This is a genomic window from Halomonas sp. (genome assembly GCF_052095695.1).
GTDB lineage: Bacteria > Pseudomonadota > Gammaproteobacteria > Pseudomonadales > Halomonadaceae > Vreelandella.
The window spans coordinates 1-46,324 of sequence record NZ_JBQDLQ010000021.1 but is presented as its reverse complement, the minus strand read 5'-3'; the positions used below and the strand labels follow the sequence as shown (position 1 = coordinate 46,324).

Annotated in this window: 39 protein-coding genes and 1 pseudogene; 16 read left to right on the top strand and 24 right to left on the bottom strand. The window is 55.0% G+C overall.

Annotated features, from left to right (window positions below; translation table 11 throughout):
* The 10 genes from ACTH5D_RS06335 to ACTH5D_RS06290 form a co-directional block, all read right to left on the bottom strand.
* Positions 1-1,122, bottom strand: a 1,122-nt coding sequence (locus tag ACTH5D_RS06335; RefSeq protein ID WP_441669368.1) for an ATP phosphoribosyltransferase regulatory subunit, incomplete at its 3' end; no start/stop codon positions are given.
* A gap of 200 nt (positions 1,123-1,322) precedes the next feature.
* Positions 1,323-2,219 (bottom strand): protease modulator HflC, encoded by an 897-nt coding sequence (gene hflC, locus ACTH5D_RS06330; RefSeq protein WP_441669366.1) that lies wholly within the window; start codon positions 2,217-2,219, stop codon positions 1,323-1,325.
* Complete coding sequence (hflK, locus tag ACTH5D_RS06325) at positions 2,220-3,497, bottom strand: FtsH protease activity modulator HflK (protein ID WP_441669364.1); 1,278 nt, start codon at positions 3,495-3,497, stop codon at positions 2,220-2,222.
* A gap of 148 nt (positions 3,498-3,645) precedes the next feature.
* Positions 3,646-4,956: a ribosome rescue GTPase HflX gene (gene hflX / locus ACTH5D_RS06320; RefSeq protein WP_441669362.1), complete on the bottom strand. Its 1,311-nt coding sequence runs from the start codon at positions 4,954-4,956 to the stop codon at positions 3,646-3,648.
* Positions 4,957-4,993: 37 nt separating this feature from the next.
* Positions 4,994-5,242, bottom strand: coding sequence for an RNA chaperone Hfq (gene hfq, locus ACTH5D_RS06315; RefSeq protein ID WP_007114649.1), 249 nt, complete (start codon positions 5,240-5,242; stop codon positions 4,994-4,996).
* A gap of 137 nt (positions 5,243-5,379) precedes the next feature.
* Complete coding sequence (gene miaA, locus ACTH5D_RS06310; RefSeq protein WP_441669359.1) at positions 5,380-6,318, bottom strand: tRNA (adenosine(37)-N6)-dimethylallyltransferase MiaA; 939 nt, start codon at positions 6,316-6,318, stop codon at positions 5,380-5,382.
* Positions 6,319-6,396: 78 nt separating this feature from the next.
* Positions 6,397-8,331, bottom strand: a complete 1,935-nt coding sequence (gene mutL, locus ACTH5D_RS06305; protein WP_441669372.1) for a DNA mismatch repair endonuclease MutL — start codon at positions 8,329-8,331, stop codon at positions 6,397-6,399.
* 18 nt (positions 8,332-8,349) lie between these two features.
* On the bottom strand, positions 8,350-9,816 hold the full coding sequence (locus tag ACTH5D_RS06300; RefSeq protein WP_441669357.1) for an N-acetylmuramoyl-L-alanine amidase: 1,467 nt from the start codon (positions 9,814-9,816) through the stop codon (positions 8,350-8,352).
* Positions 9,807-10,322, bottom strand: coding sequence for a tRNA (adenosine(37)-N6)-threonylcarbamoyltransferase complex ATPase subunit type 1 TsaE (gene tsaE, locus ACTH5D_RS06295; RefSeq protein WP_441669355.1), 516 nt, complete (start codon positions 10,320-10,322; stop codon positions 9,807-9,809). The genes ACTH5D_RS06300 and tsaE overlap by 10 nt, the downstream gene beginning before the upstream one ends.
* Positions 10,323-10,333: 11 nt before the next feature.
* Positions 10,334-11,806 (bottom strand): NAD(P)H-hydrate dehydratase, encoded by a 1,473-nt coding sequence (locus ACTH5D_RS06290; protein ID WP_441669370.1) that lies wholly within the window; start codon positions 11,804-11,806, stop codon positions 10,334-10,336.
* Between the two features lie 188 nt (positions 11,807-11,994).
* Between ACTH5D_RS06290 and queG the strand changes: the two genes are divergently transcribed.
* On the top strand, positions 11,995-13,116 hold the full coding sequence (gene queG / locus ACTH5D_RS06285; RefSeq protein ID WP_441669353.1) for a tRNA epoxyqueuosine(34) reductase QueG: 1,122 nt from the start codon (positions 11,995-11,997) through the stop codon (positions 13,114-13,116).
* 3 nt (positions 13,117-13,119) lie between these two features.
* Here queG and orn read toward each other — a convergent pair whose 3' ends face one another.
* Complete coding sequence (orn, locus tag ACTH5D_RS06280; protein ID WP_441669351.1) at positions 13,120-13,713, bottom strand: oligoribonuclease; 594 nt, start codon at positions 13,711-13,713, stop codon at positions 13,120-13,122.
* Between the two features lie 167 nt (positions 13,714-13,880).
* Between orn and rsgA the strand changes: the two genes are divergently transcribed.
* Genes rsgA through asd form a run of 3 tightly spaced genes read left to right on the top strand, consistent with a single transcriptional unit; the run spans position 13,881 to position 16,620 of the window.
* Entirely contained in the window at positions 13,881-14,900 is a 1,020-nt protein-coding gene (rsgA, locus tag ACTH5D_RS06275; RefSeq protein ID WP_441669349.1) for a small ribosomal subunit biogenesis GTPase RsgA, read from the top strand.
* 18 nt (positions 14,901-14,918) lie between these two features.
* Positions 14,919-15,761, top strand: coding sequence for a sulfurtransferase (locus ACTH5D_RS06270; RefSeq protein ID WP_441669347.1), 843 nt, complete (start codon positions 14,919-14,921; stop codon positions 15,759-15,761).
* 10 nt (positions 15,762-15,771) lie between these two features.
* Positions 15,772-16,620: an archaetidylserine decarboxylase gene (gene asd / locus ACTH5D_RS06265; RefSeq protein WP_441669345.1), complete on the top strand. Its 849-nt coding sequence runs from the start codon at positions 15,772-15,774 to the stop codon at positions 16,618-16,620.
* 9 nt (positions 16,621-16,629) lie between these two features.
* On the opposite strand, the gene ACTH5D_RS06260 is transcribed toward asd, so the two are convergent.
* Complete coding sequence (locus ACTH5D_RS06260) at positions 16,630-17,298, bottom strand: TetR/AcrR family transcriptional regulator C-terminal domain-containing protein (protein ID WP_441669343.1); 669 nt, start codon at positions 17,296-17,298, stop codon at positions 16,630-16,632.
* A gap of 212 nt (positions 17,299-17,510) precedes the next feature.
* On the opposite strand from ACTH5D_RS06260, the gene ACTH5D_RS06255 reads away from it, so the two are divergent.
* Positions 17,511-18,650, top strand: a complete 1,140-nt coding sequence (locus ACTH5D_RS06255) for an efflux RND transporter periplasmic adaptor subunit (protein WP_441669341.1) — start codon at positions 17,511-17,513, stop codon at positions 18,648-18,650.
* A 38-nt stretch (positions 18,651-18,688) separates the two neighbouring features.
* Complete coding sequence (locus ACTH5D_RS06250; RefSeq protein ID WP_441669339.1) at positions 18,689-20,197, top strand: DHA2 family efflux MFS transporter permease subunit; 1,509 nt, start codon at positions 18,689-18,691, stop codon at positions 20,195-20,197.
* A 13-nt stretch (positions 20,198-20,210) separates the two neighbouring features.
* Here ACTH5D_RS06250 and epmA read toward each other — a convergent pair whose 3' ends face one another.
* Both epmA and efp read right to left on the bottom strand, forming a co-directional pair.
* Positions 20,211-21,191 (bottom strand): EF-P lysine aminoacylase EpmA, encoded by a 981-nt coding sequence (gene epmA / locus ACTH5D_RS06245; RefSeq protein WP_441669337.1) that lies wholly within the window; start codon positions 21,189-21,191, stop codon positions 20,211-20,213.
* 80 nt (positions 21,192-21,271) lie between these two features.
* Positions 21,272-21,838, bottom strand: a complete 567-nt coding sequence (efp, locus tag ACTH5D_RS06240) for an elongation factor P (protein ID WP_096280910.1) — start codon at positions 21,836-21,838, stop codon at positions 21,272-21,274.
* A 99-nt stretch (positions 21,839-21,937) separates the two neighbouring features.
* Here efp and epmB point away from each other — a divergent pair, with 99 nt between their 5' ends.
* Positions 21,938-22,948: an EF-P beta-lysylation protein EpmB gene (gene epmB / locus ACTH5D_RS06235; protein ID WP_441669334.1), complete on the top strand. Its 1,011-nt coding sequence runs from the start codon at positions 21,938-21,940 to the stop codon at positions 22,946-22,948.
* Positions 22,949-23,102: 154 nt separating this feature from the next.
* Positions 23,103-23,359: pseudogene (locus tag ACTH5D_RS06230) on the top strand (ISKra4 family transposase); the annotation flags it as partial.
* Positions 23,360-23,400: 41 nt separating this feature from the next.
* On the opposite strand, the gene ACTH5D_RS06225 reads toward ACTH5D_RS06230, so the two are convergent.
* Positions 23,401-24,366, bottom strand: coding sequence for an ion transporter (locus ACTH5D_RS06225; RefSeq protein ID WP_441669332.1), 966 nt, complete (start codon positions 24,364-24,366; stop codon positions 23,401-23,403).
* Positions 24,367-24,539: 173 nt separating this feature from the next.
* Between ACTH5D_RS06225 and ACTH5D_RS06220 the strand changes: the two genes are divergently transcribed.
* Genes ACTH5D_RS06220 through ACTH5D_RS06195 form a run of 6 tightly spaced genes read left to right on the top strand, consistent with a single transcriptional unit; the run spans position 24,540 to position 30,413 of the window.
* Entirely contained in the window at positions 24,540-27,380 is a 2,841-nt protein-coding gene (locus ACTH5D_RS06220; RefSeq protein ID WP_441669330.1) for a monovalent cation/H+ antiporter subunit A, read from the top strand.
* Positions 27,380-27,712, top strand: a complete 333-nt coding sequence (locus ACTH5D_RS06215) for a Na+/H+ antiporter subunit C (RefSeq protein ID WP_441669328.1) — start codon at positions 27,380-27,382, stop codon at positions 27,710-27,712. The genes ACTH5D_RS06220 and ACTH5D_RS06215 overlap by 1 nt, the downstream gene beginning before the upstream one ends.
* A complete protein-coding gene (locus ACTH5D_RS06210; RefSeq protein ID WP_441669326.1) occupies positions 27,709-29,232 on the top strand; it encodes a monovalent cation/H+ antiporter subunit D in 1,524 nt (507 codons plus the stop codon). The genes ACTH5D_RS06215 and ACTH5D_RS06210 overlap by 4 nt, the downstream gene beginning before the upstream one ends.
* A complete protein-coding gene (locus tag ACTH5D_RS06205) occupies positions 29,229-29,726 on the top strand; it encodes a Na+/H+ antiporter subunit E (RefSeq protein WP_441669324.1) in 498 nt (165 codons plus the stop codon). Before ACTH5D_RS06210 ends, ACTH5D_RS06205 begins: the two co-directional genes overlap by 4 nt.
* Entirely contained in the window at positions 29,720-29,989 is a 270-nt protein-coding gene (locus ACTH5D_RS06200; RefSeq protein ID WP_096280932.1) for a K+/H+ antiporter subunit F, read from the top strand. The genes ACTH5D_RS06205 and ACTH5D_RS06200 overlap by 7 nt, the downstream gene beginning before the upstream one ends.
* A gap of 37 nt (positions 29,990-30,026) precedes the next feature.
* Positions 30,027-30,413 (top strand): Na+/H+ antiporter subunit G, encoded by a 387-nt coding sequence (locus ACTH5D_RS06195; protein ID WP_441669322.1) that lies wholly within the window; start codon positions 30,027-30,029, stop codon positions 30,411-30,413.
* 77 nt (positions 30,414-30,490) lie between these two features.
* Here the strand turns inward: ACTH5D_RS06195 and serB are convergent, their stop codons facing one another.
* The 4 genes from serB to pgi all read right to left on the bottom strand — a co-directional run bounded on the left by serB (position 30,491) and on the right by pgi (position 37,399).
* Positions 30,491-31,420: a phosphoserine phosphatase SerB gene (serB, locus tag ACTH5D_RS06190; RefSeq protein ID WP_441669320.1), complete on the bottom strand. Its 930-nt coding sequence runs from the start codon at positions 31,418-31,420 to the stop codon at positions 30,491-30,493.
* A gap of 3 nt (positions 31,421-31,423) precedes the next feature.
* On the bottom strand, positions 31,424-33,676 hold the full coding sequence (gene parC, locus ACTH5D_RS06185) for a DNA topoisomerase IV subunit A (protein ID WP_441669318.1): 2,253 nt from the start codon (positions 33,674-33,676) through the stop codon (positions 31,424-31,426).
* A gap of 6 nt (positions 33,677-33,682) precedes the next feature.
* A complete protein-coding gene (parE, locus tag ACTH5D_RS06180) occupies positions 33,683-35,578 on the bottom strand; it encodes a DNA topoisomerase IV subunit B (protein ID WP_441669316.1) in 1,896 nt (631 codons plus the stop codon).
* A gap of 138 nt (positions 35,579-35,716) precedes the next feature.
* Positions 35,717-37,399, bottom strand: a complete 1,683-nt coding sequence (pgi, locus tag ACTH5D_RS06175) for a glucose-6-phosphate isomerase (protein WP_441669314.1) — start codon at positions 37,397-37,399, stop codon at positions 35,717-35,719.
* Between the two features lie 98 nt (positions 37,400-37,497).
* On the opposite strand from pgi, the gene cmoA reads away from it, so the two are divergent.
* Both cmoA and cmoB read left to right on the top strand, forming a co-directional pair.
* Positions 37,498-38,241 (top strand): carboxy-S-adenosyl-L-methionine synthase CmoA, encoded by a 744-nt coding sequence (gene cmoA, locus ACTH5D_RS06170; RefSeq protein WP_441669312.1) that lies wholly within the window; start codon positions 37,498-37,500, stop codon positions 38,239-38,241.
* 1 nt (position 38,242) lies between these two features.
* On the top strand, positions 38,243-39,262 hold the full coding sequence (cmoB, locus tag ACTH5D_RS06165; RefSeq protein ID WP_441669310.1) for a tRNA 5-methoxyuridine(34)/uridine 5-oxyacetic acid(34) synthase CmoB: 1,020 nt from the start codon (positions 38,243-38,245) through the stop codon (positions 39,260-39,262).
* Positions 39,263-39,289: 27 nt separating this feature from the next.
* Here cmoB and ACTH5D_RS06160 read toward each other — a convergent pair whose 3' ends face one another.
* From ACTH5D_RS06160 to ACTH5D_RS06140, 5 genes are all read right to left on the bottom strand, one after another.
* Complete coding sequence (locus tag ACTH5D_RS06160; protein WP_441669308.1) at positions 39,290-40,540, bottom strand: WD40 repeat domain-containing protein; 1,251 nt, start codon at positions 40,538-40,540, stop codon at positions 39,290-39,292.
* Positions 40,537-41,664, bottom strand: coding sequence for a WD40 repeat domain-containing protein (locus tag ACTH5D_RS06155; RefSeq protein WP_441669306.1), 1,128 nt, complete (start codon positions 41,662-41,664; stop codon positions 40,537-40,539). Before ACTH5D_RS06155 ends, ACTH5D_RS06160 begins: the two co-directional genes overlap by 4 nt.
* A 91-nt stretch (positions 41,665-41,755) precedes the next feature.
* Complete coding sequence (locus tag ACTH5D_RS06150; protein WP_441669304.1) at positions 41,756-43,603, bottom strand: hypothetical protein; 1,848 nt, start codon at positions 43,601-43,603, stop codon at positions 41,756-41,758.
* Positions 43,600-44,400, bottom strand: coding sequence for a DUF4123 domain-containing protein (locus ACTH5D_RS06145; RefSeq protein ID WP_441669302.1), 801 nt, complete (start codon positions 44,398-44,400; stop codon positions 43,600-43,602). Before ACTH5D_RS06145 ends, ACTH5D_RS06150 begins: the two co-directional genes overlap by 4 nt.
* Positions 44,391-46,324: type VI secretion system Vgr family protein (locus tag ACTH5D_RS06140; protein WP_441669300.1), on the bottom strand; the 1,934-nt coding region annotated here is incomplete at its 5' end. The genes ACTH5D_RS06145 and ACTH5D_RS06140, both read right to left, overlap by 10 nt.

Sequence of the window (46,324 nt, the reverse complement as noted above, 5' to 3'; positions counted from 1 at the left end):
GTCGTGCTCCGCCGGCCCAGTACGCTGCCCAGGCAGCGCTTGAATCACGCGTTCGCCCTGCTCACGCAGCGCGACAATGGCAGCGCTGAGCGACTCATCCTGACTAGCAGGCGCCCAAATGCTACCGCGACTAGGCGATGCTAACGCTAGCGAGGCTAGCTGCTTCAGATCCATAGAGAAACCCGTGGCCGGGCGCGCACGGCCAAAGGCTCGACCAGTATCGTCATAGCGTCCGCCTTTGGCGAGCGCATGCCCATAGCCAGGCACGTAGGCGGCAAACATCATACCCGTATGGTATTGATAGCCGCGCAGCTCAGCCAGATCAAAGTACAGCGACACGTCAAAGCGTGCGAGCACCCCTTGATAAAGAGCATCCAGCTGATCCAATGCCGCCGTTACCGTGGCAGGCGCGCCCGCAAAGCGATCGCGCGCCTGGCTTAATACATCTGCCCCGCCGTGTAGCTCGCCAAGTGCCAGCAGCATCTCTGCCAGTGCCGGCTCTGAGACGCTCGCCTGCACAACCTCGGCCAGTTGACTGGGAGATTTTAGCGCCAGGGCTTCAAATAATGCTCTCTCTTGCTCATTACTCAGTGCCGCCGCCTCAACAAGGCTACGATAAATACCGATATGCCCCAGCGCTAGATGAATTTCTTCTGCGCCAGCAGCCTTTAGACTGGCCAAGGCGAGATAAATAATTTCACTGTCGGCATCGAGCCCCGCATGACCAAAAAGCTCTGCGCCTACCTGCACGGGGCTTCGTCCGCCCTGATGCTGATCGGCCTTGGCACGCAGCACATTAGTGCAGTAGCACAGCCGCACCGGGCCCTGGCGCCTTAATGAATGGGCATCCATACGCGCGACTTGCGGCGTAACGTCCGCCGACACTCCCATCATACGGCCCGTTAGCTGATCGGTCAGCTTAAAGGTCTGTAGATCTAGGTCCGTACCGGTACCGGTGAGCAAAGAGTCTAAAAACTCTACCGGTGGCGGCATTACTTGGTCATAGCCCCAGCAATGGTAAAGATCCAGCAGCGCACGGCGCAGTTCTTCCATACGGCTTGCCTGAGGCGGAAGCACCTCATCCATGCCGTCGGGCAGTAGCCAGCGGTCAGCGATGGTCATGTAAACAATCCTACAGACGATGAAGGCCCAACAAATTCAAGCAGTAACGGCTCAAAACCGTTAATGCCGCTCGCATTAAATGAGGGCCACAAAAAAACCGGGCGACGCCCGGTTAACAAATTCTATCACGTTTATTGGCTAGGTGAACCCCGCCTGGACATCAACCATCCAAGACGAGGAGCACCACGACCAGCGGCAAATTATTGGCCGCTGTCTTCACCACTTTCTGGTTCAGCGCTGCGTAAATAGCGGAAGAAATCGCTATTAGGTTCTAAGACCATCAAGTTGCCATCGCCGGTGAAGCTTTCACGATAAGCATTCAGACTGCGCCAGAAAGAAAAGAACTCCTGATCTTGGCCATAGGCTTCGGAGAAGATCGCAGCGGCCTGCGCATCACCCTCACCACGTAACGTTTCAGAACGTTCGTTAGCCTGGGCAAGCAAGACCTGACGACGACGGTCCGCGTTAGCGCGAATACGCTCGGCCTCTTCTTGACCCTGGGCACGCCATTCGCGAGCTTCACGCTCACGCTCAGAACGCATACGCTCAAAAACAGCAGCGGAAACGTCTTCAGGCAAGTCAATTCGCTTAATACGAATATCCCGAATGGCCACGCCCAGCTCTTCACGCATCAGCTCATCAAGCTCAGCGGTTGGCCCAACCATCAGGTCATCACGGCGTTCAGCGATAATCTCTTGAAGATTAAGACGGCCAAACTCGTTACGCAGGCTTTCATCAACGCGCGGCTGAATCAAGCGAACGGCCATCAATTCATCGCCAGCCGTTGCTTCGTAGTAGCGGGTGGGATTAATGACCTGCCATTTCACATAGGAATCTACGATGACCGCTTTCTGCTCAAGCGTCAGATAGCGACTGGTATCGGTGTCCAATGTCAGTAAGCGAGTATCAAACTTACGGATCGTCTGGGCAATGGGCACTTTTGCGTGCAAACCAGGCTGAATATTTTCTTCAATGACCTCACCAAAACGCAATTTAACAGCGCGTTCGGTTTCGTCAACGACGTATAAGGTGTTGCTCGCAAGCCATGCGACTGCGGCTAAAACACCAACCACTAGTAAGGATCGATTATTAATCATTTACCGGCCCTCCCTGCGGATGGAGCTACTATTGCTATTGCCCGAAGAGCTGCTCTGAGTGCTGCGTAAACGCTCAATCACGTCAGGATCTAACTGCTCTTGGCTGCTACTATTGCTATTAGACGATGAGCCGGTTCGATTACCACCGCCACGCATTTGATCTAGTGGGAGATACATTAAAGGCGCGTTCTCGCTAACGTCCAAGAGCACTTTCGGCGTGCTGCTGAACACGCCTTCGATCGTGTCTAAGTACATACGCTCACGCATGGTCTCAGGTGCATTACGGTACTCGGTCAACAGCGAGTTAAATCGGTTGGCCTGACCTTGCGCCTCGGCAACAACCGATTCGCGATAACCTTGGCCCTGCTCTACCACCCGCTGCGCCTGACCTTGAGCCGCAGGAATGATAGCGTTCGCATAAGCCATCCCTTCGTTGATCGTACGCTGACGATCTTCACGAGCGCGGATAACGTCATCAAAGGCATCGATAACGGGCTCAGGCGCAGAGGTAGACTCAATGTTAATGGTTTGCAGACGAATACCGGCACCATAGTTGTCGAGGTAAGACTGCAGACGACTAGTGACAGAGCTGCCCAAAATCTCACGCCCAGAAGTAAGAATATCGATCATATCGGTACCGCCGACCACGTGACGCAGCGCAGAGTCCAGCGCGTTCTCAATCGAAATGGCGGGATCACGAACGTTAAGTACAAAATCGCGAGGATTAGCGACTTGGTACTGCGCCGAAATTTCCACTTCTACAATGTTTTCATCGCGCGTCAGCATCGACTGCATTTGCGTCAGTGAGCGCACCCGCGTCACGTTAACCATACGCACTTCGTCTATCAGCGGTGGGTTCCATTGAAGGCCTGGGTCGACAACCCCTTGAAATTCACCGAAGCGCAGCACAACGCCGCGCTCAGATTGGTCAACGAGGTAGAACCCCATGGCAGCCCAAATAGCCAGCGCAACGACAATCAGTAGGCCGGGTAAAGCAAGAGGATTACGGTTTTTACCGCCACCGCCCCCATCACTTTTTTTACCGCCGCTCTTCTTGCCACCGCCAAAGATGCCGCTCAGTTTTTCCTGGAATTTCTTCAAGGCCTCATCAAGGTCAGGCGGGCCTTGGTTATTGCCCCCTTTATTACCATTGTTGTTGCCACCACCGTTATTGCCGCCGTTGTTGCCATCTTGGCCTCTGTCGCCGTCGCTTCCACCTCGTCGGCCGCCGCTCCACGGGTCGTGCTTGTCCCCACCACCAGGCTCATTCCAGGCCATACATCGTCTCCACTAAGAAATTCACTAACGGACGTGACTCCATCGGTAAGAGAAGCCGTCGCGTTTTGATATTATTGCTATATAAATCTTGTCTCACTCTTATGCGAAACAGAAAATCGGCAGTGCACTGAACATCTTAATAGCAAGACTACCACTCATCAGTTTCACGTAGTGCTTTAGGTAGATACGTATTAACGCGCTCCCCCAATTGCGCCATCAGCTGATTAAAATCACGCCGAGGTAGACGCACACCCAATACAGAGTGACCCTGTTCGTCAAAGGACTCTATGCGAACGGCATTAAGCTCATGCAACCCTGCACGCAGCTTACCTTGCTCAGGACTGAGTGTCAGCGAAAAGCCAATGACATCGTTTGCCAATCGCTCGCTGAGCGCCTCATGCAGCAAATCAAGGCCTTGCCCTTCCTGCGCCGAGAGCCAGACGACTTCCGGCACGCCCTGGCCATCACGCTCTATACGCGGCGCGCTGTCCAGCCTATCAATTTTGTTCATAACCTTGAGCACCGGCACATCATCAGCACCGATCTCTTTTAGCACTAACTCTACCTGCTCCACGTTGAGCTCGCGGTCAGGGTCGGCAGCGTCAATGACATGCACCAGCAGTGACGCTTCAGACGCCTCCTGCAGCGTTGCCTGAAACGCCTCAACCAGCTTATGTGGCAAATGGCGAATAAAACCAACGGTATCCGCCATAACCACAGGGCCAACGTCTGCAATCTCAAGACGCCGTAGCGTCGGATCCAGCGTTGCAAACAGCTGATCCGCGGCATATACATCGGCATTGGTTAACGCGTTAAACAGCGTTGACTTACCAGCGTTGGTATAACCCACTAACGAGACGCTGTGGATTTCAGCGCGAGCACGGGCGCGGCGATTCTGATCGCGCTGACTACGCACCTTATCAAGCCGCTTATGAATCGATTTAATCCGACCACGCAAAAGGCGCCGGTCAGTTTCAAGCTGTGTTTCGCCCGGGCCACGCAGGCCAATACCACCTTTTTGGCGCTCTAGGTGCGTCCAGCCTCGCACTAAACGAGTGGACATATATTCAAGCTGGGCAAGCTCTACCTGCAGCTTACCTTCATGAGTTCGTGCCCGCTGCGCAAAGATATCCAGAATAAGACCGGTACGGTCTAACACCCGGCATTTGAGCTCTTGCTCAACATTGCGCTCTTGAGAGGGGCTTAAGCTATGGTTGAAGATAACCAGTTCTGCTTCATGAGCCGCAAGCAATGCCCGCAACTCTTCCAACTTACCGGATCCAATAAACGTACGTGAATCTGGACGATGTCGGCTAGCAGTGAGTAGAGTCGCAGGCTCTGCACCAGCAGAGCGCACGAGCTCTAAAAACTCACCCGGGTCTTCACGTTTTTGTTCATCATGGAAATCAACATGAACAAGAACTGCCGTTTCACCGGCGTCTGGGCGTTCGAAAAACAATCAATACCTCGTGGACTCTCTTGCTTATCCAGCGGTGTTAAATCTCTGCATCCTGCTCTGCCGGATCTTGCGCAGGCAAACGTACATTGCGAGAAGGCACAACCGTGGAAATAGCGTGTTTATAAACCATCTGGCTGACGGTATTACGCAATAAGATAACAAACTGGTCAAACGATTCAATCTGGCCCTGCAGCTTAATGCCGTTGACCAAAAAGATTGAGACCGGAATGCGCTCCTTGCGCAAAATGTTCAAGTAAGGATCTTGAAGGGACTGCCCTTTGGACATGTTGCTCTCCCTAAAACTATCGTTGGGGTTAATTATCAATGGCGCGCCCTACTGGTGCTACGCCGCAATCTTGTTGCCCGAAAGGCCAAGCCAACTGGCCGCTCGAAAACACACATTCACTAGATCACCATCTTACGCTAAGCACTGCTTTCACGCACGATTTTCAGCACCTTATCCATCACATCATCACGCTGTGAATCTATCCACGTTAACTCTGGCCAGCTTCTTAACCACGTCAATTGACGCTTGGCAAGCTGGCGCGTTGCTATGACGCCTCGCTCAACGAGAGTGGCATAATCGTACTCGCCGTCCAGATATTCCCAGACTTGGCGATAGCCAACGCTTTTCATTGCAGGCAGGCCTGAATGTAAGTCATTACGCTTTTTGAGGGCGGCGACTTCATTTATCAAGCCTTCACCCAACATTTGTTCGAAGCGCTGCTCGATTCGCCTGTGCAAGAAGCTGCGATCGTTAGGCGCTAGTGCTATCGACAGCACCCGCCACGGAAAGGTTTCCGGCTGCTGCTCTGCCCAAAGCTCACTCATCGGCCGACCGCTGGCGTAATAAACCTCCAGCGCACGCATGATCCGCTGAGGATCATTAGGGTGAATGCGCTCAGCGGACAACGCATCAACCTGTGACAAGCGTTTATGGAGCGCCAAAAGCCCCTCACCCTGGCATTGATCCTCAAGCTGCTGACGGATCAACAAATCCGCTGAGGGAAGATTGGCAACGCCCTCCATCAATCGTTTGAAATACAGCATGGTGCCGCCCACCAGCAGAGGCACCTTGCCAGCCGCGCTAATTTGTCGCATGTGTGACAGCGCATCTTCCCGAAAATCACCGGCCGAATAAGGCTCCGTGGGGTCACGAATATCAATCAAGCGATGGGGCGCACGGGCAAGTTCTGCAGCACTCGGCTTTGCGCTACCAACATCCATGCCCCGGTAAACCATGGCTGAATCAACGCTAATCAGCTCGTGCCCTAAGCGCTCATGTAACGCCATCGCGGTATCGGTTTTACCCGCAGCCGTAGGGCCCATCAAAAAAATCGCCCAGGGGCGCGTATCAGCCATGCGCAGTTGAAACTCCCGATTAAAAAAAGGCGTCTTAGCGCCTATTGAACAAGCCTTTACTGACCCAGCGATTAGTGACTACTGCCCGCGTAAGAACAAGCGATCGAGCGCCTTTAAACCCATTTGCGTCCAGGTAGGGCGACCGTGGTTACACTGGTCGCTGCGCTCGGTGCGCTCCATATCGCGCAGCAATCCATTCATTTCATCAAGAGTAAGCCGCCGATTGGCGCGCACACTACCGTGGCAGGCCATGGTGGAAAGCAACTCATGCAGCCGTGCCTCAACCTGGTGAGTACGGCCATAGCGGGCGAGCTCCTCAAGCATCTGGCGCACCAGCGCTTCTGGATCAGCCTGCGCCAGTAGCGCTGGCATCTGACGAACCAGCAGCGTCTCTGGCCCGGCAATATCAAGTTCAATACCCAGCTTGGCAATCGCTATCTGCTCGCTCTCGGCCGTCGCCACCTCCGCCCCGCTGGCAGCAATAGAAACAGGTACCAACAGCGGCTGAGCATCTAAACCTTTCGCGGCTGCCAGCTGTGTTTTCATGCGCTCGTAAACAATGCGTTCATGGGCAGCGTGCATATCCACCAGCACGAGCCCCTGCGCATTCTGCGCCAAAATATAAATACCGTGCAGCTGACCTAGCGCAAACCCAAGTGGTGGCGGCGCTGTCGGGTCATCCGCCGGCATTGCCAGCGGCGCTTCGCGCGCTTCGCTAGCGCCATGACTGCCGCCCATTGCGCTAGCGCTTAAATCAGTCGAGCCGCCTGGCTGCGGGGTCAACAGCGTTTCTTCATGATTGGGGTGAAGTGCCTGATAGCCCTGCATGAAGCGGCGCACACGCTCAGCGCCCGGATGACGATCCGGCGAATCAGTAAGCGCAATCCCCTGCTGCTGCCAGCGTGGCTGCTCGGCGCTTTCTGCTGCGCCCTCTTGCTGATGACCGCCATCGCTCTCATTCGCCTCATCGCCGCCGGCATCATGATCAACTGCAGGCTTAGAAGACGCCAGGCAATGGTGCAGGCTCGAATACAGAAAATCATGCACCATGCGGCCATCGCGAAAACGCACTTCATGCTTGGTCGGATGAACGTTGACATCGACAACGTCAGGATCCAGCTCAAGATAGAGCACAAACACCGGATGACGGCCATTAAACAGCACGTCACGGTAAGCTTGGCGCACCGCGTGGGCGACTAGCCGATCACGGACCACGCGCCCATTCACAAAAAAATACTGCTGATCGGCCTGCGAGCGCGAGTGAGTAGGCAGCCCCACCCAGCCACTTAACCGCAGGCCGCCCGCCTCGCGTTCAATATAGCGAGCATGCTCAATAAAATTCTTACCAAGCAGCGAAGCAATTCGACGCTCCCGGGCTGCGACTGAGTGCCCGGAAGGCAGCTGATGGATGACTTTCTGGTTATGCCGTAGCACCCACGTGATGTCATAACGCGACAGCGCCTGTCGGCGAAACGCTTCTTCTACGTGAGCAAATTCGGTCTTTTCGGTACGCAAGAATTTACGCCTGGCCGGCGTGTTAAAAAACAAATCACGCACGCCAACACTCGTGCCACGGGGATGCGGCGCTGGAGTAACTCTAGCCTCCATCCCACGTCCCTCTGCCACCACTCGCCAGCCATGGCGAGGGTCATCCTTAGCGTTAGAGATCAGCTCTAAGCGTGAAACCGAGCTGATAGACGCCAACGCCTCACCCCGAAAACCTAACGAGCTAACGCCTTCCAAGTCTTCCAGGCTACCGATTTTACTGGTCGCGTGGCGCGCCAAGGCCAGCGGCAAATCCTGCTCACCGATGCCGACACCATCGTCACGCACCTTGATGAGCCGCGTACCGCCTTGCTCAATATCGACATCGATACGCTGGCTGCCGGCATCAATGGCATTTTCTATCAGCTCTTTGGTTACCGATGCAGGGCGCTCAACGACTTCGCCAGCCGCAATCTGGTTGGCCAAGCGCGGGTCGAGCACATGAATGCGCGATGCGCTAGCGGTCATATCAGTCAACACGGCACCTCATGAGCTGGGAATTTGCAATACTTGGCCAACGCGGATGACGTCACCGTTTAAGTCATTGGCCTGGCGAAGCTGGCTCACTGGCACGCCGTGGCGTATGGCAATCGCCGACAGCGTATCGCCAGACTGAATGCGGTACTCATCACCTGAAGGTCGGCGCTGGTTATCACGCTGCCAAGAAAGCAAACTGGCAGGCGGCGGGTAGCGCTCAAAATGCTCGCGCAAGCCGCCAAAAATAGCTCGTGACAGCCCCGCTTGATGCACCGGGTCGCGTAAGCGACGCTCTTCATCAGGGTTGGATATAAAGCCAACTTCTATCAATAGCGACGGAATATCCGGCGATTTAAGCACCATAAACCCAGCCTGCTCGACGCGCGTTTTATGCAGTTGATTGACTCGGCCAAGCTGCTCTAGCACCTGCCCTCCGATAGACAACGAATCGTTCAACGTGGCCGTCATGGTCAAATCCAACAGCACGCCGCGCAGCACTTGGTCTTTATCACGCAACGAGAGACTGCCATCGACGCCACCGATAAGATCAGAGCGATTTTCGCTATCAGCCAGCCACTGCGCGGTTTCTGAGGTTGCCCCGCGCTGAGAAAGCGCATACACCGAGCTGCCCTGAGGGCGCGGGCTGGTGAAGGCATCGGCATGCACCGAAACAAAGAAGTCGGCTTTTTGCTCGCGGGCCAGTGCCGTACGCTGACGCAGGCCTATGTAGTAATCACCGTCGCGTGTCAGCACCGCCTTAAATCCTTCAGTGCCGTTCACCTCAGCGGCTAAACGCCTAGCAATTTCAAGCACGACGTCTTTTTCACGGGTACCCGAAGGGCCAAGGGCGCCTGGGTCTTCACCGCCATGCCCCGGATCGACGGCAATAATAATATCTCGACGCGGATGCGGACTGGCTTCCTGCACCTCCGTCGGCGAGCTTGGCACAGGCGGCGATATGACACCCGGCACCTGCTGCTGAGCGATCGCACGCTGAGAAGATTGAATTTCCTGATCCCGAATCATTGCTTCAATCGGATCAATGGGATTTTCAACGGCACTCTCACCGGGATACTCAAGGTCAACAACAAGACGATGCCCGTATTGATCGTTTGGCGTTAAAGTGAAGTGGCGCGGCTCTATCTCGCGATTAAGCTCAAGCACTACCCGTAAGCCACCACCGTCACGCAGGCCTGAACGCACCGACGTGATCGCACTGTCATGAAGCGGCAGCGTGCTGGGGTCAGTATCCATCTGCGTATCATCTAAATCGATCACTAACCGCGCGGGATTTTCCAACGAGAAGATATTGGCATTGGTGGCAGCCGACAAATCAAATACTAGGCGCGCATGATCAGGTGCCGCCCATAAACGCATACTCTCCACGGTGGCCGCCTGGACATTGACAGCCACTAAGGTAAAAAGCCCCGTGGCCAGCAGGCGGCATGCGCGCGCTACTGCGCCTTTCATTTCCATTGAATCACACCATTCTCCAGCTGCTCGGAACGAACCTGACTTATTTCACTCACTTGACTCTGTAATAATGCCAGCACAAGCCTACCTTTATCACTGCACGCCGTTAATGCGGCCAAACGCCCGTGAGCAGCTACCTCTAACGCTAAGCGCAGATCAGGTGCAGGCAGCCACCCCTCGCCACGACTGGGCCACTCAACAATACTAAGGGCATCGTCGGCCAGCACATCGCGACCACCGATAAATTCAAGCTCCTCTGGGTCAGACAGTCGATACAAATCCAGATGATACACCCGCTGAGGCCCTATCTCGTAAGGCTCTACCAGCGTATAGGTAGGGCTTTTTACGGCCCCTTGATAACCATAAGCACGCAAAATGCCGCGTGATAGCGTCGTTTTACCGGCGCCTAACTCACCTTCAAGATATACCAGCCCGCGGCCTTGCAAAGCATGCCCTAGCGCTTCGCCAAAAGCGACCTGGGCATCTTCATTGTCTAATTGCACCTGCATGTAGGCTGCCTTCAAGGATTAATCAATTTTCGCGCATAGGATGCCAGATCGCTGGCCAGCAGGCCACGCTCGCCTTCTTGATCAGCCGCACGATCGGCGGCTAACGCATGCACCATCGTGCCAAGCCAAGCGCTAAACTCAACCTCACTGCGCTGGGCAATCAACGCCCCCAGCATGCCGCTCAGCACGTCTCCCATTCCACCGCTGGCCATGCCTGGATTGCCATACGGGCAAACGGCTAACCCTGCAGGGCCGGCGATTAAGCTACCTGCGCCTTTTAATATCACCACGCCGCCGCGTGCTCGCTGCAGCGCTTGAACCGCAGCGGGCCGATCAGCCTGGATATCGGCTACTGTACATCCCAGCAGCCTTGCGGCTTCGCCGGGATGCGGCGTCAAAATCCAGTTATCCCGCTGAACATCAGGCCACTGGCGCGCCAAAAGATTCAAAGCGTCGGCATCGACGACCAGCGGCGCATCCGCTTGCAACGCACTTTGTAGCACGGCCTGCCCCCAGGCCGCCTGCCCAAGCCCGGGCCCCACAACGACAACATCCGCATTGTGGGGCAACTCGCTGGCCTCAGCACCACCGCGCACCCCATGCGCCATCACCTCAGGGCAGCGCACTAGGCTGGCAGTGATATGTTCGGGTGCCGTGGCCAAACTTACTTTCCCCGCCCCCATGCGCGCAGCCGCCTGACACGCCAATAAAGCCGCCCCGCCAAGCCCTGACGCGCCCCCCATCACCAGCACGTGACCCATTGTGCCTTTATGGCTAGTGCGCAGCCGCGGTGTAAAAGCGCCCGCTAACAGGGATTCATCCAGCCGCCAAGCGGTGGGGGGAATATCAAAAGACGCCTGGGCTTTAACACCCAGAGAGCGAAAATCGATCTCGCCGGTGCAGGCCGGCGCATCGCCCGTGTGTAAGCCGATTTTATCGCCGATAAAAGTCACCGTGCAGGCAGCGTTAACCGCCACACCGGGTATAGCACCGGTATCGGCCACCAGCCCAGAGGGAATATCAATCGCCAGTACCGGCCGGTCAGCGGCATTGATCATCTCTATGACACGCTTGAAACGCCCTTCTACTGCGCCATTCAAACCGGTCCCCAGCAGCGCATCAATAATCACTTCGCCCGTTAACGCAATGCCCGCATGCCACTCGTCGCAGCCAACACCCGCCGAGGTTGCCAGCTCTGCCGCACGGGCCGCGCTACCGCTCAGCTCATCAAGAGGCTTAAGTGTTATCCGCTGAACTTTTAGGCCGGACTGCATTGCCAGCGCCGCGAGCACGTGACCATCGCCGCCGTTATTACCATGGCCACACACCACCGTTAAACTGCGCGCCTGGGGCCAGCGTGAGCGGAAACAGTGCCAAGCACTGGATGCAGCGCGCTGCATTAATGCAAAACCATCGATACCACCGGCAATCGTGCGTCGGTCAAGCTCGCTCACCTGGGCGGCTTTATATAGAGGGCGTAGCATGGAAGTATTCGGGACCGTCACGATCTCTCCTTTCACGTATTTTGGTGGCTGCCAATGCGTTAGCATAGCGCGCTTAAACCCTTGTCGTAGACTGACGACGACCTGACTATATTATTTAACTCACTATCTATTTGATTCACTATTTATTGCTTACCTACTTATTTAATGAGCTACTTATTAGATCAACCATGCCGGATTCCACTGCCATTGAACGCCCTAGCGATGCACTGACTGACGAAAAGCTTGCTCGCCTTGCCGGTCTGATAAAGACCTGGGGGCAGGAGCTCGGCTTTCAGCAAGTTGGCATCACCGATACTGAACTGTCGGCCCACGAGGCGCATCTCGACGCGTGGCTAGAAAAAGGCTATCACGGCGACATGGGCTTTATGGCCAAACACGGCACTAAGCGCACGCGACCTGCACAGCTAGAACCCGGCACACAGCGCATTATCTGCGTCCGAATGGATTATCTTCCCCCCGAGGTAGAAACCACCAAGGTGCTTGGCCAGCCCAGCAAAGCCTACGTATCGCGTTACGCGCTGGGGCGTGATTATCACAAGCTAATCCGTAAACGGTTAGCCCTATTAGCAAAAAAAATTGAGCAGGAAGTCGGCGCGTTCGGCTACCGCGCGTTTGTCGATTCAGCGCCGGTTATGGAGCGCGCCTTGGCCCAAAAAGCAGGGCTGGGCTGGTTTGGCAAAAATGCCATGCTGCTCAACCCCAAAGCAGGCTCGCTGTTCTTTCTTGGCGAACTGTATACCGATCTACCGCTGCCAATTGACGCTCCCTTTGAGCATGAGCACTGCGGCAGCTGTAGCAGTTGCCGCAGTGCTTGCCCCACCGGCGCCATCGTTGACGACAAAGTGGTCGACTCGCGCAAGTGCATTTCATATCTCACTATTGAGCTGCATGACGCGATTCCGGTGGAGTTTCGCCGCGCCATGGGCAACCGAATTTATGGCTGTGACGACTGCCAGCTAGTCTGCCCTTTTACTCGCTTCACTCGCATTACCCAAGAAGATGACTTCGCACCGCGCCATGATTTAGACCGCGCAACGCTGATCAGCCTGTTCGCCTGGGGCGAAGCAGAGTTCCTGGACAAGACCGCGGGCAGCCCCATTCGGCGGATTGGCTACGAGCGCTGGCTGCGTAATGTCGCCATTGGCTTAGGCAACGCGCCCTGGAGTGACGCCGTTGAGACAGCATTATGGGCGCGGCGTGGTTTTCCCAGTGAGCTCGTGCGCGAGCACGTTGCCTGGGCACTGGAGGAACAGCGCCTCAAACGTGGCGAGCTTATTGCCATCGCCTGATGGCTACTCTTTTTTGTTGCGGCGCTGATCAACGCGTAAGAAGGTCGTGCGATAGTGGGTCAGTTCAGCAATAGACTCTTTAATATCGTCCATTGCCAGGTGCACGTTGCGCTTACTAAAGCCCGCCAAGGCGCCTGGATTCCAGCGTTTAGCCACTTCTTTCAACGTCGATACATCCAGATTGCGATAGTGAAAAAAATTGAGCAGCTCAGGCATTTCACGCTCTAAAAAACGCCGGTCCTGATGGATACTATTGCCACACATCGGTGACGACCCCACCACGGCGTACTGTTTTAAAAAGGCCAAGGTTTGCTGTTCAGCGTCGGCGGTTGCCACTTGACTGGCTTTCACCCGAGCAACCAAACCCGATTCACCGTGAGTCTTCTGATTCCAATCATCCATTTTCGCGAGCAGGCTGTCGGGCTGCTTTACGGCCATGACGGGCCCTTCTGCCACCACGTTCAAATCCGCATCGGTAATTAGCGTAGCCACTTCAATAATGCGCTCTTTGTTAGGATCTAGACCGGTCATTTCCAGGTCAATCCATATCAATAGATCATCGCGGGGCACGGCGGCCTCAGTCGTATCATTACTCATAGGGTGCATCCCTTTGCCAAAATAGCCGTTATCAGCCTGCAATTATGGCGTAAAGTCAGTTTAAAATCAGAATAGTGCCTTAAATCGCATTGCCAAGCAGCCCATGCAGGACAGCTTGGCTACTTGCTAGGTACAATGGCCGTTATTGTACTCAGCATCAGGTGGACATGAGCAAACGCAAATTAAGTCGCCAGCAGCAGTGGCGAGTCGACAAGGTTCAGGCAGAACGCGCCCAGCGTGCTGAGAAGCGCGACGTGCAAGACGCTGAAAAGCTCTCTGCTGGCGAATACGGTGCCGAACAACCGGGCCGAGTCGTTGCTCACTTTGGGCGTACCCTAGAGGTGCGCAATAGCGATAATGAACCGGTGCGCTGCCACTTACGCGCCAACCTAGACAGTCTGGTTACCGGTGATCGCGTGATCTGGTGTGCCGGGCAAGAAGGCTCTGGCGTTGTGGTGGCGCGAGAAGAACGTGACAGCGTACTCAAGCGCCCCGATGCCCGAGGCCTGCTGAAACCGGTGGCGGCTAATATTGATCAACTGCTGATTGTGTTTGCCGTGGAACCCGCGCCCCACGCTAATTTAATCGACCGCTATCTCGTCGCTGCCGAAGCTACCGGCATTGCGCCAGTTTTGGTCCTCAACAAAACGGACTTACTGCCCGAGAATGGCGGCGAACTGGGTAAACTGTTGGAGCGCTACAGCGCTTTGGGCTATCCGGTCGTGCGCACCACCACTGCCACAGACTCGGGGCTTAATGAGCTGCGCAGCCAGCTTGAGGGACGCACATCGGTATTTGTTGGTCAGAGTGGTGTAGGCAAATCATCGCTCATCGATCTGCTGTTGCCAGATGAAACCCTGCGCATTGGCGCGCTCTCGGAAGACTCCCGCAAAGGCACACATACCACCACGACAGCGCGCCTTTATACGATGAGCCGTGAAGAAGTGGCCGACGGTGATTTAATCGACTCACCGGGCATTCGCGAGTTTGGCCTGATTCACCTCACCGAGCAGGAAGTTACCGACGGCTTTATTGAGTTTCACGCCTTTATTGGCCATTGCCGCTTTCGTGACTGTCGTCACCGCGCCGAGCCCGGTTGCGCGCTACTCGAAGCCGTTGAGGCTGGCAAGATTCATCCGGCCCGTTTCGCCAGCTATCGCCGTATCCTTGATAGCCTGAATGGCTAACGTTTACAGGAGTTACCCATGAGCACTGAAAGCCCATCGTCAGAAGCCAATCTTTTTTCGCTGATCGTAGAGCCCGAACAGCTTCAGGAACACTTAAACGATCCTCAGCTGCTGATTATCGACGTGCCCGTTAATGGCGATAGCTATCGTCAGGGACACGTACCAGGGGCTATTTTTCTCGATTTTCGCTACTTAATGCGTGGCGAAGGACCGGTGCTAAGCGACGTTCCCAGCGTTGAAGCGCTGTCCCGCCTGTTTAGCGCCCTAGGCCTAACACGCGATATCCACGTTGTGGCTTACGATGATGAAGGTGGTGGCTGGGCAGCACGCCTTCTTTGGACGCTAGACCTGATCGGCCATACCCGCTACTCCTATCTAAATGGCGGCATTCATGCCTGGCGCGACGCGGGGCTTGAAGAAAGCACCGAATCGCAATCGCCAACGCCCAGCGACTACCATGCTGACATCCTTAATCCGCACGCCCTGATTACGTGTGAAGAGATCAAGTCAAAGCTGGGCGATAGGCAGTTCGCCGTATGGGATGCTCGCTCGCAAGGTGAATATGACGGCGAGCGGGGCAACAACAAGCACCTGGGTCATATACCGGGAGCGGTGAACATGGATTGGCTGCAGGCCATGGATCGCCATCGCGCTTTGCGTATTCGTGATTATGCCGAACTCATCACTGAGCTGGGCGCTCTGGGCCTAACGCCGGATATGGAAGTGGCGACCCACTGTCAAAGCCATCATCGCAGTAGCTTTACGTGGCTGGTAGGCAAAGCACTGGGCTTTAATATGCGCGGCTACGCTGGCTCTTGGGGCGAGTGGGGCAACCGCGACGACACACCGATTGAGAAGTGAACCGACCACCGTGACCGTTTCCCAAAAAGCTTTTTCGCTACTTCAATACCCGCTGCCACACCACGCGCTTTCGCGCCTGACGGGGCACTTTGCTCAATGCGACAATCCGTGGGTGAAAAACCACCTGATGAAAGCGTTTATCAAACGCTTTAATGTGGATATGAGCCAAGCCTTAGAGCCCGACCCTAGCGCGTACGCAACGTTCAACGACTTCTTCACCCGCGCCTTAAAGCCAGATGCTCGCCCGCTGGGCGAAGGCATACTAAGTCCGGCCGATGGTGCATTGTCGCAATGCGGACGCCTACAGGCGGGTCAGCTAGTGCAGGCTAAGGGCCACACTTACTCGGCTCAGACGTTGCTGGGTGGCGATACCGCCCTGGCTGAAGAGTTTCTCGGCGGCAGCTTTGCCACCGTTTACCTTTCACCACGGGACTACCATCGCGTACATATGCCGGTAACCGGTACGCTGCGAGAAATGATTTATGTCCCTGGAAGGCTGTTCTCCGTGAATCAAGCGACGGCCACTTACGTGCCGGGGCTATTCGCGCGCAATGAACGCTTGGTGTGTATTTTTGATACTGAGTACGGGCCGCTCGCGATGGTTTTAGTCGGCGCGATGATTGTTGCGGCGATTGAAACCGTTTGGTCCGGGCAGGTCACGCCTTTATCTGGCCAGCCCCAGCGCATGCAATTCGGCCAACCTATTACGTTAGCCAAAGGTGCTGAGATGGGACGCTTCAAACTCGGCTCTACCGTGGTGATGTGCTTTGCCAAACCCATAAGCTTTGACGAATCGGCTCAAACCACTGCGGTTCAGATGGGCCAATCCCTGGGCACTGCTGGAGGCCTCACGAAATAGCCATCGACATTAGGCCTGCGGGCGGGCAACCCCAGCGAGAAATATGTCTACGCAGCGCCGGGCGCGGGCATTGCATTTTGCCTCGTCAAGCTGCAGCTCGCGACCTAGCAAAGCGTCGATATGCCACTCGCCAAGCAGCATGCCCATGAAGATACCGGCAGCCTCACGGGGCTCTTCAAGCGCTAGGCGGCCACCTTCAACCTGATCACGCAGGTAGCTGGCGAGCGCTTGGCGTGTGTGGTCAGGACCACGGGCCAGGAACATCTCGCCAAGCTCAGGGGCTCGCTCGGCCTCAAACGCTAGCCCCCGCACCAAGCGAACCACGCCGGCATCAAACACCAGCATCAGCATGCGACGCCCCAGCTCGTAAAGCACCTGTTCAGGGGCGCGCTGATCCCGCCGCCCCTCTTCTAGCACGGCCCAAGCGGTGGCGATATGGCGCTCCATCGCCGCCGTAAACAGCCCCTCTTTGTTACCGAACTGCTTGTAGAGCGTTGCCAATGAGCCGCCTGCACGAGCCACCACTTCATTAACACTGGCGCCCGCATAGCCCTGCTCAAGAAACACATCTCGCGCCGCGTCTAGCAAGCGTTCACGACGCGCCACCCCACGCGACGTCAGCATCACATCGTTTTTTTTAGCATCATCGGCCGGGGCTTTCATGATTGAGAGAGGCATCCACACTCCTATAGAGGCATGCTAAAAGAGCATTAATTATACAGACACTGCGCTAAACAGTTATTTTTTACGCTAGTCATGTAATGTAGCATTCATTACACTATATATCCTCACAACCTTTCCCGCCTGCGTTCAGCATGTCACTTCTCGTCATTGAGCAGTCTTTTCGGGGTGATAGCGTTTCTTAGGGATGACATCGTTAAGGAGTGTCCATGTCGGAAGATGGCAAGCAAGAAGCTCATATCGGTAAAAAATCCAAGGGCAAGATACTGGCTGTCATCATCATCTTAATCGCGCTAGGAGCGCTGATTTGGTGGGGCGTCGGCTGGTGGCAGACCGGGCGCTTCATGGCAGAAACCGACAACGCCTACGTGCGCACCGATAGTGTCGCCGTGCGTGCAGAGCTGTCAGCCCGCGTTGCGCAAGTGGCTGTGCATGACAACCAAACGGTGAGCCAAGGTGATTTACTCATACGTCTGGACGATGCCAGCTACCGCGATCAGCTGGCTCAAGCTAGCGCGCAACAAGCGGTGGCCGCTGCCTCAATCGTTCAGTCACAGCGTCAGGTAGCCTTACAGCAGGCATCTATCGACCAAGCCAATGCCCAGGTAGATGCCGCCGAAGCCGATGTCGGCCAAGCTCGCCAGCACCTTGAGCGCTCATCTTCTCTTGCCGCCAGCAACTATGGCTCTCGCCAGCAAAACGAGGACGATCAAACCACGCTCAGGGTTGCTGAGGCCAACCTGGCCCAGAGCCGCGCCGCGGTTATCTCGGCCAGGCGTCAACTGGAAGTGGCCGAAAGCGACGTGACCCGAGCCGAAGCCAATCTGGATGCTGCAGGCGCCGATTTCGACTATGCCCAACATCAGCTCGACAAAACGCGTATCGTCGCGCCGCGGGCGGGCATCATCGGCAACCTTCAGGTGAAGGCCGGCGCGCTGGCGCAGCCATCCCTAACGCTGCTGCAGCTGGTGCCCATTGAATCAGCGTATGTGGCGGCTAATTTTAAGGAAACCCAGCTTGAGCGGATACGCGTCGGTCAGCCGGTCAGTATTCATTTAGATGCCTACCCGAATATCACATATCAGGGCGTGGTCGACAGCCTATCCCCGGCCACGGGCACTGAGTTCAGTCTCTTACCTCAGGATAACGCTACCGGCAACTTCAATAAAATCGTGCAGCGCGTGCCCGTCAAGATTCGCTTTACCGGCCCACAAGATGCATTAAACCTACTGCGTGCAGGGCTTTCGGCGGTGCCGGAAATCGATACTCGCAACCTTGAGCCAGGCAACGACACAGGGGTTGCCCACGTAAATACCCCGGGCAGCACCCAGGAACGCCGCGACTTATGAGCGAGGCAGCAGGAAGCTCGGCAGGAGGTGTCAACGACATGCCATCCTGGCGCCAGCGAGTCGGTTTCATTGCCGCGGTGTTTGGCATGTTTATGGCGATTTTGGACATTCAGATCGTCGCCAGCTCGCTAAACGAGATCCAGTCGGGCCTTTCGGCTAGCGCAGACCAGATATCCTGGGTGCAAACCTCTTATCTGATTGCAGAGATAGTGATGATTCCGCTATCGGGTATGCTGATGCGGATTCTTTCAACTCGCGTCGTCTTCACCCTTTCCTGCGCGGGCTTCACCTTGGCAAGCCTTGGCTGCGCCATGGCTACTTCAATTGAACAACTTATCGTACTGCGTGCCATTCAGGGCTTCATGGGTGGCGCGATGATTCCAATTACACAAGCGGTCAGCTTCTCGATCTTTCCTCGCCGGGTGATGGGCAGCGTACAGGCAGTCATTGGCATGGTAGTGACCATGGCACCTTCGATCGGCCCCACGGTGGGTGGCTACATCACTGAAACCCAGAGCTGGCACTGGCTATTCTTAGCCAATATCATTCCGGGAATACTGGTGTGCTGGGCTTCATGGAAATTTTTAAATATCGACAAGCCTAATCACGCGCTAGCGCGCAAGCTTGATCTTATCGGCCTGGCCCTGATCGCGGTGTTTCTAGGATCACTTGAGTTCGTCCTTGAAGAGGGCCCGGGCGATGACTGGTTCGCCAGTGACCGCATCACTATCTTCAGCGTGGTGTGCCTGCTGGCGGGCGTGTGGTTTTTTACTCGCACATTGCGCAGCAATCATCCGATTGTCGACTTGCGCGCTTTCGCCAACCGCAACTTCGCGATCGGCGCAGGAATGGGCTTTATTATCGGCATTGCGCTGTATGGGTTGGTTTATATCATGCCGCTGTTCTTTGGCTACGTACGCGGCTACTCAAGCCTACAGATCGGTCAGGTAATGTTTGTCACCGGGGTAACGATGTTCCTGTGTGCACCACTCATCGGCCAAGCGACTAATCACCTAGACCTGCGCGTGATGCTATTTTTCGGTTTACTGCTGGTAGGCGTGGGCACCATGATGAACAGCAATCTCACTGTGGAGTCAGGGTTCTGGCAGTTCTGCTTGCCGCAGATTGTGCGCGGCATGGGGCTGATCATGTGCATCATTCCGGCCTCGCGAATCGCGCTAGGCACCCTCTCCCCCAGCGAAGTGGGTAACGCCAGCGGGTTGTTTAACGTCATGCGCAATTTAGGCGGCGCCATGGGGCTTGCACTGCTTGATACGGTGCGCGATATCCGCGAGGACTTTCACTGGAATCAGCTAATTCCGGCCATCAATACCGGCCGAGAGGTGGTGGTGACTGAAATCGCCAAGTATGAAGCCATGCTCAGCGGGTCGGTGCCTGATGCCTACCACGCGGCCGTTGGCTTACTCGCGCAGCGGGTCTCACAGCAGGCCAAGGTACTGGCCTTTAACGATATTTTTACGTGGATGGGTCTGATCTATATCGCCACGGTGCCGCTGGTGTTTCTACTCAAACGCATCAAGGCATAAGACGTATCCCGCCCTAACAATTGGGTGTTGAAAATGCGAGCACGTCTTCCAGGCGTGCCTTTCCCAGCGCCAGCTGAATAAGACGGTCGATGCCCAGCGCCACGCCAGCCCCCTCGGGCATACCGTGCTCAAGCGCGGCCAACAGGTTCTCGTCAATATCCACTTCCGGCAAGCCTACACGACGCCGCTCGGCGTTATCCTCATGAAAGCGCCGGCGCTGCTCTTGTGCATCGGTTAGCTCATCGTAGCCATTGGCCAGTTCAATACCGTTAACATAAAGCTCAAAACGAGACGCTACCCACTCACCATCCGCATCTTGATGGCGTCGAGCCAGGGCCGCTTGGCTGGTAGGGTAATCGGTGACCACGCTAAGCTCCTGCTGGCCAAGCTGAGGCTCAATTACCATGCTCATCAATAAGTCCAAACAGGTATCACGCCCTTCATCGGCCAAGGCATGGGCAGACATTTGCCCCCGCTCTGAGGCCAGCATCCGCAGTTTCTCCAGCGACGATGTAAAGGGGTCGACCGCCAGGTGGGTATGAAACAGCTCGCGGTAACGATAATGCACAATGTCGCCAGGCGCAGCTGGCAGCAGAGCCATAACCAGCGCCGCCGTTTCTGCCATCATCTCATTGAGCGAGAACTGAGGCCGATACCACTCAAGCATGGTGAACTCGATATTATGCCGCGCCCCCACTTCACCATCGCGAAAGCTTCTGGCTAGCTGAAAAATCGGTCCACTGCCCGCAGCCAGCAGCCGCTTCATATGAAACTCAGGCGAAGTTTGCAGCCAGAGACGGCGCTGCCCTCGGTCAGTCCGTGCCAGGGTATTCAGTGAGACCAAATGCACATCCGTGCTGCCGCCCTGCCCTAACACCGGCGTTTCGACTTCTAGCACAGTACGCGCAGCAAAAAATGCCCGCACGCTGGCCATTAAACGCGCACGCTCGCGCAATGTTTCGATAGACGCTGTGGGGTGCCAATCAATGGCCATTACGACTCCTAGGGCAAGGCACGAAAAAAAGCCACGCTCGTTGCGTGGCCTTTAAATCATATCATCGGCAGCAAAACTGATTAAGCGCGCGAGACGTAATCGCCGCTGCGCGTATCAATTTTTAGCACTTCGCCCCGGTTGATAAACAGCGGTACGCGTACTACGGCACCCGAGGTAAGCGTTGCAGGCTTGGAGCCGCCCTGGGCAGTGTCGCCCTTCAAGCCAGGATCTGTTTCGACGACTTCCAGCTCAATGAAGTTGGGCGGTGTAACAGAAATAGCCTTGTCGTCCCACAACGTAATGGTATAAGGCACCTGCTCCTTAAGCCATTTTGAGGTATCGCCTAGGGCTTTCTTTTCCACGGCATACTGCTCGAAGGAACCATCGGTCTTCATGAAGTGCCACATGTCACCGTCGGTATAGAGATATTCCATCTCTAAATCCATGACATCGGCGCCTTCCAGCGAGTCACCGGATTTGAACGTCTTCTCACCCACACGGCCAGTCATCAGGTTACGCATTTTAACGCGGTTAAACGCCTGTCCTTTACCTGGCTTGACCAGCTCGTTTTCGACAATCGAACAAGGGTCGCCGTCGAGCATTACTTTCAAACCGGCTTTGAATTCATTGGTAGAATAGTTCGCCATATCGCCTCTCAATTACCTATTCTTAGCTACGTGGTCTGCGAAGCCGCGGCTTCACGCTTATGATCAGTGCGTCGCATGATAACCCGAAGGAGGGCTTTTTTGCAGGAGAACATCATTATTGCCGCGTCTAAGACGCCCCTGACTTGGCAACAGCAACTTTCCATGGCCATTCGCGACCCTAAGGTGCTGTGTGACCGGCTTGGATTAAGCAGCCAGTGGCTAGCAGGCGCCCAGACGGGGCATACGCTGTTTGACGTGTGCGTGCCCGATGCTTATCTCAACAGAATAGCGTATGCCGATCTAAACGATCCGCTGCTACGCCAGATCCTGCCCGTTGATAAAGAGGCGCTTACGCCCCCAGGCTATGTGGCTGATCCGCTGGAAGAGAGCGACCATCAACCGGCAAAAGGGTTAATCCACAAATACGCTAACCGTGTACTGTTAATTGCCAGCCCGACCTGCGCGATCAACTGCCGTTACTGCTTTCGACGTCACTTTCCCTATAGCGATAACGCCCCTTCGCGGGCGCAGTGGCAAGAAGCGCTCGACTACCTGCGAGCAGATACGTCGATCCATGAGACGATTCTTTCCGGGGGCGACCCGCTGGCTGCCAATGACCGCCAGCTAGCATGGCTGGTTGATCAGCTTGAAGGCATCCCGCACATTAAGCGGCTACGCATTCACACCCGCCTGCCGGTAGTGATACCTGACCGAGTTGACGACGCCTTATTGGCATGGCTAAGCAATACGCGGCTACAGAAAGTGATCGTCTTGCACATCAACCATGCCAACGAAATTGACCAAGCCGTGATAGATGCCTGCACGCGTTTGAAGCAAACAAGCGTGACGCTACTTAACCAAAGCGTACTACTGCGCGGCGTGAACGATAACGTGACGACGCTGGCCACTCTTTCCGAGCGCCTGTTTGAAGCAGGCATACTGCCATACTACCTGCACGTACTAGATCCGGTGCAGGGTGCGGCGCATTTTGATGTGGCAGATGAAGACGCCCGCGCGCTTGTTGCCGAGCTTCGTGACTATCTGCCAGGGTTCTTAATGCCGCGGCTGGTGCGGGAAATTCCTGGCAAGGCAAGCAAAACGCCGCTTTAACGCTGATTAAGCATCACAAATCTACCCAAGCTCCTCTTGTGATTGATGGCGCTTAGAGTGGGTCGTTTGCTTTTCCATGCAGGTGTACGGGAGTGGGCAAAACCTGGTGGTCGGCGTGGTAGGGTAAGGGTTTCAGAACAAGGCGGGACCCACCATGGATGTAAGTATTTTTTTGCCGAGACGACGTTTGACGATGGAGAAACTCGGAGGCGCAATATCATGTGCCTTCGCCGTGCGGCCGACGATTTTAGAGCTGAGAACTTGGGCCTGCTCCTTGACGGCGCAAAGACCTTGTTGAGGCGGTTACAGGAGGCAGTTGTGCAAGATCAGGTCGGTGAAGCCGTGAAGGCTCGCCGGAAATGCAGTGACTGCGGCAAACCACGCGCGATCCATGACGATCGTGGCCGCATAACCACCAAGTTTTGCCCACTCCCGATGATGCCTGTCTAACATTAGTCGGTAATGGGCTTATCGGCTTGCTTACCGCCTGCATCGCTATGCGCTGAATTACGTTGCGCGAAGCTGTCTTGTACTGAACCGGCTTGCGCTGAATCGCCTTCCAATGAGTTATGAGGCACAGAGCCCTGTGGCGAATGAGACTGTGCAAGGGCGCTCTCCATTCGGTCAAGCTGTGCGCGTAAATCCCGCACATCGCTGCGCAGCCCCTGCATTTGGGCAGCATCACCGCCATCATTCTCTAAATCGAGTAGCGCACTCTCCTTCTGCATCACGTCCAATACGATGCCAATCATCATGTTGAGAAAAATGAAGGCATTCAGAAAGATAAACGTTAAAAAGAATATCCAGGCATAGGGATAAACTTCCATGGTGGGATAAAGCACGGCCGTCGCCCAGCTTTCAAAGGTCGCCACCTGGAACAGCGTTAGCATCGCCAGCGAAATATTGCCCCACAGCCCCTCATCAACGCTATGAAATAGAAAGCTGCCAATGGCGGCATAAATATAGAAAATGATAAACATCAGCAGAACGACATAGCCCATCCGCGGCACCGACTTCACCAGGGCATTGAGCAACATCTGCAGTTCAGGAATCATCGACACCAAGCGCAGCACTCTGAAAATACGCAGCAGCCGCGCCAACAGGACCATTTCAGAGTCATCCATAGGGATTAAACTGGCGGTCACAATCAGAAAATCAAAAACGTTCCAGCCCTTTTTGAAGAAGCTCAGAAGAGTGCGCTCAGCGGCCATCCTGATTAAAATTTCTATCAAAAAGAAGATAGTGACGGCGACATCTAAATACAGCAGCCACTGCTCAATCCGAGAGGTTTCTTCATAGGTTTTGGCCCCTATTACTAGGGCAGAAATAACGATAATGGCAATCACGACGGCTTCAAAAAGCTTGTTTGATCGCAGCTTTTCGAAACGGGCTTGCCAGGTATTAAAGGGTTCACTCATGGAACAAAAAATCTCTCATCGGTTGACCGGCACACTTTATACTAAAATTTCACAGCTACTGCACAAGTGATATCCTCTTGTTCCACTTGATGTATCCTGCACCACCTGAACCTGCTCCAGGCGCTCTGGAGGTGGTCTTTTGACTTTTTTAACTTAGCCGCTGGATGACACCCATGACATTGCTTTGGATAGCCTTGTTGCCTTTGCTAGGCGTACTGGTGCCGCTACTCACCGCACGATTTGGTCGCAGTGCCTGTTCACTGACAACCGCCGTGCTACCAGCGACCGCGCTAGCAATGACGCTACTCAACGTGCCAGCGCTACAAGATGGCGAGCAGCTGCGTTTTTCAGCCGCCTGGATGCCGGAACTGGCGCTAAACTTAGCGTTTCGGCTAGATGGATTATCGCTACTGTTTAACCTGCTGATACTGGGTATTGGTTTACTGATTATACTTTATGCCCATTACTATCTCGCAAAAGATGAGCCGTTTGGCCGATTTTACGCTTTCTTGATGCTATTTATGGCATCAATGGTGGGCATTTCAATGTCGGACAATTTGATTCTGCTCTGGTTTTTCTGGGAGTTAACCAGCCTCTCGTCATTCTTACTTATTGGTTACTGGTCGCATCAATCAGATGCTCGTAAGGGCGCCCGCATGGCGCTAACGATCACTGGGGCCGGTGGGCTTGCCCTGTTGGCAGGCTTGCTACTGCTTGGCAACATGGCCGGAAGTTTCAGCATGGACGACGTATTAGCAAGCGGCGATAGCATTCTTGCCGACCCGCGCTACCCACTGATGCTGTGCTTAGTATTACTCGGCGCGTTTACCAAATCAGCACAGTTTCCTTTTCATTTTTGGCTGCCCCACGCCATGGCCGCTCCCACACCGGTCTCGGCCTACCTACACTCTGCCACCATGGTTAAAGCGGGCATTTTCCTGATGGCGCGACTGCATCCGGCGATTGCTGGCAGCGAGCTATGGAGCGTGGTTGTCTCGCTAGTCGGCATCATAACGATGCTATATGGCGCATGGTTTGCGCTGATCAAAAGCGACCTAAAAGGTATATTAGCGTTTTCCACGGTTAGCCACCTCGGCTTAATTACCGTACTGCTGGGCATTGGTAGCCCAATGGCAATTTTGGCCGCCCTTTTTCATATTCTCAATCACGCCACTTTCAAAGCCGCACTGTTTATGAGTGCGGGTATCATTGATCACGAAACCGGCACCCGCGAACTTAAACAACTGGGCGGCCTAAAAAATGCCATGCCGGTCACGGCGCTATTAACCATTTTAGCGGCAGCGTCCATGGCGGGGGTTCCGCTTTTCAACGGTTTCTTATCCAAAGAAATGTTCTTTACCGAGACACTGGCAACCCCTGTGTTCGGCGGAATAAGCTGGTTATTACCCGCGCTAGCAGCAATCGGCGGCATTCTATCGGTCGCCTACTCGCTGCGCTTGGTTCACGCGGTCTTCTTCAAGCCCGCTCGCGAAGCACCGCCTAAGTCGCCTCATGAGCCGCCTCATTTGATGCGCCTGCCGATGGAAATACTGGTTGCCTTGTGTGTAGTGGTGGGATTATTTCCCGCAGTGATGGCCACCAACACCTTAGAACTTGCCAGTCTGGCCGTGATTGGTAGCCCTCTGGATATCCACCTGGCGATCTGGCATGGCGTCAACCTGCCGCTGATGATGAGTGTGCTCGCTTTTGTAGCTGGCATTGCGCTTTATTGGCGCTACGGCAACGTTCAACGTTTTACCCAGCAGTTTGTGGGCGTGGATGCTCGCCGTATATTTGAACGTATTCTTATTGCCATTAGCTTCCGCGCCGAACAGCTTATTACTACGCTCGACGGCAACTCCTTACAGCGCTATGTAGGCTGGCTATGGTTAGCAGCGCTATTAATGGGCGGCATCGGCCTCGTTCAGATTACAGATTTAACCGGCGCGGCGGGCAATCAATCACTAGATGGCGTGCTCATTTTAGGCGCGGGAATGCTGATGTTTGGTGGCATAGCTACCGCTGCCACCCATCGTTACCGGCTTATTTCTCTGCTGATGCTGTCGGTAGTGGGACTATTTGTCGCTCTCACCTTTGCCCGTTTCTCAGCGCCCGACCTTGCCCTGACACAGCTGTCGGTCGAAGTGGTGACCATGATTTTGCTGATGCTGGCGCTATTTTTCTTACCGCAGAAAACGCCCAGAGAATCCAGTCCGTTGCGTAATATTCGCGATATGCTGCTGGCGGGGTCGCTAGGGCTAGTTGTTGCAAGCCTTAACTATGCGGTCATGACCCATGATACTCAGGCAATTTCTAACTTCTTTTTAGAGAACAGTAAGCCTGGCGGCGGTGGCTATAACGTGGTCAACGTTATATTGGTCGACTTCCGTGGCTTCGATACCCTGGGTGAAATTACCGTACTGGCCATAGCTGGCTTAGCGATATTTAAGCTATTGAATCGCCTGCGCCTATTTATGCCGCACAGCGACGGCGAGGGCCGTGTATGGTCACCTGACCGTTACCCTGCGGTGCTTACCTCCATTTCAATGACGCTGCTTCCGTTGGCGCTGCTGGTATCTGCGTTTATTTTCTTGCGCGGCCACAATCAGCCAGGCGGTGGTTTTATTGCCGGCTTAATTACCGCCGTGGCGCTTATTTTGCTGTATATGGCGCGTGGCGTGGCGTGGGCACAAGAACGTTTGGATTTCCCCTTCCAACCAGTGGCCGTTATCGGGGTAGCCGTGGCTACGCTCACCGGACTAGGCAGCTGGCTGTTTGGGCATCCGTTCTTAACCTCCGCCTTCGGCTATTTTAGCCTTCCGCTGATCGGCACGTTTGAGCTGGCCACCGCACTGCTATTTGATCTGGGTGTGTATTTGGCCGTCGTCGGTGCCACGCTGATGATTCTTGCCAACCTGGGTAAAGTCACCACCGCGCATCGCCCGGTGACCGAAGCGACGGAAAAAGATATCGACGCCCCCCCAGCCTCTTCAGCTACTCAGGAGCCTCGTTAATGGAATTGCTTTACGCGATGACCACCGGTGTATTGACCGCTTCGGGTCTCTATCTCACGTTAAGAGGCCGTACCTTTCCCGTCGTGGTGGGCCTTACGCTGCTCTCTTATGCGGTAAACCTGTTTCTGTTTTCAATGGGTGGACTGACCACTGACGGCGCCGCGATTGTGTCCGGAGGCGGAAACGTTGCCGACCCTCTTCCTCAAGCGCTGGTGCTTACCGCCATCGTTATCGGCTTTGCGATGACGGCTTTTGTGGTGATCCTGGCAATGCGGGCACGCAGCGAAGTGGGCAACGACCACGTCGACGGCAATAAGGAAGACCGAGAATGATGCAGCACCTGATTGTTTTTCCTGTTGTCCTGCCACTGATTGCGGGCATCTTAATGCTCTATCAGCGCCAAGGCTTAGTGCGCTATAAGCGCACGGTTAGCGTGTCGGCTACGCTGCTGTTACTGCTGGTGGCGATAGGCTTAGTACGCCAAGCCGCCAGCGGCGACGTCACCTACTACGCGCTGGGCGATTGGCAGGCACCCTTTGGTATCGTGCTGGTGCTGGATCGTCTCTCTGCATTAATGGTGCTATTAACCGCCACGTTAGCAGTGGGTGCCGTGGTATTTGCCTGCGCAGGTGACGACGAAAAAGGCAGTAATTTCCATGGCCTATTTCAGTGGCAGCTGCTGGGGATAAATGGCGCCTTTTTAACCGGCGACCTATTCAACCTTTTCGTTTTTTTCGAAGTACTGCTGCTGGCGTCTTACGCGCTGCTGCTGCACGGCGGTGGCAAAGCGCGCATTCAAGCCAGCGTGCACTATGTGGTGCTCAACTTAGCGGGTTCTTCGCTGTTCTTAATCGCAGTGGGCATACTCTATGGCGCAACGGGCACCCTCAACATGGCCGATATGGCGATTCGGGTGGCTGACTTGCCGGTTGCGCGCGAAGGATTAGTCACCGCTGGCGCACTGATGCTGCTAGTCGTTTTTGCTTTAAAATCCGCTATGCTGCCGCTGTATTTTTGGCTGCCCAAGGCCTATGCGTCAGCGCCGGCACCGGTCGCCGCACTTTTCGCCATTATGACGAAGGTGGGTATTTACGCCATCCTACGTGTCTATTCATTAATTTTTGGTGATAGTGCGGGCGGCTTGGAAGCACTGGAGCAGCCCTGGGTTTGGTGGCTGTCGTTGGCCACTATTGCGGCCGCTGGCGCTGGCGTAATGGCCGCACGAGACTTACGCCTATTGGTTGCGTATTTAGTGCTGGTATCAGTGGGTACGCTGCTGGCCAGCATCGGCATAGGCACGCCTCAAGCGACCTCGGCACTCTTGTACTACTTGATACATACAACGCTGATTACCGGCGGACTGTTTCTGTTAGCAGAAATGATCGGCCTGCAGCGTGGCAAAGCCGGCACCCGACTAGTTAAGGGCCGCCCCATGGTGCAAGGCACTGCGCTAGGGATTCTTTTTTTTGCAGGCGCAATCGCCGTAGCGGGCATGCCGCCACTGTCAGGCGCCATTGGCAAAGCACTGATGCTCAATGCAGTAGAAGGCACTCAGCGACTATGGCTATGGCCGCTGCTACTGGTAGCGGGGCTGTGTTCCATGGTCGCCCTGGCGCGCGCGGGGTCTACGCTGTTTTGGCGCAGCTACCGCGGCAATATTAGCGGCAGCCCGCTACCGTATCGCCAGTGGTTTGGCGTTATCTGGCTACTTAGTGCGGCTCCCCTATTAGTGGTATTGGCTGGGCCAGTGAGTAGCTATACACAGGCCACGGCGGAACAACTCGCTAATCCGCAGGTGCTTATACGCACGCTACTGCCTGATCAAGCTACTGATGCAGGAGAAGCACAATGATTGCCCCACGCGCCTGGCTGCCCACGCCTGTTTTATCCCTACTGCTGCTGGTGGTTTGGCTGCTGTTAGTGCGCAGCTACGCCATTGGTCAGTTTGTGCTAGGTGGCTCCTTAGCCATTTTGATCCCTCTGCTGACCCACCGTTTTTGGGATGCACGCCCGCGGATCACTAAGCCTTTCGCTTTAATGCGTTTCTTGTTTCGAGTGCTCGGCGATATCGTCGTCGCCAACTTTGAAGTGGCTTACTTAATTACCAATCCTTGGCGCAAGCTTCGCCCCCACTTTATTGAATACCCGCTGATACTCGAAGAGCGATTCACCATCACTCTGCTGGCCAGCACTATTAGCCTGACGCCGGGTACCGTCTCGGCTAACTTACGCCTGGACGGCAAATCTCTGCTGATTCACGCCTTAGACGTAGGTGATGAAGAGGCACTGATCGAGCAAATACGCGAGCGCTATGAACGCCCACTTAAGGAGATTTACGAATGTTAAGTATTGCACTCTACATCACCTTAACCCTGGTCGTGATGGCACTGCTGCTGAACCTTTATCGGCTCACCATCGGCCCAAGCCTGCCTGATCGGGTATTAGCGCTGGATACCATGTACGTAAACTCAATTGCGCTCATTGTGCTGTTGGGGCTATGGCTTAACAGCAAAACGTATTTCGAGTCAGCGCTATTGATCGCCATGCTAGGGTTCATCAGTACCGTGGCGGTGTGTAAATATATTTTGCGCGGAGATATTATCGAATGACGCACATAATAGACGCCTACAACAGGGAGCAGCGGCTATGCCGATAATAGTGGAAGGGGTTATTTCACTGCTGTTGATCGCGGGCGGTATGTTTGTTTTTATCGGCTCACTGGGCATGGCTCACCTGCGCGATTTTTATATGCGCCTGCACGGCCCGACCAAAGCCACCACGCTAGGTATCGGCTGCATGCTAATTGCTTCGATGCTGTATTTTTGGAGCGTGGACGGTAAGCCGGATATTCAAGAAATGCTCATTACGCTATTTCTGTTTATCACCGCTCCCGTGAGCGCCCACCTGCTGGCTAAATCCGGCCTGCACATGCGCTTAAAACATAGCGATAAAACCCAGGGTAAACCGTTGGAACTGAAGGCCGAAGAAGTCGGCGAAAAACCGGTGCCACATCCCGACAAAGGCCATGGTTAAAAGCAGTCCCATAGCGTCTCGTAACAACGCCATAAGGCGGTGCTGAAAGGCACCGCCTTATGCTTAAGGGGTATTTTTTAAGACGTTAAATTCTGCTGGCGATAGCCCATCACATACAGCAACGCATCAATGCCTAGCGTTGAGATTGCCTGACGCGCCTGGGCACGCACCACGGGCTTGGCATGAAACGCGACGCCCAAGCCAGCACTAGCGAGCATCTTAAGATCGTTCGCACCATCGCCCACCGCAATGGTTTGATTCAAGGTAAAGCCTTCACGCTCCGCAATGGCGGCTAATAGCTCCGCTTTACGCTCGGCATCGACAATGGGCTCGCGAACGTCGCCGGTCACCTTACCCTGCTCAATCACCAGCTCGTTAGCATGAATTTCGTCGAAGCCTAACGTCTCCTGTAAGTAGCGAGCAAAGTAGGTAAAGCCGCCAGAGAGAATCGCCGTGCGGTAACCCAAGCGCTTTAGATTGGCCATCAAACGTTCAACGCCATCCATCAGCGGCAGTTCTTTAGCGATATCCGCCAGCACCGACTCATCCAAACCGGCTAGTTTGCTCATGCGCTCGCGAAAGCTCTGCTGAAAATCGAGTTCACCGCGCATGGCGCGTTCGGTAATCGCAGCGACTTCGTCTCCTACCCCATGACGACGCGCCAGCTCGTCAATGACTTCGGCTTTGATAAGCGTGGAATCCATGTCAAAGCATATTAAGCGTGGTTGAACCTGGTCACGAAAGTCGTCTTGAATGACGACATCCATGCCTAGAGTTTCACCCAGCGCTAATGCCGCTTTACGTACCGCTTCAATATCAACGCTGTCACCGACCAGGCGGTACTCAATGCAGTCAATGTTGTCGCCGCCCGGCAATGATGCATCGGCAAGCCGCTGGACGCTTTTCTGCTCAAGGCCAAATTGTGCCACTAAGGCATCTATCTGCGATTGAATGTCCGCAGTCAAACGCGATCCTAAGGCGGTTAGAATAAAATCACCGCGTGCCATTGCTTATTCTCCTGCCTCTAAACGATCTACTTTTTGGAAACCGCGCGGTAGTTTACTGCCACGCCGGCCGCGCTCACCGCGGTAATAGGCCAAGTCATCGGCTTTAAGCGTCAGTTTGCGCTTACCGGCATGCAGCATCAGTGCATCGCTGGACGCTAACACCACAACTCCGCATACAAACTCTTCCCGCCGTGCCGCTCTAGGGCCGGGTATATCGAGCATTTTATTGCCCTTGCCTTTGGACATCTCGGGCAATTGAGCCAAGGGGAACAGCAGTAAACGTCCTTCATTTGATACCGAAGCAACCCAAAGCTCCTCGCCTTCCGGCACCTCAATAGGCGCCATGACGTTACAGCCCTTGGGTAGGCTCAGCACCGCTTTACCGGCTTTGTTTTTACCGGTCAGCGTGTCGAGCCTAGCAACAAAACCGTAGCCGCCGTCAGTGGCCAGCACAAAACGCCGCTCGGGTGGTGCAAACATCAGCCCCGCCATTTTCGCCCCAGCGGCAACATTGGCGCGCCCAGTCACCGGCTCACCCTGGCCCCGTGCACTGGGAAGATTATGCGCTGAGAGCGTATAGGCACGCCCGGTATCATCCAACAGTACCAGCGGCTGATTGGTTTTGCCCCGCGCCGCGAGTTGGAAGCTGTCACCGGCTTTATAGGACAGCCCCTCGGGGTCGATATCATGCCCTTTAGCCGCCCGAATCCAGCCTTTGTCTGATAGCACCACGGTAATCGGGTCAGCGCCCATAAGCTCAACTTCAGACAGCGCTTTGGACTCTTCACGCTCAACAAGCGGTGAACGGCGCGCATCCCCGTGCTCTTTACCAGCAGCGCGAATTTCTTTTTCAATTAGCGTGGTGAGCTTAGCTTCGCTGCCCAGCAACCCCTGCAAGTACTTACGCTCTTTTTCCAGCTCATCCTGCTCGCCACGAATTTTCATCTCTTCGAGCTTGGCCAGGTGGCGTAACCGCAGCTCTAAAATGGCCTCTGCTTGGCGCTCAGAAAGACTAAAGGTGGAAATTAGCGAAGCCTTGGGATCGTCCTCTTCACGAATGATGCGGATCACTTCATCAAGATCCAGATAGGCGGTCAGCAGGCCTTCCAGGATATGCAGGCGGTCTTCAACTTTACCTAGCCGATGCTCTAAACGCCGACGTACGGTGCTGCGACGAAACTGCAGCCATTCGCCGAGCATTTCAGGCAACGGCATCACCCGTGGCCGACCGTCCAGGCCGATCACGTTCATATTCACGCGTACGTTCTTTTCTAAATCGGTCGTGGCGAACAGATGTGCCATCAGCGACTCAACGTCAATGCGGCTGGAGCGCGGCTCAATCACCAAGCGCGTTGGCTCTTCATGGGTCGATTCATCGCGTAGGTCGGCCACCATGGGCAGCTTTTTAGCCTGCATTTGCGCGGCAATCTGCTCCAATACCTTGGCACCACTAACCTGATACGGCACAGCGGTGATAACGATATTGGCTTCTTCACGAATGTAGCGGGCACGTAGTTTGACCGAGCCCCGGCCGGATTCATAAAGCTTACGCAGATCCGCAGGCGGAGTGATAATTTCCGCGTCAGTAGGAAAATCCGGCGCGGGCACGAATTCCATTAAATCAGCGGTGGTCGCCTTTGGATTACGCAGCAGATGACAGGTCGCCTCGACAATTTCAGCTACGTTATGCGGGGGAATATCGGTGGCCATACCCACCGCGATGCCCATACCGCCGTTTAGCAATACGTGCGGCAATTTGGCGGGCAGTACCAACGGCTCCTGCATGGTGCCATCAAAGTTGGGCGCCCAATCAACGGTGCCTTGGCCAAGCTCGCCTAACAGCACTTCGGCAAACTTGGAAAGCTTCGCTTCGGTATAGCGCATGGCGGCAAAGGATTTAGGGTCATCGGGGCTACCCCAGTTGCCCTGGCCATCCACCAGCGGGTAGCGATAGCTAAACGACTGCGCCATGAGCACCATGGCTTCATAGCAAGCGCTGTCGCCATGAGGGTGAAACTTACCCAGCACGTCGCCGACGGTACGCGCCGATTTTTTGTATTTAGCATTAGCGTGCAGCGCCAGCTCGCGCATGGCGTAAATAATACGTCGCTGCACGGGTTTCATGCCGTCGCCGACATTGGGCAACGCACGGTCGAGAATCACGTACATCGAATAATCGAGGTAGGCTTTTTCGGTATAGTCGCGCAGGGACAAACGCTCGACGTCGCCCTCTGCTACTTGAATATCCATGGTCATCGGGGGTTATACCTCAATGTCTGCGAGGTTGCCGTAATCTTCCAGCCACTTTTTGCGGTCACCGGCACGTTTTTTGGCCAGCAGCATATCCATAATTTCCATGGTGCCGTCGCCTTCGGTCAACGTGAGCTGAACCAGTCGACGGGTTTCTACCGCCATCGTCGTTTCACGTAGCTGTAGCGGGTTCATTTCACCCAGGCCTTTAAATCGCTGCACGTTAGGCGTGCCGCGCTTGTTGGCCAGCTGCTTGAGAATCGCGGCTTTTTCGCTTTCATCTAAGGCGTAATGCACTTCTTTGCCTAGATCAATGCGATAAAGCGGCGGCATCGCGACATAGACGTGTCCAGCGTCCACCAGACTTGGGAAATGACGAACAAAAAGCGCACACAGCAGCGTGGCAATGTGTAGGCCGTCGGAGTCGGCATCGGCGAGAATACAAATTTTGTGGTAGCGAAGTTTATCCAGGCCGTCGCTACCTGGGTCGGCACCAATAGCGACCGCAATATCGTGGACCTCTTGAGAGCCGTAGATGTCGTGGGTCTCAACTTCCCAGGTATTCAGAATTTTACCGCGCAGCGGCAGGATTGCCTGGGTTTCACGGTTGCGTGCCTGTTTGGCACTCCCCCCGGCAGAGTCCCCTTCCACTAAAAACAGCTCACTTTGCGCGGGATCCTGGCCGGAACAATCGGCCAGTTTACCGGGCAATGCGGGGCCGGATGTGACCTTTTTACGCAGTACCTTTTTGGCTTTTTTCTGACGATTTTGCGCCGCGCTAATCACCATTTCAGCAATCGCTTCGGCTTGATCGACGTGGTGGTTTAGCCACAGTGAGAAAGCGTCTTTGACCACGCCCGACACAAAGCCTGCAATGGTTCGCGAAGACAGCCGCTCTTTGGTTTGCCCGGCAAATTGCGGATCGAGCATTTTCACCGAAAGCACAAACGAGGTGCGCTCCCACAAATCATCAGCGGTGAGTTTGATACCGCGGGGCAACAGGCTGCGGTATTCGCAAAACTCGCGCAGTGCGTCCAACAGACCGGAACGAAACCCGTTTACGTGGGTGCCGCCTTGGGGCGTGGGTATCAAGTTGACGTAACTTTCCAACAGCGCCTCCCCGCCTTCGGGTAGCCACTGAATTGCCCAGTCAACGCCGTGCTCGTCATCATTGAAGTGGCCAACAAAAGGCTCACGGGGCAGCACTTCATAACCGTCCGTCGCTTCTACCAAATAATCACGCAGGCCGTCAGCAAACTCCCACTCGGAGGACGTACCATCCGGCTCTACTAGCGTGACTTTTAGCCCTGGACAAAGCACTGCTTTGGCACGCAGCAAATGTTTCAGCCGCGTTAGCGCTAATTTGGGGCTATCGAAATAGCTTTCATCTGGCCAGAAACGCACCAGGGTGCCGCTCGCCCTCTTTGGCGCTTTGCCAATTTCATGCAGCTCTTCGACTTTCTCACCAAACTCAAAGGCCATGGCATGGCGTGCACCATTGCGGATCACCTCTACATCTAATCGGCGTGAGAGCGCGTTAACCACCGACACCCCAACGCCATGCAGGCCACCCGAGAAGCGATAGCTTGTGGAAGAAAACTTTCCCCCTGAGTGAAGCTTGGTAAATATCAGTTCAACGCCCGATACGCCGTGTTCTGGATGCAGGTCGATAGGCATACCTCGGCCGTTATCCTGTACTTCAATCCCGCCATCGCTATGCAGCACAACGTTGATAACTGAGGCGTGACCTGCCAGCGCTTCGTCGACGCTATTATCAATGACTTCTTGAACAAGATGGTTGGGGCGTGAGGTGTCGGTATACATACCGGGACGCTTACGTACCGGCTCGAGCCCGGATAGGACTTCGATGGAACTCGCACCGTACTGAGAGGCATCAAACTGGGTCATGTAACGTCGATTCCTGAAAAAAGTGCTGGCAGCTGGCAAAGAAACACAGGATAGCTGAAAAGCAAAAAGCTGTATATCTAGCCATACTTATTAGCAAAGCGTCAGAGTAGCTCTGCCGCACGGTGGCAGGGCTATGGCTTATTCTTGCTCAGCGGCCCAAAACGCCTCAATCAGGCCACGGCTAGAAGCATCCATAAGTGAAATATCACCTTGATGATCAATAATTTTTTGCGTATCCGTGGCAATTTTCTTACCTAACTCTACGCCCCACTGGTCAAAGGGATTGATATCCCAAATCACCGCTTGAACAAATACTTTGTGCTCGTAGAGCGCGATGAGCGCCCCCAGTGTGAACGGCGTTAGCTGGTCAAGCAGCACCGTGGTTGAAGGCTGGTTGCCACGGTATCGCTTGTGCTCTGGACGTGGCCCGTCGTCTTCTAAAGCGTCGTCACCCAGCATCAGCACACGCGACTGAGCAAAGCAGTTCGCCAGCGATAAACGATGCTGGGTTTTAAGATCACGACGGGTATCCGGGTCTTCCACCTCATCGTAGCGCTTAAGCGGGGCAATGAAGTCGCATACGACGGGCTGAGTGCCCTGATGTAGCAATTGATAAAACGCATGCTGAGCATTAGGGCCTAGCTGACCCCAGAGCACTGGGCAGGTGGAGTAGTTGACAGGCTGACCTTGACGGGTGACCGACTTACCGTTGGATTCCATTTCTAACTGTTCGAGATAGGCCGCGAAATATTCCAGCCGCCCGTCGTAGGGCAAAATAGAGTGCGCGCGAATGTCCAGAAAGTTGACGTTCCAGATACCGGCCAGCCCAAGCAGTACGGGCAAGTTACCTTCCATCGGCGCTTCAGCAAAATGCCGATCCATGGCATGGGCACCGGCTAGGAGTTCGCGAAAATTCTCCATCCCCACCACGAGTGCAATCGGCAGTCCAATGGTGCCCCACAGCGAATAGCGGCCACCGACCCACTCCCAGAAGGTTAACTGATGGTCTGGCATAATGCCCCATTCGGTCATTTTATCCGGACTCGCTGAAACGCCAATAAAGTGTTGGCGTACAACCATCTCAGCACTAATAGGCGCCGAGCCATGCTGCGTTAACCGGCCCAAGAGCCACTCACGGGCAGTATTGGCGTTAGACAGCGTGTCGATGGTCGTAAACGACTTGGATGACAAAACAAAAATGGTCGTTTCAGGATTTAACCGGCTTAAGCAGTCGGCAAGCTGCGAGCCATCCATCGTGGAAGCAAAGTGCACTTCTACGGGATGAATACCTTTGGGGCGAAAGTCGGCCAGCGCGTGGGTTACCATCAATGGGCCTAAATCAGAGCCCCCCACACCTAGATTGACGACATCGCGAATCGGCTTGCCGGTCGCGCCACGCCACTGCCCGGCGTGTAAACGGCTGACCAGACTTTCCATTTGGGCAAGGCTTTCCTGCACCGCAGCAACGATATCGTCCCCTTCTACGTCCAGCGTTGCATCGGCGGGCAAGCGCAACGCCGTATGCAAAGCGGGCCGATTTTCACTGACGTTCACACGCTTGCCGCTAAGCAATGCCTCTATCGCTGCCGGCACGCCCGCCTCAGTGGCCAGCGTAAAAAGGTGCTCTAGAGTATCGTCATCCCAACGCTGCTTGGAAAGATCCAGCGTTAAGCCCGCCACTTGGCGAGTAAAGCTTTCCCAGCGCGAAGGCTCGGTGCCAAACAGCGTTTTCAAGTGAACATTCTGCAGCGCTTGCGCATGATGCTTCAACGTCTGCCAAGCGGGTAACGTATCGGGGGTAGCGCTTGATGCTGAGGCCATGTGATATCTCCAGTGGCGTCGATCCGTGTAGCAGGGTCTGTTATAGACATATCAGGGCGGGTAAACTATTACGCCCTATCCATGATCCCGGCTTGCCCATGAGTGATGCATCTTACCGTGACGCTATCTTTTCGACACCCCTTGACCGAGTAGCGCGGTTCTCATTCGATGAAAAGGTGGTCGCGTGCTTTCCTGACATGATTCGTCGTTCAGTGCCTGGCTACGGACAAATTCTGGGCATGCTGAGTCTGATTGCCCAGCGCCATTTGCGCCATGGCGCCCACGTTTATGACTTAGGCTGCTCGCTTGGCGCTTCCGGGCTTGCCCTGGCAGGCACGCTGGCGCCAGACGCTTTTCGCTATACCGGGGTCGACCTTTCACCCGCCATGGTAAGCCAGGCACGCCAAACCTTCCTTGCAGAGTGCTCTGATCACGCCATGCAGGTGGAAGAAGCCGATATTCGCACGCTTGAGTATGCGCCATCTGGGTTGATCATTCTCAACTTTACGCTGCAGTTTCTTCCCGCGGCTGATCGCGATGCCCTGTTGGCGAAATTGTACGCAGCGCTTGAGCCCGGCGGCGTGCTAATTCTTTCAGAAAAAACCGTGGACGCTGACGAACGCGACAATGCCTGGCGCGTTGAACGCTATCACGACTTTAAACGTGCCAATGGTTATAGCGACTTAGAAATCAGCCAGAAGCGCACCGCGCTTGAGAACGTGCTGGTGCCCGACACACTGGATGTGCTTCACGGGCGTTTAACAAACGCAGGATTTCCCCGCTCGGTAACGTGGTTTCAGTATCTGAACTTTGCCTCGCTGATCGCTTTTAAGGAGGGCTGAGGTGGATTTACCCGAGCATCATCGCGCCCTTTACCAAGCTTTTTTGGATCAAGCGGTCATCAATCAGTCGCTCACCGCCTGGCTCGCCAAACTGCCCGAGCAGCTTGCCCAGGGGCTTGACCGGAATCGCCACGGCGATCTTCCCGCCTGGGAAAAGGCCGTTGCCAAACTGCCCTCGCTGCCTAGCGAACGTAATGTTAACCTCAACAGCGATACCGTCAGCGTTGAGCTCGCACTCAATGATAGCCAACAGCGCCAATGCTTTAATCTACTTAAAAAGCTCGCACCCTGGCGCAAAGGCCCTTTTCAGTTGGGCGGGATTCATATTGACACAGAGTGGCGTTCAGACTGGAAGTGGCAAAGGGTCTTACCGCATTTGGCGCCGCTAAAGTATCGCAAAGTGCTTGATGTGGGCGGCGGCAGCGGTTATCACGCCTGGCGGATGGCCGGCGCGGGCGCTGCGTTTGTATTGGTGATTGACCCTTCGCCGCGCTTTTATTGGCAGTTCCAGGCGGTTCGCCACTTTGTAGGCGATGCCGACGGCGGGAGAACGCAGTTTTTACCCGTCGGCATAGAAGATGTGCCCGAGAATCTAGGCTTTTTCGACACGGTATTCTCTATGGGTGTGCTCTATCACCGCCCCGCACCGCTTGAACATCTTCAGCAGCTTAAAGCAGCCTTGGCGCCTGGCGGCGAACTGGTGCTAGAAACCTTGGTGGTCGAAGGTGATGAGCAAACAGTATTTATGCCCGGCGAACGCTACGCCGCCATGCCTAATGTCTACTTTCTGCCTTCATCAAAAGCGCTGTGCCACTGGCTGGAGCGCTGCGGCTTCACCAATGTGCGGGTAGTCGATGAAGCCATCACCACACTGGAAGAGCAGCGCTCAACCGAATGGATGACCTATCAGTCACTGGCAGATTTTCTTGACCCTAACGATCGCACCCGCACCATTGAAGGCTACCCAGCACCACGGCGGGCAGTGATTCTGGCCAATAAACCGGGTAATGAGTTTGCGTAAAGAGTTACTTACTCGATAGTCCGAAACTCACCGCCCCACCCACTCCTTGGCTAGCGTTCGCTCTTCGGGATCATAACTGTACACGGTAATACCGCCGCCAAAGGCATGGCCGGTGACCAGCAGGTTGGCGTCGGGTGCGGAATCGATACTCAGGTTGCGGGAGTAATTATTGATTGAGGGAAAAGGGTTCGTGCCCAAATCGAGATACGCCAGGGGCCAGGGATTGCCTGCCTCGAACAGTGCGGCATAGGTCTGGCTGGTGCCATCTTTCCGATACTGGCTGTAACCAATACGCAAGAACTCCTCGCTGCCGTTGATGAAAGCAATGGCAATGGTCGTTGGCGTAGCTAGCGGGCGATAAACGCCGTGTTCATCAGGCTTATCGTTTCGTGGGAAATCAATTAGCCCACTCTCATCCCAATATTCATCTTCCTGGAGCCCCTCTGGTAGGTTGTCTCGATAAAGTCCATGATAATAGCTTGCCATCCGATAGCGCTCCTGAGGCTCATCCGTACCCCAAAAAAGTCCGATAGTATTCTCGTCACCACTGACCACCCACTGCCCATCCGGGCTGATGGTGGCATAGGTTTTGGATGAGTTGCCCGGCAACTTAGCAACGGGCTCCAAAGTATCAATATCCCATAACGTCACCCCGCCATAGCTGGAGGAAAAACGATATTCATCCTCTTCTCGCACCGGCGGGGAGTCTTCGAGTTCGCCACCCGGGCTTCCCGAGCCACCGGAAGCGAAAAAATCGCCGCCCATCGACAGGTTCAAGACCTGCCCAGTGCCGGTAAAGCTGGGGCTTTGGCTATCGAGCAAGACGGGCTGTAAAGCATCGCCATGACCATGGTAAATGTTCCAGGTTTTGTTGCTGGAAAGGTAGTGCTGCCTATCGTCGGACATCACATGCCCGTAAGTGGGGAAGTGCTCAAACTCTTCTAATACTTCTCCATCAACGCGCTGCACGTAAACCACATCATCCTGATCCTGCCAAAGAAAGGCGTCGCCCCCTTCAATAAAGTAAGCGCTGTAGATATTGGCTTCATTGGAAAGCACTTCCCGTTTCTTGTCCTCGATATTCCACAGCACTAATGCGCCATCTTCGTGGGTCGAAACGACGTAACGGCCATCGCTTGAGAGGCTTAGGGCCGTCACCGGTTCCAGGCGGCTAAGTGCAAACCCGAGCCAAACAGCAACGCCTATGACCACCAGCATAACAACGGCTAACTCTCGGCGACGATGTTTGGCTCTCGCTAAGAGGCTTGCTAGTTTCACCGCCCCACCCACGCCTTGGCTAGCGTTCGCTCCTCGGGATCATAACGGTACACGGTAATACCGCCGCCAAAGGCATGGCCGGTGACCAGTAGGTTGGCGTCGGGTGCGGAGTCGATACTCAGGTTGCGGGAGTAGTTGTTGATCGATGGGAAAGGATCCGTACCCAAATCAAGATATGCTTGAGGCCAGGGGTTACCTGCCTCGAACAGTCCGGCATAGGTCTGGCTGGTGCCATCTTTCCGATACTGGCTGTAACCAATACGCAAGAACTCCTCGCTGCCATTGATAAAGTTAATGGCAATAGTCGTTGGCGTGGCTAACGGGCGATAAATGCCATGCTCATCGGGTTTTTCCTTTCTTGGAACATCAATTAATTCACTGTCATCCCGGTAATCTTCTTCTGGTAGCCCATCAGGCAACCCCTCGATAAAAATGCCATAATTATAACTAGCCATATCATGACGTTCTTCCGGGGATTGAGTATTCCAAAAAAAACCTAAAGTATTCTCGTCACCACTGGCCACCCACTGCCCATCGGGGCTGATAGTGGCGTCTACCTTAAACGAGTTCCCTGGCAGCATAGCGATGGGCTGAAAGGTATCAAGATCCCACAGCGTCACCCCCGTATAGTTGCTGAATCGGCGCTCAGGCGCCACCGCAGGTACCTCATCGACACCAGGGCTCTCACGATCACCCAAGCCTGCCGATACGAATTTACGCCCCTGTTCTGATAGGGTTATTTTCAATATTTTCCCCGATCCTTTGAAACTAGGAGAAATACCATCTTGCATGACCGGCTGCATGTCGTCCCAGTAACCATGGAAGATATTCCAATCGATATCGGAAGCCAGATAATCGGAAAAGGTTGAGTCCATCACATGCCCATAAGTCGGGAAGTGCTCGAATTCCTCAATCACCTCGCCATCAACACGCTGCACGTGTACCACATCATCCTGATCCTGCCATAAGAAGGCATCGCCCCCCTCAATAAAGTAAGCACTGTAGATATTGGCTTCATTGGACAGCACCTCCCTTTTTTTGCGCTCAACATCCCATAGCACTAGTGCACCATCTTCGTGTGTAGTGACTACATATTTACCGTCGCTAGAGACACCGAGCGCCATAACAGGCTCAAGCCTGTCCATAAACTGCCAAGCCAACACTCCCGAAGCCAGGAGAATGAAAAGGACTGCCCCAAAACCGATAATCTTTTTCCTAGGTTGGTTTATAGTCACCAAATCCACTCTCCCTTAATAATGGTCTTACGATCCCTTCCTGATAGCTCTTCTCGAACACTTCAGTGCTAGGAATTTTCATCCCCGAGTGGTCGAATAGCCAGGAGGTTTGATCGACAAAGTCAAAGATTTTGTTACGTAGCAAATTTTCAATAAACAAACTTTCGGCGCTTACCGCACCAAACCCAATACTCCCCAGCGCTGCGCGTGGGGCTTTCCCTGCTCGCCAGTTTCTGCCCACCAGCCACTGCAGGGTGTCGATATAGGCGGCGGCGCGTTCTTCGCTCACCACGGCATGGTGGGCTAGCGGTGCCAGCAGGTCATACGTGGGTAAGGGGTCGGCACTGGCGAGTGCGTCTCGCGCTTCCTGAATGGCTTGCTCGCGGAAAACAGCCCATGACTGGGCCGCGCGCTCCCGGCCGTAGGGGTCTGGCCCTGCGGGTGGCTGCCGGGGGATGGGTGGCCTTACCGTATCGGTGGGTGCCTTACCGTCGTAGTAACGGGTCACTGGGCCTTCAAGCCCAATGGGTATAATCCACCACTTCTTGTTATAGGCACCACCGAAGGTACCCAATAGAGCATCCAGTCTGTCGTCCGCCGAAAAGATATCGTTGAGTTTTGAGCCTAGCCAAACGCTAGGAACGTACTCTGCAGCTTGCCTCCAGAAGCTGTCTGCTTGACTGGGTGGTGGCCCTAGAATCCCGTCCTGCTGCGATTGCAGCACGACGATCTTGCTGGCGGCCTGATGGGCATCTGGGAACACCCCCATGCCCAGCGGATGACTATCCTGAGAGGCATCATTGACTAAGGCATTATCGGCAACCGCCGGTTGCCATAAATACACGTTGTCAATCCATTGATGGTGCTCCTGCTCACCGAGAATATTGAGTGCCGTGAGCACCGCGCGCGCACCTAGCGAGTGGCTAATGATATTGATGGCAATGCCGGCTTCAACAAGCTGTTCAAGCAAGGCGACCAAACGCCGTCCTGCTGCCATCGCATTGAGTTCGGCCTGGAAGAAATCGACGCTGCCCGTATCGCCAAACCACGCGATTCCCACCATGCGGGTGTAGGGTCTCCAATCCTCTTCGGTCATCCCGGCAGCACGGTTGAGCTGATACTCCATGTGCACAAACCAGTTATAGGCTCCATTACCATTATCAGGCTCTTCACGATACTCAGCCGAGGTATGCTCGCCCGCGTTAATGCCTTGAAGAAGGGTGGCGCTACTGGCCGTGTGGGCAGTGGTTAATAACGGTTGCGCATTGATATCGCTGCGCTTATCCCAAGCGGCAAAAGTACCGTACTGGCCCAGCGGCACATTGTAGCCATGCAAGAACAGGGTGGCGTTATTGCCCGCCAAACGCAGCTGCTCCAGTTGAGCTTCACTCAATAAATCGGCCTCGGGCGATGTCATTTCATCGCGCAGATTGAGGCTGATAGGCGGAGGCAGATAGGTGGCCTGGATCGTCGTTTCATCCATGGCAATATCGACTTCAGGCGGAGCCGCCGCTGCTCGACAGGGTTCCAGTGGCTCATCGTCAACCGCCACCAAGTGCTGACCATGCGCATCCATCAATTGCCAAGCGACCTTGCCAGGCGCAGCGCCTTCATGACGGCTGACGCCCTCGGCATCAATGGTCGCGCTGATGCTTTTACCCGCAGCATCCCCTAACCTGACCAACGTGCCTTCTGGTAGATAACGCCCCAACGTATCGCGATGCACAATCAATACAGTAACGCCCACGCTACAGTGAGCAGGCATACTGACGCCTGTCGCGCTTGTTCGGCTGGGCTGTAAAGGCGGTGGTGAAAGTGTGTCTGTCATCGGTGGTCACCATCAGTTAAAGGGGCTTGCACACTAACCAGCATCTGCAACTCATTCAGCACTGCCTGCCAAGACCCCTTATGTGCCTTCAGTTGTTCTATATGGTGTGGCGAGAGCGGCGTCCCATAGTCTGATGCGGCAAGTCGCTTGCACCCTTCCCAGCGCGCATATTCGGTCGTTAAAGATAGCGCTTCCATTTGCTTGAGCCATTGCTGCACTAGCGAAAGTGAAACACAATGATCATTGGCCAACTGTTGGCAAAGCGTTTGATCGCGCGCGCTCTGCAACGCCTGCTGGTGTACCGCCGTCAATCTGAATTTGCCCAATGGTTGAACGCCAGGGGCCGTGGATTCCAGTCGCCACGCCTCACCGTTGGTAACGCCCTTTATGACGTTAACAGGCCCTAGTAACGCGTGCGTTTCACCTTCGGTTAATACACCGGCCAATCCACCATATAGCCGTGAATCGGCATAGCGAAACAGGGCGGGAGGCCCAACTTGTCGATCAATATGGGTTAATTGCCGGTAATGCACGGCTATTTCTGGAAGGGTTGCATCGCTATGCAGCTCGATAGCAGCGCCCTGCTGCACCCAACTGGCAGCGCGAGTATGGGCACTATCACTTGAAAGGCTGATCAAGATTGGTCCTTGTTGTGCATGCTGAGCATAAGCTGTTTGCCAATACAGCCGCTCGTAGACGGGGCGCTCGTCTATTTCGAATATCTGCCGCAACAGCTGCGGATAGAGAGCCAAGTCGACCAAATAAAAGACCGACCTCGGTGGCGTTCTTAGCGGCATGGGCACTTGTCTCCTAGAGCACAGCGATGAACATTGTTGTTATTACCGTCCTTCAGCCGTTGACAGATTTCCACCACGGCAGCGCCCTGTAACGCTGCCGTCATCAGCTGGTTTTGCTGTAAAGGTGCTATGCGTTCGTGTCGCTCGGTTGCTACATGCCCTGGCAATAAGGCATCTAACACCGCCTGACCACTCCCCACCCCAGGGCTACCACCAGAGTTGATGTTTACTTGAGCGCCCACAATCGTGATGCCACTGGGATCGAGCTTAACGAAGCTGCCCCCGGCCTTGAGGGTGATCTCCGCCCCCGCATCGATGACCGTTTTACCACCTGATTTTTGGTGCACTTCCCGTCCTGCTTCCAACAACTGCGCCTGGCCGACTTTTTCATGACGGGTGCCATCGATCCTCAGGTGGTCGTCGCCGTCTACCTGGGTGTGGCGGTTGTTATGCACCGTGTGATGATCGTCGTTATCGATCTCGCTAATGCGGTCGTTGTGCACCTTAAGGTGACTGTCGTTTTGAATTTCTTCGGTGCGGTCGTTAAGCGTTAGCAGCTCCAGGTCTTTCTGGGCGTGGAGCCAAATTTGCTCTTCGCCCGCTTCGTCTTCAAAGCGCAGTTCGTTGAAGCCTTCGGCTTTGTGGCTCTGGGTGCGGATGACAGTGCGGGTTTTGTGTTCGGGCAGTGGGTACGGCGCGGTATTCACGGCGTGGTAGGTGCGCCCGGTGACCAGCGGCTGATCGGGGTCACCTTCTAAAAACGAGATAATCACTTCATGGCCAATACGGGGAATGGCGATACTGCCGTAGCCGCCGCCGGCCCAACCTTGGGCCACGCGTACCCAGCAGCTCGCCGTGTCATTGGGCTCGGCGTAGCGATCCCAGGGAAACTGTACGTTTACCCGGCCATGTTCATCACAGTGAATCTCTTCGCCTTCAGGGCCCACCACAAAGGCAACTTGAGGGCCATCGACGCGAGGCTTGGGATTGGGCGTGGCCCGCCAGGGCGTATCGCCAGGAATTAACGTGACCTGATTGTGGTAGCGGGTCATCCCGTTGGCATCGCCCTGAGACTCTTTACCGACAAGCATGCCATCCTCTTCCAGCGCCTGGGGCTGCTCGCCGTGGTGGATGAGGCTAATCGCCTGCCAGTCCCGATTGAGGCTGTCGTTATCGTGATCGGTCAGGGTAAAGCGCAGGCCGGGGGCGAGTTCGGGCAGGTCACTTTCGGCGCTGGCAGTGATCGCTTCCCGGCGCAGCTGTTCCAGGCGGATGCGTGTGAACGGCTCACCGGAGGCGTCCTGCTTGTAGCGGCCGGGGTAGTCGTAGTGTTCGTAGTCCACTTGCTGGCCGTGCTGCTCGACGTCACGGCCCAGGTGATCGTGGAGCTGTGCATAGGCGGGATTTTTAAAGCTGTAATCTTTGAGCGTGGCGGATGAACTTGCTACCCGAGCGGTGTGGCTGAGTTTACGCATATGGCGCATGGGCGCGGTGCCGCCTGCACGGCTGTGGTAAGTGCGTTCGCCGAGGTTGGTCAGCACCTGAGGATCATCGGCGAAGATCAGCCGATGACCATTTTCTTCAAATTCATGAAAATAAAACAGCCCTTCTTCGGCCGCCAGGCGCTCGATAAAGGCGAGGTCGGTCTCGCGGTACTGCACACAGTATTCGCGCTCGGCAAGCTCGCGGGTGACCGCAAAAGCCACCTCCCTGATGCCCCGTTCATCGCATAATGTATTGATAATAGTGAGCGGATCGGTCTTCTGAAAAATGCGTGAGTTGTGGCGCAGCGAAAGCCGCCAGAGCGCCGGGCGCAGTACCAAGGAGTAGAAGGTACGTCGGTGACCGCGGTCACCGCGACCAAACTCGCTGACGATACCGTGCACCCGGCGCAGCGGTTCGCCGTCCTGCCAGATGGTCAGGG

Bases quoted from the DNA above. Each gene is read 5' to 3' on its own strand.
- hflC (WP_441669366.1), bottom strand. From the start codon at position 2,219: ATGATTAATAATCGATCCTTACTAGTGGTTGGTGTTTTAGCCGCAGTC.
- hflK (WP_441669364.1), bottom strand. From the start codon at position 3,497: ATGGCCTGGAATGAGCCTGGTGGTGGGGACAAGCACGACCCGTGGAGC.
- hfq (WP_007114649.1), bottom strand. From the start codon at position 5,242: ATGTCCAAAGGGCAGTCCCTTCAAGATCCTTACTTGAACATTTTGCGC.
- miaA (WP_441669359.1), bottom strand. From the start codon at position 6,318: ATGGCTGATACGCGCCCCTGGGCGATTTTTTTGATGGGCCCTACGGCT.
- mutL (WP_441669372.1), bottom strand. From the start codon at position 8,331: ATGACCGCTAGCGCATCGCGCATTCATGTGCTCGACCCGCGCTTGGCC.
- ACTH5D_RS06300 (WP_441669357.1), bottom strand. From the start codon at position 9,816: ATGGAAATGAAAGGCGCAGTAGCGCGCGCATGCCGCCTGCTGGCCACG.
- tsaE (WP_441669355.1), bottom strand. From the start codon at position 10,322: ATGCAGGTGCAATTAGACAATGAAGATGCCCAGGTCGCTTTTGGCGAA.
- ACTH5D_RS06290 (WP_441669370.1), bottom strand. From the start codon at position 11,806: ATGCTACGCCCTCTATATAAAGCCGCCCAGGTGAGCGAGCTTGACCGA.
- queG (WP_441669353.1), top strand. From the start codon at position 11,995: ATGCCGGATTCCACTGCCATTGAACGCCCTAGCGATGCACTGACTGAC.
- orn (WP_441669351.1), bottom strand. From the start codon at position 13,713: ATGAGTAATGATACGACTGAGGCCGCCGTGCCCCGCGATGATCTATTG.
- rsgA (WP_441669349.1), top strand. From the start codon at position 13,881: ATGAGCAAACGCAAATTAAGTCGCCAGCAGCAGTGGCGAGTCGACAAG.
- ACTH5D_RS06270 (WP_441669347.1), top strand. From the start codon at position 14,919: ATGAGCACTGAAAGCCCATCGTCAGAAGCCAATCTTTTTTCGCTGATC.
- ACTH5D_RS06260 (WP_441669343.1), bottom strand. From the start codon at position 17,298: ATGCCTCTCTCAATCATGAAAGCCCCGGCCGATGATGCTAAAAAAAAC.
- ACTH5D_RS06255 (WP_441669341.1), top strand. From the start codon at position 17,511: ATGTCGGAAGATGGCAAGCAAGAAGCTCATATCGGTAAAAAATCCAAG.
- ACTH5D_RS06250 (WP_441669339.1), top strand. From the start codon at position 18,689: ATGCCATCCTGGCGCCAGCGAGTCGGTTTCATTGCCGCGGTGTTTGGC.
- epmA (WP_441669337.1), bottom strand. From the start codon at position 21,191: ATGGCCATTGATTGGCACCCCACAGCGTCTATCGAAACATTGCGCGAG.
- efp (WP_096280910.1), bottom strand. From the start codon at position 21,838: ATGGCGAACTATTCTACCAATGAATTCAAAGCCGGTTTGAAAGTAATG.
- ACTH5D_RS06225 (WP_441669332.1), bottom strand. From the start codon at position 24,366: ATGAGTGAACCCTTTAATACCTGGCAAGCCCGTTTCGAAAAGCTGCGA.
- ACTH5D_RS06220 (WP_441669330.1), top strand. From the start codon at position 24,540: ATGACATTGCTTTGGATAGCCTTGTTGCCTTTGCTAGGCGTACTGGTG.
- ACTH5D_RS06215 (WP_441669328.1), top strand. From the start codon at position 27,380: ATGGAATTGCTTTACGCGATGACCACCGGTGTATTGACCGCTTCGGGT.
- ACTH5D_RS06210 (WP_441669326.1), top strand. From the start codon at position 27,709: ATGATGCAGCACCTGATTGTTTTTCCTGTTGTCCTGCCACTGATTGCG.
- ACTH5D_RS06205 (WP_441669324.1), top strand. From the start codon at position 29,229: ATGATTGCCCCACGCGCCTGGCTGCCCACGCCTGTTTTATCCCTACTG.
- ACTH5D_RS06200 (WP_096280932.1), top strand. From the start codon at position 29,720: ATGTTAAGTATTGCACTCTACATCACCTTAACCCTGGTCGTGATGGCA.
- ACTH5D_RS06195 (WP_441669322.1), top strand. From the start codon at position 30,027: ATGCCGATAATAGTGGAAGGGGTTATTTCACTGCTGTTGATCGCGGGC.
- serB (WP_441669320.1), bottom strand. From the start codon at position 31,420: ATGGCACGCGGTGATTTTATTCTAACCGCCTTAGGATCGCGTTTGACT.
- parC (WP_441669318.1), bottom strand. From the start codon at position 33,676: ATGACCATGGATATTCAAGTAGCAGAGGGCGACGTCGAGCGTTTGTCC.
- parE (WP_441669316.1), bottom strand. From the start codon at position 35,578: ATGACCCAGTTTGATGCCTCTCAGTACGGTGCGAGTTCCATCGAAGTC.
- pgi (WP_441669314.1), bottom strand. From the start codon at position 37,399: ATGGCCTCAGCATCAAGCGCTACCCCCGATACGTTACCCGCTTGGCAG.
- cmoA (WP_441669312.1), top strand. From the start codon at position 37,498: ATGAGTGATGCATCTTACCGTGACGCTATCTTTTCGACACCCCTTGAC.
- ACTH5D_RS06155 (WP_441669306.1), bottom strand. From the start codon at position 41,664: ATGGCGCTCGGTGTCTCTAGCGACGGTAAATATGTAGTCACTACACAC.
- ACTH5D_RS06150 (WP_441669304.1), bottom strand. From the start codon at position 43,603: ATGACAGACACACTTTCACCACCGCCTTTACAGCCCAGCCGAACAAGC.
- ACTH5D_RS06145 (WP_441669302.1), bottom strand. From the start codon at position 44,400: ATGCCGCTAAGAACGCCACCGAGGTCGGTCTTTTATTTGGTCGACTTG.